Source organism: bacterium (assembly GCA_030654305.1).
GTDB lineage: Bacteria > Krumholzibacteriota > Krumholzibacteriia > LZORAL124-64-63 > LZORAL124-64-63 > PNOJ01.
Genome location: JAURXS010000052.1, coordinates 1 through 43,973, shown reverse-complemented (window position 1 = coordinate 43,973; position 43,973 = coordinate 1). Strand labels below are relative to the sequence as shown.

General features: G+C 72.3%; 39 protein-coding genes and 3 tRNA genes. 5 read left to right on the top strand and 37 right to left on the bottom strand.

The window, feature by feature from the left end:
* The 4 genes from Q7W29_01420 to Q7W29_01405 form a co-directional block, all read left to right on the top strand.
* Positions 1 to 1,274, top strand: a 1,274-nt coding sequence (locus tag Q7W29_01420; GenBank protein ID MDO9170474.1) for a cation acetate symporter, incomplete at its 5' end; no start/stop codon positions are given.
* A gap of 70 nt (positions 1,275 to 1,344) precedes the next feature.
* Positions 1,345 to 2,403 carry a hypothetical protein gene (locus Q7W29_01415; protein MDO9170473.1) on the top strand — a complete coding sequence of 353 codons (1,059 nt, stop codon included), beginning with the start codon at positions 1,345 to 1,347 and terminating at the stop codon, positions 2,401 to 2,403.
* A gap of 76 nt (positions 2,404 to 2,479) precedes the next feature.
* On the top strand, positions 2,480 to 4,561 hold the full coding sequence (locus tag Q7W29_01410) for a putative nucleotidyltransferase substrate binding domain-containing protein (protein MDO9170472.1): 2,082 nt from the start codon (positions 2,480 to 2,482) through the stop codon (positions 4,559 to 4,561).
* A 5-nt stretch (positions 4,562 to 4,566) separates the two neighbouring features.
* Positions 4,567 to 5,304, top strand: coding sequence for a metallophosphoesterase family protein (locus Q7W29_01405; protein MDO9170471.1), 738 nt, complete (start codon positions 4,567 to 4,569; stop codon positions 5,302 to 5,304).
* A 79-nt stretch (positions 5,305 to 5,383) separates the two neighbouring features.
* Here Q7W29_01405 and Q7W29_01400 read toward each other — a convergent pair.
* From Q7W29_01400 to uvrC, 31 genes are all read right to left on the bottom strand, one after another.
* A tRNA-Pro gene (locus Q7W29_01400) sits at positions 5,384 to 5,460 on the bottom strand.
* A 105-nt stretch (positions 5,461 to 5,565) separates the two neighbouring features.
* Positions 5,566 to 6,216: a protein-L-isoaspartate(D-aspartate) O-methyltransferase gene (locus tag Q7W29_01395; GenBank protein MDO9170470.1), complete on the bottom strand. Its 651-nt coding sequence runs from the start codon at positions 6,214 to 6,216 to the stop codon at positions 5,566 to 5,568.
* Positions 6,216 to 7,001 carry a 5'/3'-nucleotidase SurE gene (surE, locus tag Q7W29_01390; protein MDO9170469.1) on the bottom strand — a complete coding sequence of 262 codons (786 nt, stop codon included), beginning with the start codon at positions 6,999 to 7,001 and terminating at the stop codon, positions 6,216 to 6,218. The genes Q7W29_01395 and surE overlap by 1 nt, the downstream gene beginning before the upstream one ends.
* On the bottom strand, positions 6,998 to 7,687 hold the full coding sequence (locus tag Q7W29_01385) for a glycosyltransferase family 2 protein (protein ID MDO9170468.1): 690 nt from the start codon (positions 7,685 to 7,687) through the stop codon (positions 6,998 to 7,000). The genes surE and Q7W29_01385 overlap by 4 nt, the downstream gene beginning before the upstream one ends.
* Positions 7,684 to 8,589, bottom strand: coding sequence for a lysophospholipid acyltransferase family protein (locus tag Q7W29_01380; GenBank protein MDO9170467.1), 906 nt, complete (start codon positions 8,587 to 8,589; stop codon positions 7,684 to 7,686). The genes Q7W29_01385 and Q7W29_01380 overlap by 4 nt, the downstream gene beginning before the upstream one ends.
* Before the next feature lie 152 nt (positions 8,590 to 8,741).
* Positions 8,742 to 8,818: transfer RNA gene (locus Q7W29_01375), tRNA-Pro, on the bottom strand.
* A gap of 113 nt (positions 8,819 to 8,931) precedes the next feature.
* The gene (locus Q7W29_01370; GenBank protein MDO9170466.1) at positions 8,932 to 9,321 is read right to left on the bottom strand and encodes a MerR family transcriptional regulator; all 390 of its coding nucleotides are present in this window, start codon (positions 9,319 to 9,321) and stop codon (positions 8,932 to 8,934) included.
* A 20-nt stretch (positions 9,322 to 9,341) separates the two neighbouring features.
* Positions 9,342 to 10,355: an NAD(P)H-dependent glycerol-3-phosphate dehydrogenase gene (locus Q7W29_01365; protein ID MDO9170465.1), complete on the bottom strand. Its 1,014-nt coding sequence runs from the start codon at positions 10,353 to 10,355 to the stop codon at positions 9,342 to 9,344.
* Positions 10,352 to 11,035 (bottom strand): glycerol-3-phosphate 1-O-acyltransferase PlsY, encoded by a 684-nt coding sequence (gene plsY, locus Q7W29_01360; GenBank protein MDO9170464.1) that lies wholly within the window; start codon positions 11,033 to 11,035, stop codon positions 10,352 to 10,354. Before plsY ends, Q7W29_01365 begins: the two co-directional genes overlap by 4 nt.
* 13 nt (positions 11,036 to 11,048) lie before the next feature.
* Positions 11,049 to 12,359, bottom strand: a complete 1,311-nt coding sequence (der, locus tag Q7W29_01355; protein MDO9170463.1) for a ribosome biogenesis GTPase Der — start codon at positions 12,357 to 12,359, stop codon at positions 11,049 to 11,051.
* A gap of 96 nt (positions 12,360 to 12,455) precedes the next feature.
* Entirely contained in the window at positions 12,456 to 13,757 is a 1,302-nt protein-coding gene (locus Q7W29_01350) for a DUF512 domain-containing protein (protein ID MDO9170462.1), read from the bottom strand.
* A gap of 91 nt (positions 13,758 to 13,848) precedes the next feature.
* A tRNA-Gly gene (locus Q7W29_01345) sits at positions 13,849 to 13,924 on the bottom strand.
* A gap of 59 nt (positions 13,925 to 13,983) precedes the next feature.
* Positions 13,984 to 14,925 (bottom strand): tRNA (adenosine(37)-N6)-dimethylallyltransferase MiaA, encoded by a 942-nt coding sequence (gene miaA, locus Q7W29_01340; protein ID MDO9170461.1) that lies wholly within the window; start codon positions 14,923 to 14,925, stop codon positions 13,984 to 13,986.
* A gap of 1 nt (position 14,926) precedes the next feature.
* Positions 14,927 to 16,747, bottom strand: a complete 1,821-nt coding sequence (gene mutL, locus Q7W29_01335) for a DNA mismatch repair endonuclease MutL (protein ID MDO9170460.1) — start codon at positions 16,745 to 16,747, stop codon at positions 14,927 to 14,929.
* Between the two features lie 70 nt (positions 16,748 to 16,817).
* Positions 16,818 to 18,491, bottom strand: coding sequence for a hypothetical protein (locus Q7W29_01330; protein MDO9170459.1), 1,674 nt, complete (start codon positions 18,489 to 18,491; stop codon positions 16,818 to 16,820).
* Between the two features lie 74 nt (positions 18,492 to 18,565).
* The gene (gene mutS / locus Q7W29_01325; GenBank protein MDO9170458.1) at positions 18,566 to 21,226 is read right to left on the bottom strand and encodes a DNA mismatch repair protein MutS; all 2,661 of its coding nucleotides are present in this window, start codon (positions 21,224 to 21,226) and stop codon (positions 18,566 to 18,568) included.
* The gene (locus Q7W29_01320) at positions 21,223 to 22,266 is read right to left on the bottom strand and encodes an SPOR domain-containing protein (protein ID MDO9170457.1); all 1,044 of its coding nucleotides are present in this window, start codon (positions 22,264 to 22,266) and stop codon (positions 21,223 to 21,225) included. The genes mutS and Q7W29_01320 overlap by 4 nt, the downstream gene beginning before the upstream one ends.
* Positions 22,263 to 23,495 carry a hypothetical protein gene (locus Q7W29_01315; protein MDO9170456.1) on the bottom strand — a complete coding sequence of 411 codons (1,233 nt, stop codon included), beginning with the start codon at positions 23,493 to 23,495 and terminating at the stop codon, positions 22,263 to 22,265. The genes Q7W29_01320 and Q7W29_01315 overlap by 4 nt, the downstream gene beginning before the upstream one ends.
* A 1-nt stretch (position 23,496) precedes the next feature.
* On the bottom strand, positions 23,497 to 23,811 hold the full coding sequence (locus tag Q7W29_01310; GenBank protein MDO9170455.1) for a LapA family protein: 315 nt from the start codon (positions 23,809 to 23,811) through the stop codon (positions 23,497 to 23,499).
* 12 nt (positions 23,812 to 23,823) lie between these two features.
* A complete protein-coding gene (miaB, locus tag Q7W29_01305) occupies positions 23,824 to 25,158 on the bottom strand; it encodes a tRNA (N6-isopentenyl adenosine(37)-C2)-methylthiotransferase MiaB (protein ID MDO9170454.1) in 1,335 nt (444 codons plus the stop codon).
* Positions 25,155 to 26,558 (bottom strand): tRNA (N(6)-L-threonylcarbamoyladenosine(37)-C(2))-methylthiotransferase MtaB, encoded by a 1,404-nt coding sequence (gene mtaB / locus Q7W29_01300; GenBank protein ID MDO9170453.1) that lies wholly within the window; start codon positions 26,556 to 26,558, stop codon positions 25,155 to 25,157. Before mtaB ends, miaB begins: the two co-directional genes overlap by 4 nt.
* A 122-nt stretch (positions 26,559 to 26,680) precedes the next feature.
* Entirely contained in the window at positions 26,681 to 28,615 is a 1,935-nt protein-coding gene (locus Q7W29_01295; protein ID MDO9170452.1) for a 30S ribosomal protein S1, read from the bottom strand.
* A 110-nt stretch (positions 28,616 to 28,725) separates the two neighbouring features.
* Positions 28,726 to 30,288 (bottom strand): (d)CMP kinase, encoded by a 1,563-nt coding sequence (cmk, locus tag Q7W29_01290; GenBank protein ID MDO9170451.1) that lies wholly within the window; start codon positions 30,286 to 30,288, stop codon positions 28,726 to 28,728.
* Positions 30,278 to 31,111 carry a 3-deoxy-7-phosphoheptulonate synthase gene (gene aroF, locus Q7W29_01285; protein MDO9170450.1) on the bottom strand — a complete coding sequence of 278 codons (834 nt, stop codon included), beginning with the start codon at positions 31,109 to 31,111 and terminating at the stop codon, positions 30,278 to 30,280. Before aroF ends, cmk begins: the two co-directional genes overlap by 11 nt.
* Before the next feature lie 23 nt (positions 31,112 to 31,134).
* Positions 31,135 to 32,232, bottom strand: a complete 1,098-nt coding sequence (gene hisC / locus Q7W29_01280) for a histidinol-phosphate transaminase (protein ID MDO9170449.1) — start codon at positions 32,230 to 32,232, stop codon at positions 31,135 to 31,137.
* Positions 32,233 to 32,270: 38 nt separating this feature from the next.
* Positions 32,271 to 33,014: a pseudouridine synthase gene (locus Q7W29_01275; GenBank protein MDO9170448.1), complete on the bottom strand. Its 744-nt coding sequence runs from the start codon at positions 33,012 to 33,014 to the stop codon at positions 32,271 to 32,273.
* On the bottom strand, positions 33,004 to 33,717 hold the full coding sequence (gene scpB / locus Q7W29_01270; GenBank protein ID MDO9170447.1) for an SMC-Scp complex subunit ScpB: 714 nt from the start codon (positions 33,715 to 33,717) through the stop codon (positions 33,004 to 33,006). Before scpB ends, Q7W29_01275 begins: the two co-directional genes overlap by 11 nt.
* Complete coding sequence (locus tag Q7W29_01265; GenBank protein MDO9170446.1) at positions 33,714 to 34,637, bottom strand: segregation/condensation protein A; 924 nt, start codon at positions 34,635 to 34,637, stop codon at positions 33,714 to 33,716. The genes scpB and Q7W29_01265 overlap by 4 nt, the downstream gene beginning before the upstream one ends.
* Before the next feature lie 8 nt (positions 34,638 to 34,645).
* Complete coding sequence (gene trpS, locus Q7W29_01260; GenBank protein MDO9170445.1) at positions 34,646 to 35,629, bottom strand: tryptophan--tRNA ligase; 984 nt, start codon at positions 35,627 to 35,629, stop codon at positions 34,646 to 34,648.
* A gap of 110 nt (positions 35,630 to 35,739) precedes the next feature.
* Positions 35,740 to 36,651, bottom strand: a complete 912-nt coding sequence (locus Q7W29_01255; protein MDO9170444.1) for a site-specific tyrosine recombinase XerD — start codon at positions 36,649 to 36,651, stop codon at positions 35,740 to 35,742.
* The gene (gene uvrC, locus Q7W29_01250; protein ID MDO9170443.1) at positions 36,648 to 38,507 is read right to left on the bottom strand and encodes an excinuclease ABC subunit UvrC; all 1,860 of its coding nucleotides are present in this window, start codon (positions 38,505 to 38,507) and stop codon (positions 36,648 to 36,650) included. The genes Q7W29_01255 and uvrC overlap by 4 nt, the downstream gene beginning before the upstream one ends.
* 51 nt (positions 38,508 to 38,558) lie before the next feature.
* Here uvrC and rpsT point away from each other — a divergent pair, with 51 nt between their 5' ends.
* Positions 38,559 to 38,810 (top strand): 30S ribosomal protein S20, encoded by a 252-nt coding sequence (gene rpsT, locus Q7W29_01245; protein ID MDO9170442.1) that lies wholly within the window; start codon positions 38,559 to 38,561, stop codon positions 38,808 to 38,810.
* 84 nt (positions 38,811 to 38,894) lie between these two features.
* Here rpsT and Q7W29_01240 read toward each other — a convergent pair whose 3' ends face one another.
* The 6 genes from Q7W29_01240 to Q7W29_01215 all read right to left on the bottom strand — a co-directional run.
* Positions 38,895 to 39,644, bottom strand: a complete 750-nt coding sequence (locus Q7W29_01240; protein ID MDO9170441.1) for a dihydrodipicolinate reductase C-terminal domain-containing protein — start codon at positions 39,642 to 39,644, stop codon at positions 38,895 to 38,897.
* Positions 39,641 to 40,546 carry a 4-hydroxy-tetrahydrodipicolinate synthase gene (dapA, locus tag Q7W29_01235; GenBank protein MDO9170440.1) on the bottom strand — a complete coding sequence of 302 codons (906 nt, stop codon included), beginning with the start codon at positions 40,544 to 40,546 and terminating at the stop codon, positions 39,641 to 39,643. The genes Q7W29_01240 and dapA overlap by 4 nt, the downstream gene beginning before the upstream one ends.
* A complete protein-coding gene (gene dapF, locus Q7W29_01230; GenBank protein ID MDO9170439.1) occupies positions 40,539 to 41,357 on the bottom strand; it encodes a diaminopimelate epimerase in 819 nt (272 codons plus the stop codon). Before dapF ends, dapA begins: the two co-directional genes overlap by 8 nt.
* Complete coding sequence (locus Q7W29_01225) at positions 41,354 to 42,634, bottom strand: Ig-like domain-containing protein (GenBank protein ID MDO9170438.1); 1,281 nt, start codon at positions 42,632 to 42,634, stop codon at positions 41,354 to 41,356. Before Q7W29_01225 ends, dapF begins: the two co-directional genes overlap by 4 nt.
* 2 nt (positions 42,635 to 42,636) lie before the next feature.
* The gene (gene argF, locus Q7W29_01220) at positions 42,637 to 43,554 is read right to left on the bottom strand and encodes an ornithine carbamoyltransferase (protein MDO9170437.1); all 918 of its coding nucleotides are present in this window, start codon (positions 43,552 to 43,554) and stop codon (positions 42,637 to 42,639) included.
* Between the two features lie 45 nt (positions 43,555 to 43,599).
* Positions 43,600 to 43,973, bottom strand: a 374-nt coding sequence (locus tag Q7W29_01215) for an HslU--HslV peptidase ATPase subunit (protein ID MDO9170436.1), incomplete at its 5' end; no start/stop codon positions are given.

Below are 43,973 nucleotides of genomic sequence, written 5' to 3'. Positions count from 1 at the left end.
TCGCGCGCGGCCTGAGCACCGAGCCCGTGGGGCTCGACGGCGGCGCCCCCGGCGGCGAGATGACCGTGCAGGCCACCGAGAGCCAGCTCCAGGAGCAGGGGTACGCGCTGCTGCACACGACCGGCAGCCTGCAGAAGTACGTCCGCGACGGGGCGACCACCTGGTGGAAGCGCGAGGCCGACGGCACGCTCTGGCGTGCGCAGTGGACCAGCGACGGGGTTGTCAACGGCGTGGCGGGCGGCGTGCTGGAGCCCGTCGGGCGCCTGCGGCGGATCGGCGGGATGAGCGACGCGGAAGCCGCCGCCGGCACCGGCGCGGTGGGCCCGCTGGCCTTCCTCGCGCACCTGACCCACCCCGACACCCGGGTCGAGCAGTGGCAGAAGCAGGCCGTGACCGACGAGAAGGGCGCCAAGTACGCGGTCTACTCGCCGAAGACCGTCTCGGGCACCGACGAGATGAAGCCGGGCGTGAAGTTCAAGGTGCACACCACGACCGAGAAGCTCAACTTCGTGTCGCTGATGATGGCCCTGTTCTTCGGGACCGCGGCGCTGCCGCACATCCTGATCCGCTACTACACCGTGCCGAGCCCGGCCTGCGCCCGCAAGTCGACGATCGTGGCCATCGCCTCGATCGGTTTCTTCTACGTCCTGACCCTGTTCCTGGGCCTCGGCGCGGCGGTCAACGGCACGGTGAACCCGGCCGACAACAACATGTCGGCGCCGCTGCTGGCGATGTCCTTCGGCGGCGTGCTGTTCGCCATCATCTCGGCCATCGCGTTCGCGACCGTGCTGGGCACCGTCGCCGGCCTGATCGTGGCCGCCTCGGGCGCGGTGGCCCACGACCTGATGGACCGCTTCGGCCGCATGGAGCTGACCGACCGTCAGAAGGTGCGCGCCGGCAAGCTGGCGGCCTTCGCCGTGGGCATCGTGGCGATCGTGCTGGGCATCGTCTTCCGCGGGGTCAACGTGAGCTTCCTGGTCGGCTGGGCCTTCGCCGTGGCGGCGTCGGCCAACCTGCCGGCCATCCTGATGCTCCTGTTCTGGAAGCGGACCACCGCGGCGGGCATCGTGGCCTCGATCATCGTGGGCATCGTCTCCTCGCTCGGGATCATCCTGACCGGGCCGGAGATGTTCGCGGGCCCGTACGGGCTTACCGCCGAACAGGCGTGGCACCCGCTGGGGCAGCCGGGGATCATCTCGATCCCGCTGAGCTTCCTGGCGCTAATCGTGGTGTCGCTGGTGACGAAGAACCGGCGGGTCGCCGTCCAGACTTGAAATGTCAGGCTTGAATGAGCGGGCCGGTCGGCCGGCCCGCCTCCCCTACCATCCCGACAAGGAGAGTGCGATGAGCAGGACGGACTTGCTGCTGCGGGCGGCGCTGGTGGTGTTGACGGTCGCGGCCGCGCCCGCGCTGGCCGGCCCCCGCTGGGACTTCGACGACGGCGCCAACCTGCAGTTCAGCCTGCTGGGCCAGTTCCACGCCGTGACGGTGGAGGGCGCCGCGGCCGACCGCGACCTGTACCTGCGCCGGGGGCGGTTGATCTTCAGCGGCCAGATCGCCGACGGCGTGAAGGTCTTCGCCGAGACGGACAACGACAACGCCGGGAACGGCGCCGTGAGCGGCGTGTCCACCGACCTGCAGGACATCTTCGTCGACCTGCGCCTGAGCGGGGACCACTGGCTGGAGGTGGGGCTGATCCTGCTGCCGCTGTCCTTCGAGAACACTTCCTCGGCCGGCAGCCTGCTGGGGCTGGACTACAACGCCGAGGTGATCAAGCTGGCCAACACCTTCGTCTGGCGCGACCAGGGCCTGATGCTGCACGGCTCGTACGGCGGGTCGTTCGCCTACCGCGCGGGCGTCTTCGACGGCTACGAAGTCGGGACCACGAAGAATCCCGAGGCGGCGCCGCGCTTCACCGGGCACCTGGAGTACGCGGCCGTCGGCGCCGTGCCCACGGCCTGGTTCCACGGGCAGGAGCGCCTGGGCGGGGATCCCTACCTGCTGCTGGGCACGGGGATCGACTACCAGAGACGGGCCAACCGCGCCGGCTACGTGTCGGCCGCCGATCCCGGCTGGACGATCGACAGCCGGGCCTTCGTGGTCGACCTGCAGTCCGGCTTCGCCGCGGGCGGGATGTTCGGCACGCTCAACGCCGGCTGGTACGACTGGGACAACCTCAACTTCCACGGCAGCACCTGGTTCGTCGAGTCGGGGCTGCGCCGCGACCGCGTGCAGGCGACGGGCAAGGTCTCCGTCGTCGATCCCGGCTCCGGCGACCGGATGTCGAACCTGACGGCGGGGCTGCACTACTACCGCCTGAAGCACAAGCTGCGCTACGGGGTGGAATTCAGCACCGGCGACAGCCCCAACCAGTTGCTGGCGGGCGTGCAGTTCCTGCTGTAGGCTCCGGCGCGGGGGCATCGGCATGAAGACGGAGGGCAGGTCACGACGATGAAGCGTCTCGAATGAAGCGTCTAGAATGAAACGTCTTGCGCTGCGCACGGGCCTGCCCGCCCTCTTGGCCGTCGGCCTCTTTTCCGGCGTGGTCTTCTTCCACTTCCTGCCCACCCTGGGCCGCGCGGTGATGGACCAGAAGCGGCTCATGATCCGAGAGCTGACCGAATCGTCGTGGAACATCCTGGCCCGCTACGAGGCCGAAGAGCGCGCCGGCCGCCTCTCGCGCGAGCAGGCCCAGGCCGCCGCCATCCTGCAGGTCCGCAGCCTCCACTACGGCCAGGAGGGCAAGGACTACTTCTGGATCAACGACCTCCAGCCGCGGATGATCGTCCACCCCTACCGCCCCGACCTCGAGGGCGGCGACCTGTCCGCCTTCGCCGACCCGCACGGCAAGCTGATCTTCGTCGCGATGGTCGACGTCGTGCGCCGCGAGGGCGCCGGCTACGTCGACTACATGTGGCAGTGGAAGGACGACCCCGCGCGCATCGTGCCCAAGCTGTCCTACGTCAAGGGCTTCGCACCCTGGGGCTGGATCATCGGCACCGGCGTCTACACCGACGACGTCGACCGCGAGGTGGCGGCGGTGGCCGGGCGCCTGCAGGCGGCGGCCGTGCTGATCCTCGCCGCGGTGACGCTGCTGCTGGTCTTCCTGCTGCGCACCAGCTTCCAGGCGGAGCGCGGCCGCCTGCTCACGGCCGCCGCCCTGAAGATCTCCGAGGAGAAGTACCGCTCGCTGGTGGAGTCGGCCGGCGAGTCGATCTTCATGTCCGTGGGCGACGAGGGGCTCTTCGCCAACGCGAGCATGTTGAAGCTGGTCGGTTACAGCCGCGAGGAGTTCGCGCGCCTGGACGCCGGGCGGCTGGTGCGCGCGACGGCCGCCGAAATGGAGAGCGGGCGCCGGCACTGGCGGGCGGTGGCCGACGGGGACCGCGCACCCATCCGCTACGAAGCCGAACTGGTCACGCGCGGCGGCGGCGTCGTGCGGGTCATGCTGTCGCTGTCGCGCGTGATGCTGCAGGGCAGGCCCGGTTGCATGGCCGTGGCCACCCGCCTGGAGCAGCCGCACGAGCTCGATCTGCATGCGGCGCGAAGCAGCGACGACCTGGCGGCGGCGAACCGGCGTCTGGCGACCATGGCCGGCCTGATGATGAGCCACGGGGCCGACGCCCTGCAGGTCAGCCGCATGCTGTCGCAGAACGCGGACACGGCCGTGCGCAAGGGCGTCGAACTGGCGATCGCCGAACTGGGGCCGCCGCCGTCGGACTTCGACGTCATGCTCATGGGGAGCCTCGGTCGCGCCGAGGTGAGCCTGCTGGCGGACCAGGACCACGCCATCATCTACCCGGACCTGGACGCCGGCGCGGAGGCGGCGGCGCGCGACTATTTCCTGCGCCTGGGGACGCGGCTCTCCACGATCCTGGATGCGGCGGGCTACCCCTATTGCCGGGGCGGCATCATGTCCGGGGAGCCCCGCTGCTGCCAGTCGCTCTCCGGCTGGCGCCGGACGTTCGCGGGCTGGATCCACACCCTGGAGGCCGAGGACCTGCTGCAGGCGAAGATCTTCTTCGATTTCCGCGGCGCCCTCCGGCAGGACGGACTCGGACAGGACGGGCTGGTCGCCGCGCTGCGCGCCGACCTGGCGGACGAGATCGCGAGCGAGCCCCGCTTCCTGCACCTGCTCGCGCGCAGCGTGCTGCAGTACGAGCCGCCGCTCAACGCGTTCGGCGGCTTCGCGCTGGAGAAGGGCGAGGCGGACCGCGCCACCTTCGACGTCAAGGGCGTCATGGCGCAGATCGTCGATTACGTGCGGCTGCGCGCCCTGCAGCACGGGGTCGCCGCCACCGCCACGGCGGACCGGTTGGCCGCCCTCGCGTCGGCGGGCAAGCTGCGCGCCGAGACCGCCGCCGAACTCGCCGAGTCGTACCGCTTCCTGATGGACCTGCGGCTGCAGCACCAGTCCCGGCGGATCCTCGATCGTCTCGAACCCGACAACCGGCTCGAGCCGGACGCGCTCGACCCGGCGACGCGCCGGACGCTGAAGTCCGTGTTCGCCGACATCAAGGCGCTGCAGACCATGCTGGACCACGAGTTCCGGGGGGGCTGAGCGCGATGTCGACCGGTGACGGCTCGATCCTGCTGCTCAGCGACGTCCACGCGCACTACGGAGTCGTCGACGCGCAGGCGGCCCACGCCCAGGAATCGCGGGGCCGTCCCGTCGAGCGGGTGCTGGTGCTGGGGGACTTCGGCCTGTTCGGCGCCGAACTGCACCGCCACTTCCGACGCGGCGGGTTCCGGTTCGCGCACCCCACGGCCTTCATCGAGGGCAACCACGAGGACTTCGCGTCGTTCGAGCGGCTGGTGCGCGACTACGCGGACGTCGTCACCCACCTGCCCCGCGGCTCCCGGTTGAGTCTGGGCGACTGGAACTGCCTGTGCGTCGGCGGCGCGCGCTACATGGACGCCTGGTCGACCCCGTGCGGCAGCGAGATCCGCGAGCGGGACATCGACGCCTGCCTGGCCCACGCTCCCGGCAGCATCGACCTCGTGATCAGCCACGACTGCCCCACGGACATCGGGGTGAACAGCGAGGTCGCGCTCGCCCACCTGGGCCCGCCCGGCGTGGCGGGCCTGGCGCGCGTGGCGGCGCACCTGCGGCCGCGCTGGTGGGTCTTCGGGCACCACCACCGCTGGCACGAGAGCGAGCGCGACGGGATCCATTACCTCGGGCTGCCCCAGAGCTGGCAGGGCTACGCGCTGCTGGAGCCGGATGGCGAGGTGCGGCGCGTGGAGCACGAGGTCCCGCTGCCGGGCCGACGCGGCTGGCGGCGTCTGATCGGGTTGACCTAGGTGCGGTGCCGCTGAATGTTGAAAACAGGATAAAACAGGAACGGGCCGCCCTGAGGCGACCCGTTTCCTTCGTCAGCGTTGGTCGGGGCGAGAGGATTTGAACCTCCGACCCCCTGGTCCCGAACCAGGTGCGCTACCGGACTGCGCTACGCCCCGACCGTATCGGTGGTCCGCGGCTTCCCCCGGTCTCGGCCGGGGACCCGCGAAACAGACGCACAAGATGCACCCCCGGCCCCGGAAACGCAAGGAGAGCTTCCCCCCTCATTCCCCTTCGAGCCGCTGCACCCCGTCCAGCATGGGCACGAACCGGCAGGCCACCGATCGCTCCACGACCGGCTCCCCCCCCACCTTGCGGTACCGGTAGAGGATCTGCTCGTCGTCGTCGCCGATCGGCAGGACCAGCACGCCGCCCTCGCGCAGCTCGTGGAAGAGCAGCGACGGCAGGCGCGGGGGGCAGGCCGTCACCACGACGGCGTCGAAGGGGCCGGCTTCGGGCTGGCCGGCGCCGCCGTCGGCGGCCCGGACCACGACGTTGGCGCAGCCGAGATCCTCGAGGGTCTTGGCGGCCCGCAGGGCCAGGGCCTCGATGCGCTCCACGCTGACCACCTCGCGGGCCAGGCGGGACAGGATGGCCGCCTGGTAGCCGGAGCCGGTGCCCACCTCCAGGACGCGCTCGTCGCCCTTGAGCTCGAGCAGCGCGGTCATCAGGCCCACGATGAAGGGCTGGCTGATGGTCTGGCCGTGGCCGATGGGCAGGGCGCAGCCCTGGTAGGCGCGGTGATGCAGCAGCCGGGGCACGAAGCGGTGGCGGGGCACCTCGCGCATCGCGGCGAGGACGGCCGGGTCGGTGACGCCGGCGTCGCGGATCTGCTCGTCCACCATGCGGCGGCGGGCGACGGCGTAGTCCCTCATCACGCTCGCGCCGCCGTGCCGAGCGGACCGCCGAGGTCCAGGCCGCCCATGCGGGTCAGCAGTTCGGTGTGCGTCAGGTCGACGCGCAGCGGGGTGATCACCACGTAGCCCTCCTGCAGCAGCACGGCGTCGGTGTCGGGGATCTGTTCCCAGGTGGGGCCGCGCCCGCCGATCCACAGGTAGGGGCGGCCGCGCGGGTCGGTCTGTTCGGTGATGACGTCCTTGTAGCGGCGGCTGCCCAGCGGGCAGGTGCGGATGCCGCGCACTTCGGCGGCCGGGACGTCGGGGATGTTCACGTTCAGCAGCGCGTGGCGCGGCAGCGGCAGGGCCAGCAGGGCGTCGAGGTGGTGGCGCACGAAGGCCTCCGCCGCGCCCCAGTCGCGCGGGTGCCACGAGGCGCAGGACAGGGCGTAGCTGGGGAAGCCCAGGATCGCGCCCTCGAGCGCGGCGGCCACCGTGCCGGAGTAGGTGACGTCCTCCCCCATGTTCGCGCCGTGGTTGATGCCGCTGATGACCAGGTCGGGCGGGTCGTCGCGCAGGATGTGCTCGACCGCGATCAGCACGCTGTCGGTGGGCGTGCCGGTGACCGCCCAGCGGCCCGGCCCGCAGTCGAGCACGCGGATCGGGTTGCGGATGGTCAGCGAGTGGCTCGAGGCGCTCTGCTGCTCCGAAGGCGCCACGACGCTGACGCGGACGTCGCCGCGCTCGGTCAGGACGCGGGCCAGCAGGTTCAGGCCGTGGGCCTCGATGCCGTCGTCGTTGCTCAGAAGGATGTGGCGGGTCATGGACGCTCCTCGTCGCGGGTGCGGCTCAGGCGGCGCACCAGGCGGAAGAACCGCACGGTGTCGCGCAGGGGGTGGATGGCGCTGCGTTCCTCGCCGTAGACCGTGGTGGTCGGGACCGAACCGATGCGGGCGCCGCGCCGCGCCAGGCGCACCAGGATCTCGGATTCGTAATCGTAGCGGCTGGTCGTGACGCGCAGCCCCGCGAGCGCCGCGACGCGGAAGAGACGGTAGCCGTTCTGCGAGTCGGGGATGCGCACGCCCGCGAGGCGGCTCACCACCCGGCTGGTGAACACGTTGGTCGCCTTGCGGATCCACGGCATGTCGGCGGTGTGGTCCATGCGCGTGCCGACCACGACGTCCAGGCCGCCGGACCGCGCGGCGTCGAGGAAGGCCCCCATCTCGCGCGGCAGGTGCTGTCCGTCGGCGTCCATGGTGAAGGCCCACTCCCAGCCGTGGTCGCGGGCCCAGGCGAAGCCGGTCTGCAGGGCGGCGCCCTTGCCGCGGTTCTCGGGGTGGACGGCGACCTCGGCGCCGGCGTCGCGCGCGGCCTGCGCGGTGCCGTCGACGCTGCCGTCGTCGACCACGAGCACGTGGAACTGCGGGTGCAAGGCGCGGATCTCCGCGATCAGCGGCCCCAGGAAGCGCGCCGCGTCCAGGGCGGGCAGGATCACGCCGACGTCGTTCACCGCGGGCGACCTCCCTGCAGCACGGGATCGAAGACGGTCCAGGCGCCGGGATCCTCGCGGACCAGTTCCTCGAGGAACGCCGAGCCGCGGGCGAAGGCTTCGGCGGCGCCCGCTTCGCCGGGCGCGACGCGCCAAGGCTCCCGGAATTCCAGCCGCGAGACGTGGCGCCCGTCCTCGACCAGCCGGCGGTGGCGGCCCGGCAGGATCCAGGCGCCGGTCTGCTGGGCCAGGCGGATCCAGCCCTGCGGCAGCCGGGTGCGGGCGCCCAGGAAGGCGGCTTCGGCGCCGCGCCCGGTGAAATCCCGATCGCCGACGATGGCCACCACGCCCCCGCTCTGCAGGTGCTCGGCGAGCAGGCGCGGGTCGCCGCCCAGCGGGAACACCTCGAGCCCGAAGCGCCGGCGGGCCGCGTTGAAGAACTCGTCCACGCGCGGGCTCGGGTGCGGGCGCGCCACGCCCAGCACGCGCAGGCCCCGCGAGGCGCCCCAGGCGCCGACCGCCTCCCAGTTGCCCATGTGGGCGCTGAGGAAGACGACGCCGGAGCCTTCCATCTGGCAACGCTGCAGGTGTTCGAGACCGGCGACCTCGATCTCCGCGACGATCTCGTCGCCGCGCCCGCCGGCCAGGCGCAGGAAGTCCGCGACCGTCTCGCTGAACTCGCGGAAGGGTCGCTGCACCGGGGTCCGCCGGCCGTCGCCGCGGGCCTGGTCGGCCAGCGCCAAGTGATGCCCGACGGTCCGCCGCACGCCGGGGTGGGTCCACGCGTACCAGTCCCCGATCCGCCGCGCCGCCCAGCGGGCGACGTCGCGGGGCGCCGCGACGGCCACGCGCGCCCCGAGCGCGTACCAGAACGCGCTGGTGCGGTAGCCGAAGGGAACGGGCGGTGTCCGCGGATCGCGCAACGGGGTGTCTCCGGCTCGGGGAACGGTGGCGGGTGCATGATGGCACCGGGAGTGCGACGGGAAAAGCGAAGAGATGACGAAGCAGGGGTCCCGGGTGGACCCGGAACCCCTGCCGCTCTGCTGATCCCGGGGGTGAACCGGATCGGGAACGGTGGTCGGGCCGGGCGGATTTGAACCGCCGACCCCTTGCCCCCCATGCAAGTGCGCTACCGGGCTGCGCTACGGCCCGACCAAGAAAACGGACCCGGGACCTGGCCCGGGCGAGCGGACAATCTAATACGCGATACGGGCCGGGACAAGGCGGATTGCGCCGGGCTGATTGCGTCTCGGGCGGCCGGCGGCTCAGCGCGCTCCCGGCTCCTTCATGGCGGCCAGCAGGCCCAGCACTTCCCGCAGCCCCTCGCGCACGCCCTGCAGGCGGGCGGTGCGATCCTGGGCCGCGAACATGTCCTGGCGGGGCTTGGCGGTGTCGGTGGTCTCCTGCGGCTGGCGGCGTTCGCGCAGGAACTTGCGCGCGCCCTCGATGCGGTAGCCCTCCTCGTGCAGGAGGCGGCGGATCAGCTGGATCTCTTCGACGTCGCGGCGCCGGTAGGTGCGCGCCCCGGAGCGGGCCCGCTTGGGGCGCAGCGTGGGGAACTCGGTCTCCCAGTAGCGAAGGACGTGCGGTTCGACGCCGGTGTGCTCGGCGATCTCGCGGATCGAGTAGTAGAGCTTGTCGGGCAGATCGGCCACGTGCAACCCTCCCCTCGCGGTCACTCCAGCTCGGAACGGAGCGACCGCTCCATCAGGTCCTGCATGGCCTGGGCGGCGGTCTTTCCGGAATATAGCACACGGTGAACTTCCTGTGTGATAGGAAGTTCTATCTGGTGCTTCGCGCTCAACTTCAAGGCGGCCTGAGTCATCACGGCGCCCTCGACGACCTGCTTGGCGTCGCGCAGGATCTCCTGCGGGTCGTGGTCGCCGCGGGCCACCGCTTCGCCGAAGTTGCGGTTGCGGGAGTGGTGGCTCGTGCAGGTGGTGATCAGGTCGCCGATCCCGGACAGGCCGTAGAAGGTATCGAAACGGCCGCCCAGGGCGATGCCCAGGCGCGCCAGCTCCTTCAGGCCGCGGGTCATGACCGCGCCGCGCGTGTTGTCGCCGTAGCCCAGCCCGTCGCACATGCCCACCGCGATGGCGATCACGTTCTTGAAGGCGGCGGCGATCTCCACGCCCAGCAGGTCGTGGTTCGTGTAGACGCGCAGCGTGGGACCGGCCAGATGGCCCTGCAGGGCGTGCCAGCCGTCGCCGCGGCCCGCCAGCACCAGGGCCGTGGGCATGCCCAGCACGACCTCCTCGGCGTGGCTGGGGCCGAGCAGCACGCCGATCGGGTGGGACCCGCCGGCGGCGTCGTGGCACAGCTCCTCTTCCAGGACGGTGCTGAGCCGCTTGAGCGTGTCGAGTTCGAGCCCCTTGCTCAGGCACACGATCGGGCAACCCGGGCGCAGGTCGCAGGCGTGCAGGCGGGACGCGACGGCGCGCACCGCCTGGCTGGGCAGCACGACGAAGACCGCGTCGGCGCCGGCGACGGCCGCGGCGAGGTCCAGGGTGGCGGTCAGGTTCGGCGGCAGCACCAGGCCGGGGAAGTAGTCGGGGTTGGCGTGCATCGTCGCGATGGCGTCGACCTGGGCGGGATCGACGCCCCACATGACCACCTCGCTCCACAGCGAGGCCAGGTGGCGGCCGAATCCCGTCCCCCAGCTGCCGGTGCCCAGGACGGCGGCCTTCACGAGGACTCCCGCGGCCCGGCCGGGGCCTTCGACCGGTCGTTCCCGGCGCCGATGGCCGCCTCGGTGCCGGCGCGCAGGCGGCGGATGTTCGCGCGGTGGCGGAAGACCACCCAGCCGCAGATCAGGAAGGCGAAGACGGAGATGGTGCGCGAGAAATGCGCGGAGCGCCACTCGAAGAAGGCGACGGTGAAGGGCAGGACCACCGCCGCGCAGATGCTGGCCAGCGAGATGATCCGGCGCAGGGCCAGCACCAGGAAGAACACGCTCAGGGCGATCAGCGTGGGGTACGGGGCCAGCACGAAGAAGGCGCCGCAGGTCGTGGCCACGCCCTTGCCGCCGTGCCAGCTGACGAAGGGCGACAGGGTGTGGCCGAGCGAGGCGACGAAGCCGGCGAAGATGCGCCAGAGGTCGGGCGGCAGGTGGAGCGGCGTCGCCTGGTCCGGGGGCCAGCCCGCCGCCACCGCCGACATGATGAGCACCGCGCCGGCGCCCTTGGCCAGGTCCAGCAGGAACACCAGCACGCCCCAGCGCGGTCCCACGGCGCGGAACACGTTCGTGGCGCCGAGGTTGCCGCTGCCGTGGTGCCGCAGGTCGATGCCGCGCACCGCGCGCGCCACGATGAAGCTGAAGGGCACGGCGCCCAGCAGGTAGGCCAGGATCAGGCTCAACAGCAGGAGCATGGGCGCCTTCCGCTCAGTGACGCTTGGTCTTGATGAAGATCCGGTTGCCCTTGAACCCGTAGGCTTCGCGGATCTGGTTGTTCAGGAACCGCAGGTAGCTGCGGTCGAAGAATTTCGGATTGTTCACCGACAGCACGATGGCCGGCGGCGAGGATTCCGCCTGGGTCGCGAAGTAGACCTTGCCGGTCCCGCCGCCGTGGAAGTGCGGCGGCTGCTTGTGGATGATGCCCTCGAGGAACGTGTTCAGCTCGCTGGTGTCGATGCGCAGGGAGCGCTGCTCGAACACCTCCCACACCATTTCCAGCACCTTGCCGGAGCGCTGCTTGGTGAGGGACGACAGCGTGAACCAGGGCGCGTAGGTCAGGAAGGGCACCTCGCGGCAGAACTCCTCCCAGACCTTCAGGTGCGTGGCCTGGTCCTTCTCGACCAGGTCCCACTTGTTGAAGGCGACCACGACGCCCTTGGCCGCGTCGTGGATCAGACCGGCGATCTTGGCGTCCTGGGTGACGGTGCCTTCGGTGGCGTCGACCATCAGCACGGCGACGTCGCACTCCTCGAGCGCGCGCACGGTGCGCATGTTGCTGAAGACCTCGATCGCCTCCTCGACGCGCGACTTGCGGCGCAGGCCGGCAGTGTCGATCAGGCGCAGGGTGCGGCCGTGCCAGTGCAGGTCGGTGTGGATGGCGTCGCGCGTGGTGCCGGCGATCTCGCTGACCAGCGCCTCGTTGCGGCCGACCAGCAGGTTCAGCAGGCTGGACTTGCCCACGTTCGGGCGGCCGAGGATCGCGATCTTCATGTCGCAGGGCTCGGGCTCGGGGCCGACCGGGAAGTCCGCCACCACCTCGTCCAGCAGGTCCCCCACGCCCAGGCCGTGCAGGGCGCTGATGCAGTGCGGCTCGCCCAAGCCGAGGCGGTAGAAGTCCGCGGCGCCGTAGCGCTGGTGATCCTTCTCGACCTTGTTGACGGTCAGCACCACCGGCTTGCCGCTGCGGCGCAGGTGCACGGCGATGCTGTCGTCCCAGGTCGACAGGCCGCCCGAGCCGTCGACCATGAAGATCACCACGTCGGCCTCGGCGATCGCGAGGTGGGCGATCTCGGTGACCAGGCTGTCGAAGCGCGTGACTTCCTCGCCGAACGGGATGATGCCGCCGGTGTCCAGCAGCTGGAAGGAATGGCCCGCCCAGTCGGTCAGCTCGGCGATGCGGTCGCGCGTGACCCCGGGCGTCTCGTGGACCACCGAGCGCCGCTCGCCGATGACGCGGTTGAACAGGGTCGACTTGCCCACGTTCGGGCGGCCGACAATGACCACGGTCCTGGTCGCCACGTCCCATCCTTCCGCACTTGAAGCGAGGCTTGCAATCACTTTTCAAACAACAAGATGGCGCATGCCGCGAAGCGGCGGGCGTCGCTGGGCGGGACGTTAGCCCATCGCTGACCAGAAGTCAATGAGACCTTCCTCCTCGGGGATGTGGAGGCGGTGGGGCTGGCCCGCGGCGATGGCGGCGAGGTCGAGGCCGTCCAGGGTGAGGTCGTCGCTGTTGAACATCCGCGGCGGCAGCAGGACGTCCCGCACGGGCGCGGCCGGCAGCTCGCCCAAGGCGCGGCGGATGTCGCTCCCGGAAAGAAGGCCGGCGACCGTCACGCTCTCCCCGTAGAAGCGGTTCTCCACCCCCACCAGCTCGATCGGGGGCAGGCCGGGACGGTCCAGCGCCGGCAGCAGGCGCTGCGCGAAGGCCAACTCGCCGAGCTTGCCGGTCATCACCGTCACCGGTCGGGTCGGCAGCTTGCCGTGCGCGGCGCGCTCCTGCAGGGCCTCGCGCCAGGTCTGCTCCAGCCCGCGGGTCAGGCCGATGCCGTTGTCGAGCTGGGCGAAGTCGCCGTACTGGTCCTGCGGCGGGAAGGGGCGCCCGGTCAGCAGGTAGAACTCGTCGCTGAGGTGGACGAAGGTCGTGTCGGCCTGTTCGCGGCAGCGCTCCTGCCAGACGGCGACCAGGTCGATGGTGTCGGCGGCGATCGCGGGGGTGACGGGGTCGAGCTTCGTCAACCCCTCACGGTGGGCCGACAGGCCGACCGGCACCACGGCCAAGGTCTCCACGCCCGGGTAGAGGGCGAACAGGTCGGCGATGGATTGGTCCAGGACGGGCCCGTCGTTCCAGCCCGGGCACAGCACGACCTGGGCATGCACGGTGATGCCGCCTTCGACCAGCTGCCGCAGGATCGCCAGCACGTCGATGCGCCGCTTGATGCCCAGCATGCGCGTGCGCACGTCGATGTCGGTGGCGTGCACCGAGACGAACAGCGGCGTCATCTTCTGACGGATGACGCGTTCGAGGCCGCGGCGGCCCAGCGAGGTCAGGGTGATGTAGTTGCCGTAGAGGAAGCTGAGCCGGTAGTCCTCGTCCTTGACGTAGATGCTGGAGCGCATGCCCTGGGGGTTCTGGTCGATGAAGCAGAAGACGCAGTCGCAGGCGCAGGTCTTGAATTCCATGGCTGCGAAGCAGCTCATGACCTTGTCCAGCGCGTAGGGCTCGAAGGCCACGCTGTTGACGGCGCCGTCGCGGCTGGCGATGGTCAGGGTCATCTTCTCGCCGTGAGGCATGTAGTAGTAGAGGTCGAGCATGTCCTCGACGGGCTGGCCGTCGACCGCGGTCACGGTGTCGCCCTCGCGCCAGGCATGGGCGCGGTCCAGGGGCGAGGGGAAGGGCTGGATCAGCTGGATCATGGCGTCCGTCCGGCTCGGGTGGGGGCGAGTTCGCCAAGGCAGGATAGGAAAACGGGTCGCGTCGCCGCAACCCGTTCTTCGCCGATCTGGTTGGAGCGGGCTACGGGACTCGGACCCGCGACCCTCAGCTTGGGAAGCTGATGCTCTACCAACTGAGCTAAGCCCGCTCCAGGAAGGGCAAGATAGCCCGGCTTCACGGCCGCTGTCAAGCGTGCTGCGGCGCGTGTCAGATTGCCGCGCACGACCGCTCCAGCAGCAGCAGCAGGGCTTCCCGCAGGCCCGGGTCATCGGGGGCGCCGCGGCACAGCTGCGGCTGGGCCCGGAACCAGGTCTGCTGCCGTTTGGCGTACTGGCCGGTCCGCAGGGACACCTGCGCCAGGGCGGCCGGCAGGTCCGTCTCCCCCGCCAGGTGCGCCACCAGTTCCCGGTAGCCCAGCGTGCGCAGGCCCGGGCAGTCTTGCGCGTGCCGCGCCAGCAGCGCGGCGGTCTCCGCGAGCCAGCCCGCGTCCAGCATCGCCTGCAGGCGTCGGGCGATGCGCGCGCGCAGGTCGTCGCGGTCGCGGTCGAGCACGACGAGCGGGTAGTCCCAGCCCAGCGCGGGATCCGGCCGGCGGGCGGCCATCAGCCCGCTCATGGGCTCCCCCGCCAGACGGCGGATCTCCAGGGCGCGCTGGCTGCGGTAGCGGTCGCGGGCGTGGATGCGCTCCCAGCTCGCGGGATCCTCGGCGCGCAGGCGGTCGCGGATCTCGTCGTCGGGCAGCGCGTCCAGTTCCTGACGGACCGCGGCCAGGGCGGCGGGGTCGGCCGGCAGGTCGAACAGCCCGTCGCGCACCGCGGTCAGGTAGAGCCCCGCCCCGCCCACCAGCACCGGGCAGCGGCCGCGCGCGCGGATCTCCGCCGCGACGCGCTGGAAATCGTCGCGGTAGCGGCGGGCGGAATAACGCTCTTGCGGCGGCAGGAAATCCACGAGGTGGTGCGGGCAGGCGGCGAGTTCGGCGGCATCGGGCTGGGCGGTGCCGAGCCGCAGGCCGTGGTAGATCTGGCGGCTGTCGAGCGAGACGATCTCGATCGGGAAGCGAGCCGCCAGCTCGACCACCAGGGCGGTCTTGCCGACGGCGGTCGGTCCGGCGATCACCGGGCAGACGCCGCGGGCCGCGTCGGCGCCCACCTCAGCGTCTCCCGAAGCGCTTCTCGAGCTCCTCGATCGGGTACTGGATCATCGTGGGGCGGCCGTGGGGGCAGCTCAGCGGCGTGTCGGTGGCGAACAGCAGGTCCAGCAGGTTCTGCATCTCCGGGATCGTCAGCAGCGCGCCGGCGCGCACCGCGCCGTGGCAGGCGAAGCTGGCCAGCAGGTCGTCGTGCGCCGCGTGGCCGGTGCGGGAGGACCCGGAGAGGTCGTCCAGGATGTCCAGCAGGAGCTGTCCCTCGTTCCAGTTCTTGAGCGAGGACGGGATGCCCTGCACGAGGACCGAGCGGCCGCCGAAGGGCTGGATGAGGAAGCCGAGCTTCTCCAGGTCGGCGCTCGCCGACTGGAAGCTCTGGAGCTGGAGCGGCGTCAGGTCCAGCGTGACGGGGAAGAGCAGCTGCTGGACGGGCACGCGCAGCTGGCCGGCGGCCAGGGCCTTCTGGGCCTCGTTGTAGAGGATGCGCTCGTGGCTGTTGTGCTGGTCGATGAGCAACAGCCCGCCCTTGGTCTGGGTGCAGACGTACGTGCGGTGCAGCTGCCAGAAGGGGGCCTGACGCGGCGCGACCGCGGCGTCCTCCTCCTCCGCCTGGGCGGGGGGCGCCGCCTCGCCGCTCGCGGGCGCCCGGTGCGAGGCGTCGAACAGGCCGGGCTGGCCGGCCGCGGCGGGCGCGGTGGACGCCGAGCCGGTGAAGTGGCGGCGCAGGTAGTCCTCCTGAGCCTCGGCGATGCTCTGCAGGGGGCCGCGCGCCGCGCCCGGCGACGGCAGCTCGTCGCCCGCGACGGGGCGGAACGAGGGGTCGGCCCGCAGGTCCAGCGCCTCGCGCAGCGCGTGCACCACCATCCCGAAGATGTGGCGCTCGAGCATCAGGCGCACCTCGGTCTTGGCCGGGTGGACGTTGACGTCGACGTCGCCGGGGGGCACCTGCAGGAACAGCAGCACCGACGGGAAACGGCCCGGCGGGATCACGTCCTTGAAGGCCACGCGGATGGCCTGGAACAGCGGCGCGCTCTCCACGGGCCGCCGGTTGACGAAGACGTACTGGTCGGCGCGCGTGGGCCGCGTCCAGGTGGGGCGCGAGGCGAGGCCGCCGACGACGACGCCCCCCTCCTCCGCCTCGAAGCGGGCCATGTGCTCGAGGCAGGCCGGCCCCAGGATCTCCCGGGCGCGGGCCGGCAGCGAGTCGGCCGGCAGCAGGTCCAGCAGCACGACGCCGTCGGCCGTGAGGCGCCAGCGCACCTCGGGGTAGGCCAGGGCCAGCGACTGCACCGTCTGCAGGACGGCGCGCTTCTCGGCCTGGGGCAGCTTGAGGTACTTGCGTCGGGCGGGCGTGTTGTAGAACAGGTCCTCGACCGTGATCGTGGTGCCGCGGTTGCGTGGCGCGGGCTCGCGGCGCTCGATCGTGCCGCCGACGAGGCGGATCATCCCGCCGACGTCCTCGTCCTCGGTGCGGGACAGGACGGTCGTGCGGCTGACCGAAGCGATGCTGGCCATGGCCTCGCCGCGGAAGCCGAAGGAAGCGACCTGCACGATGTCCGCCGAGGAGACGATCTTGCTCGTGGCGTGGCGTTCGCAGACCAGGGGCAGCTCCCGGAACGGGATGCCGGCCCCGTCGTCGTCGACGCTGATGGAGGCCAGGCCCCCGTCCTCCACGTTGATCCGGACGATGCGCGCGCCCGCGTCCAGCGCGTTCTCGACGAGTTCCTTGACCACCGAGGCCGGGCGCTCGATCACCTCGCCGGCGGCGATGCGGTCGACCGACGCGCTGTCGAGCACGCGGATGGGCTTGCGCTGCATGGCGGCCATGACGTCCTGTCGGGTTGCGGGCCTCGCGGGGCGGGCGGCAGGACAAGATAACGGGAGGGGCGCCGCAGCGTCAATCGCCGTGAGTGTCGGTGTCGAGCCCGGCCAGGGCGGCCGCGACCAGTTCGACGGGCGAGGTGAAGCGCCCGGGGTAGAGCGCCCGACCCGTCTTCACGCGCAGGCCCACCACGCCGGCCAGGTCGGGCAGGGCGTCGCGCACGCGCTGCTCGAGCTGGGCGACGGCATGGTTCTCGTCGGGCGCGAAGACCAGCAGCGTGCCGGGGTCGTGGCAGAAGACGCGGTCGGAGGAGCGCAGCCGGGCGGCGAGGCCGCTCAGGTGGGGACCCAGGAGCGTCGGCGCCCGGAAGGCGGACACGGAGAAGGCGCCGTGATAGCGGTCGGCGCGGTCCATCTCCCGGGCGAGCAGGTCCAGGAGGGATTCGGGCACGGCGGCAGCGCCGGGCGGGAGGCCCGCCAGGTGCGGTGGATGTACGTCGATGGTTGGCGGGGCCGGGTCCGCGGCGAGCGGAACGGAAGCGGCGACGGGGACGGCCGTCGCGGCCGGTCGGCGCCGCACCGCAGCCAGCAGCAGCCCGGCCGCGGCGGCATCGTCACCGGTGAAGTGGGCGGCGTCCCAGGGGTGACGCCGCTGCTTGCCCAGCAGATCCCAGCAGACGTCCCCGTCGCGCAGGATCAGGCGCGGCCGTCGTTCGGGCGTCGCGAAGGCCAGCCACTCCCCCGCCGCGATCCCGCCGTAGACGGGGTCGGCGCCGTCCGGTCGGGGCTCGGCCGCGAGGGCGCCGCAACAGTGCTTCAAGGCGGTGGACAGCGCGGACGCCGCATCGCCCTTCGTGTTCGACAGCGCCATGGCCGTCGCCGTCACGTCGTGGAAGCGGGCGACCAGGGCCTCGTGCTCGACCTGGCGGCGCAGCAGCTCGCAGCGCAGGCCCAGCACCGGCGCCAGCACCTCCCCCAGCGCCTGGAAGCGGGCGGCCGCCTCCGCGCCCAGGTGCCCGACGGCCAGCGCCGCGCGCGGGACCGGCGCCGGCTGGTCGCCGTCCAGGGCCACCAGCGGCCAGACGGTCAGGTGCAGGCCGTCAGCGGCCTCCTGTTCGACCGCCACCAGCGGGCGGGCGGTGGCGAAGACCTCGCGCCAGGGCGACGCGCCCGCGTCCGCGTCCTCGAGCCGGGTCTCCCCGGCCGGGGTGCCTTCGGCCAGCAGCAGGGTGCCGTCCTCGCGCAGCAGCGCCAGCGCGGCGTGGCGCGCGTCGAGGCGCAGGGCCAGGGTCGAGCTCCAGGCCGCCAGGATCCCCGGCAGGTCCCGGGCGCCGCCGGCGAGGTCCGCGAGGTCGCGGTCCAGGGAGCGGGCGAGCGCCTCGGCGGCGACCCGCGGCGCGGGAGGGGATGCGGCCGCCACTTCGGCGACCGGAAGCGGCGCCTCCGGCGCGGGGTGCAGCAGATCCCGGAAGCCGTCGACCTCCAGATGCCGCCAGCCGCGCGCGGCCACCACGGTCCGCAGCGTCGACGGGTCGGCATCCGCCGAACCCACCAACAGGGTGTCGCGAGGGAAGGGGGCCTCGTCGAGGCCGGACCAGACCGTCAGGCCCATCACTTCAGCCAGGGCGGCCGCCGGCGAGGCGCGGTCCGGGGCGACCACCCCCAGCAGGCGCACGTCGTCGCGGCGGGCGGCCTCGGCGAGCAACGGCACGTCCCGCTCCAACGGCATGAAAAAGGCGACGTTCCACATGACGGGCCGTCCGGTTGGGGTGGCGGTGACGGATTATACATCGGCGCCGGACGGCGCCGCTGAAGTAAAACGGCCTAGAGTTGTTTCTTGATGCGGGCGAGCCAGAGGAAGGCGTCCATGGGGCTGATCCCCTCGAGGTCCAGGTCGCGCAACGCGTCCAGCGCGTCGCGCTCGCCGTCGGAGAACAGCGAGAGCTGGCGCGTGGCCGCGAGCGGGCGGTCGGCCGCCAGGGAGAAGCCGGGCGCGCCCGGGAGGCGTTCGGGCGCCAGGGTGCGCGCGTCCTCGCTGCTGAACAGCACCAGCAGTTCCTCGGCGCGGCGCAGCACCGGTTCGGGCACGCCGGCGAGGCGGGCGACGTGGATCCCGTAGCTCTTGTCGCTGCACCCGGGCTTGACGGCGTGCAGGAAGATGATGCTCCCCTGCCACTCCCTCACCTCGAGCCTCAGGTTGACCAGACGCGGCAGCGTCTGCTCCAGGCCGGTCAGCTCGTGGTAGTGGGTGGCGAAGATCGTGCGCGGGCGGGGGCCGTCGTCGTGGTGGAGGAACTCGGTGATGGCCCAGGCCAGCGACAGGCCGTCGTAGGTGGAGGTGCCGCGCCCCACTTCGTCCAGGACGACCAGGCTGCGGCGGGACATCTGGTGCAGGATGCGCGCCGTCTCGCTCATCTCGGCGTAGAAGGTCGACTGGCCGCGGGCCACGTTGTCGCCGGCGCCGACCCGCGTGAAGATCCGGTCGGCGACGCCGATGCGGGCGCGCGCGGCCGGCACGAAGCCGCCCGCCTGCGCCATCAGCACCAGCAGCGCGACCTGGCGCAGGTAGGTGCTCTTGCCGCCCATGTTGGGGCCGGTCAGCAGCAGCACCTGGCGCGTGTCGCCGTCCAGCAGGGCGTCGTTGGGGATGAAGTCGCCGTCCAGGAGCTGCTCGACGACGGGGTGCCGGCCCTCGGCGATGTCCAGCACCAGCGAGTCGTCGCAGATGGGCCGCACGTAGCGGTGCCGCTCGGCCAGCTCCGCGAACGCGAACAGCAGGTCGATCTCGGCCACCCGCGCGGACAGCACGCGGATCGGCTCCAGGGCCGCCGACACGTCGGCGAGCAGGGAGGCGAAGATCTCGCCTTCGAGCCGGGCCATGCGATCTTCAGCGTCCAGGATGGTCTGCTCGGCGGTCGACAGCTCGTCGGTGCGGAAGCGCGCGGCGTTGACGAGCGTCTGCTTCTGGGAGAACTCGGGCGGGACCCGGTCGAGGTGCTTGTTGGAGACCTCGTAGTAGTAACCGAAGACGCGGTTGTAGCCGATCTTCAGCGTCGGGATGCCGGAGCGCTCGCGTTCGCGGGCCTGCAGCGCCGCCAGGAAGCCGCGCGTGTCGCTGGCCACGGCCGCGGCGGCGTCGAGCGCGGGCGACACGCCGGGCCGGACGACCTCGCCGGGTTTCATCGCCGCCGGCGGCTGTTCGGCCAGCGTCGCGAGCAGGCGCTCCGCCACGGGGGACAGATCGGGCGTGCCCCGCACCCACGCGGCGGCCGGGTGGGCCTCGTGCCCGCCGCCGCTGATCGCGGCCAGGGCCTCGCCCGCGGCGCGCAGGGATTCGCCCAACTGGCACAACGCAGCGGGGCCGATGCGGCCGGCCGCCGCGCGCACGGCCCCGCGGTCGAGGTCGCCCACGCCCCGCAGCCGCCGCCGCACGTCCTCGCGCCAGTCGCGGTCGTCCAGGGCGCCCGCGACGCCGCGGTGCCAGTCGGCGAGCGTCGCCAGATCGGTCAGGGGCTCGGCCAGCCGCCGTTCGAGCAGGCGGCGGCCGGCCGGGGTCACGGTGCGGTCGAGGTGGTGGACGAGCGTCCCCTCCCCGCGTTCGCCGCGCAGGGTGCGGAAGACCTCGAGGTTGCGCAGCGTCTCCTCGTCCAGCAGCATCCGGTCGCCGCGCGACGCGAACTGCAGGGTGACGACCTGCGCGGGGCGCTTCAGGTTGAGCGAGGTCAGGTAGCGCAGCAGCGCGCCCGCGGCGCTGACGGCCAGGGACGTCCGCTCGTCCGACAGGCCGAAGGCGTCCAGGTCGCGCACGCCGAAATGGTCGCGCAAGGTGTCGGCGGCGAGCGCCGGGTGGAACCAGGCGGCGCTGACGGCGCTCAGGACGGTCTCGGGCAGGCCGGCGCGCCAGCGGCGGAACTCCTCGGCTTCGACGGTCTCGGCGACGATCACCTCCCGCGCGGCGCAGCGCTCGCAGAGCGACGGGAGGGTGACGTCCTCCTGCCCGCAGCGGAACTCGCCCGTGGAGGCGTCCAGGGTCGCCCAGCCGGACTCGCCGGCGACGCCCCGGTGGTAGGCCAGGCAGACCATGGCGCCGGATCCCGGCAGCAGTTCGGGCGCCGTGGCGGTGCCCGGGCTGATCACCTCGACGACCTCGCGCTTCACCAGTCCCTTGGCCTTGGCGGGGTCTTCGGTCTGCTCGCAGATCGCGACCGTGAGTCCGGCGGCGAGCAGGCGCGACAGGTAGACGTCCAGGGCGTGGTGCGGCACGCCGGCCAGGGGCACCGGGTGGTCGCTGTTGCGATCGCGGGTCGTGAGGGTGACGCTGCAGACTTCGGCCAGGATCTTGGCGTCGTCGAAGAACGTCTCGAAGAAGTCCCCCATGCGGAACAGCAGCAGGGCGCCCGGGTGGGCGGCCTTGATCTCCAGGTACTGCGCCAGCATGGGCGTCAGCTTCGTCGACGTTCCGGCGGGAACGGCCTTCCCGGTCACGGCGACTCCGCGGTGTCGACCACGATGGCCGGCAGGCCGAGCTCCGCGCTCAGTTCGGCGGCGCGCGCGGCGGCCTCCGCCTGGTCGGCGTAGGACTCGGCGCGCACCTTGTGCAGGAGCTGGCCGCGGGCGTCGTGGGACTGCACCACGTGCAGGCCGGGCACCGAGGAGCGCCAGCGTTCCACGAAGCCCAGGGCGCGGCCGCGGTCGCCGAAGGCGCCGAGCTGCAGGACGTAGCGGGCGGTGGGCGTGGCGTCGGTCGCCGGCAACGCCGGGGCGGGCGGCGCCGGGCTGGAGGACGCCGCGTCCATCAGCGCCAGTTCGAGCCGCTGCCGCTGCAGTCCGCGCACGAGGTCGAGCGCCGGCGAGAGCGGGTACGAGCGCTCCAGTTCCTGGACGATCCGGTCGGCGAGGCGGGAGTCCTGGTCGCGCTCGAGCTGCCAGCGGGCGGCCAGCAGGTCGGCGGTGGTCGGCTGGTCGCGGCCCTCCGGCTTGGCGTCGAGGCAGCGGCGGGCCAGGCCCGGATCGCCGAAGGCGGCCGCCTTGCGCCCGCGCAGCAGCAGGATCCAGGGGAGGTCGGGGTCGTCGTCCGGCGCCTGGGCGAAGACGGTTTCGACCATCGCTTCGTCGTTCGCCGCGCGGTGCAGCAGCCCCGCCAGCAGCCGCGACGACGGCTGGGGGCGCTTGGCGCCGGGGTCCTTCGGCGGGAGGTACGTGAAGCCCTGACCGGGCTCGCCCTGGGCGTAGGAGGTCCAGGCGGCGTCCAACCGCAGGGCGCGCTGCAGCGGCGGGTCCAGGTCGTCCCTGGCCAGCAGCTTCTCCCTCAGCATGGCCGCCTGCACCGGGTCGGTGGCGAGTCGGTAGCTCCAGAGCATGCCGTCGACGGAGCGCGGGGCGCCCGCGGCCAGCGATCCGGCCAGGCTGCGCGCCGATTCGTAGTCGCCTTCGCGGAAGGCGCGCTCCACGGTCGACCAGTCCTCGGCCCGGGCGAGCGGGACCGCCGCGAGCAGCAGCACCAACGCGCCGGCGAACCGGTTCATGGCGCCGCCGCCTCCGGGGCCTCGATCAGCAGGCGGGGCGAACGCGGTTGCGGCCGGGACGGCTCGGCGGACCGGGGCGCGGCCGGACCCACGGAGTCGAAGGCGCCGCACTCGGGGCAGTACCAGCGCATGCCGTCGTGGACCGCGCCGCAGCTGCGGCAGGCCCAGGCCGAGGCCGCCTCGGGCTTGGCCAGCGCGTTCCAGATGCGGGTGAAATCGCTGTCCGGGAGGTCGTTCACCAGGACGCGCAGCAACGGCGAGGCGACGGCCGGCGTCAGGCGGGGGTCCCCCGCCTTCTCCTCGAAGACCTGCACGGCCATCTCGCGGTCGCCCATCTTCTCGTGCAACTGCGCCAAGGCGATCCACAGTTCCGGCGGCGCGGCCGGGTTGCGGCAGGCCGACTCCAGGATGGGGACGACGCGGCTGTACTGGCCGGTGGCCAGCAGGGAGCGCTGCAGCACCGGCAGGAACAGGTGCACCAGTTCGGGCGCCTTCAGCAGCCCCTCGGTGGCGACCTCGGCCGCGCGTTCGTGCTCTTCCCCGCCCAGGCGCGAGAGGGCCTGGACGAACATCGACGCCGCGGCGCGGGGGCTGCCGTCGGCGACGTTGCGGGCGTAGCGGCGGGCGTCGCTGAAATCGCCGCGCAGGGCGGCGCGCACGCCCCGGTCCAGCTGGAAGGACTCGTGCTGGTCCCGGAACATCTGACGCTCGTTCGGCGCGGCGCGGCGGGCGGCCTCGCGCAGGGTGCGGGCGGCGGTCGACTCGTCGCCCCGGCCCAGGGCCTGGCGGAAACGGGCCGACCAGTAGCGCGCCGACGTCAGGTTGTGGCGCTGCAGCTCGTCCAGGAGCTCGCCGGCCTCCTGCCAGCGCTTCAGGACGAGCAGGTCCTCGACCAGGGCGAGGGTGACCGAGATCCGCTTCTGCGGCGTCAGGGCGGGGCGCGCCGCGAGGCCGCGGTGCAGGGCCATGGCCCGCTGGGCCTCGCCGCGCTTGCGCAGCAGGTTGCCGAGCTGCAGGTAGGGATCGACCGCGTCGGGGTCGCGCGCGATGGCGTCGCGCAGGGCCTCGGTGGCCGCCGGCAGGTCCCCGGCCAGCCACAGCTCGAGCCCGCGCGTGTAGCTGTCCTCCTGCTCGGGCTTGGCGCGGCGCCCGCGCCAGATCAGGCCGAGCGCCGCGGCCACCAGGGCCAGCAGCGCGAGGCCCAGCAGCATGGGTTCGGCGTTGCCCATGTCAGTCCTCCTCCTTGAACAGATCCATGTCCTGCAGGGGCATCGTGCGCAGCTCGGCGATCTCCCGGTCGCGGTTCTTCAGCTCGCGGCCGAGGCGGTGCATGCGGGCGCGCAGGCCCAGCTCGCGCACGCCGCCGACGACCAGGCTGACCAGGATCCCCGCCAGGAAGGAGCCGACCAGCACCATGTACAGAGGGATCTGCAGCCACTGCCAGTGCAGCAGGCGCAGGTCCACGCTCTGGGAGCTGTTCTGCGCGAAGAACACGGCCAGCGTGATCACGGCCAGCAGGATGATGATCCCCTTGAAGATCCACACGGCCACACCTCGTCAGTTGATGGGTTCCGCCTCGAACGTCGACGCCTCGCAGCCGGTCACCCGGACCCGGACCAGGTCGCCGGGCCGGTGGTCGCCGCCGTGCAGCAGCACCTTGCGGTTGTTCGGGGTCCGCGCCCGCCAGCTGCCGGCGGGACGGCGCGCCTCCGCCTCCACCGCGACCTCCCAGACGGCGCCCGTCTGGGCCGCGGCCAGATCATCCCAGATCGCGTCCTGGACCGCCATCAGTTCGGCCAGACGCTCTTTCTTGACTTCGGGCGGCACGTCGTCGGGAAGCTTGGCTGCGGGCGTGCCCGGCCGCTCGGAGTACTTGAAGCTGAAGAGCAGATCGTAGCGGACCTCCTCCACCAACTCAAGCGTCCGTCGGAAGTCCGCGTCGGTTTCTCCGGGGAAGCCCACGATGATGTCGCCGCTGAAGGTCACGTCGGGGATCCAGCGCCGGGCGGCGGCGATCATGGCCAGGTACCGCTCCCGGGTGTACAGGCGCTTCATCCGGCGCAGGACGGCGTCGCTGCCGCTCTGGGCCGGCACGTGGAGCCAGGGGCAGGTCTTGCCCAGCTCGGCGATGGTGCGGATCAGGTCGTCGGTCATGTCGCAGGGGTGGCCGGTCAGGAAGCGGATCCGCTCCAGGCCGTCGATCGTCTCGAGGCGGCGCAGCAGCCCGGCGAAGTCCAGGTCCCCGCTGCGGTAGGCCGTGACGTTCTGGCCCAGCAGGGTGACCTCGCGGCCGCCCCGCTCGACGATCCGGCGGATCTCCGCCTCGATGAGCAGGGGGGCCTTCTCGCGCTGGGGGCCGCGGGTCTCCGGCACGATGCAGTAGGTGCAGCGGTAGTCGCAGCCCTTGTGGATCGTCACCAGGTGGGAGTTGTTGGTCGGGTAGGCCTCCGGGGGCGCGACGTAGTGGACGTCGTCGCGGTGCCCGACCGCCACCGGCGCCGGGGCCGATTCCCCGCGCAGGACCGCGTCCAGCAGGTCGGGCAGCTTGTCGTACTGGTCGACGCCGGCCACGAGGTCGGGGCCGCGGCCGCCGGCGACGAGGTCGCCCCGGAGGCGCTCGGCCATGCAGCCGCAGACGCCGATGATGTCCGCGCCGGCCAGGCCGCGCCGCCGCAGGCTGCGCAGCTCGCCGATGCGGCTGAGGATCTTGTGCTCGGCCAGGTCGCGCACCGAACAGGTGTTGAGCAGGACGATGTCGGCCTCGAGGGGCGAATCGGCGCGGCCGTAGCCGCGGGCGGCCAGGATGCCGTGGATGGCCGAGGTGTCGTAGGCGTTCATCTGGCAGCCGTAGGTCTCGATGTGGACCCGGACGCCGGCCCGCTCGTCGGTCATCGGTCTCCCCCTCCCGCGACCACGTCCGCCGCTTCTCCCCTGTACGCTTGTTCGCTCCGGACCGCCGTGGCGTAGAGCAGGCCCCCGCGCCGACCCTCCGGGCGCACCAGGACGCGGTCGCCGGGCTCCCGATCGCCCGGCACCAGGACCGTGGTGAAATTGCCGGTCGTGGCCGGCAGCCAACCGTCCGTGCGCCTGGGAGACTCCACGATCGCCTCCTGCCAGGTGCCGACCAGATCGTCCTCGAAGCGCTGCTGCAGATCGCGGCCGACCTCCGTCAGGCGGGCGGCCCGCTCGCGCACCACCGCCGCCGGCAACGGCGTCATCGCGGCGGCGGGCGTCCCCGGCCGGGACGAGAACGGGAAGACGTGCAGGTAGGCCAGGGGCGCCGCGGCGACCAGGTCGAGCGTCGCCTGGAACTCCGCGTCGGTCTCGCCCGGAAAACCGGCGATCACGTCGGCGCCGATGCCGATTCCGGGACGCGCGGCCACCGCGGCCCCGATCACGCCGACGACGACGGCGGCGGCGTAGGGGCGGCGCATCCGCCGCAGCACGGCGTCGGCGCCGCTCTGCAGGGACAGGTGCAGGTAGGGTTGCAGGTTGGGGCGGCCGGCATAGAGGTCCAACAGCGGCGCCCCCAGCTCGTCGGGATGCAGGCTGCCCAGGCGCACCTTCAGGTCGGGGAACCGCTCCAGGAGCGACGCCAGCAGGTCGGTCAGGCAGGTCCGGGGCGCGAGGTCGCGGCCGTAGGCGCCAAGGTGGACGCCCGAGAGCACGACCTCGGGGGCGCCGCGGTCCCGCAGGGCGGCGATCTCCCGCGCGATCGCGTCCGGGGCGCGGGAACGGGAACGGCCCCGCGCGCGCCAGACCAAGCAGTAGGCGCAGCGCAGGTCGCAACCGTCCTGGATCTTGACCTGGGCGCGGGTGCGTTCGTCGGCGAGCGGTCTCGCGCGCGCCGCTCGTGGCGGTCCCACGGACCCTTCCGGGGCGCCGACCTCGAGCAGCGGGCCTTCGGCGGCCAGCAGCCGGGGCAGCCAGTCCGCGATGGCGTCGCGCTCGCCGGTGCCGAACACGCCGTCGACGCCCGCGAGCGCGGACAGGACCGCCGGCTGGGCCTGGGCGTAGCAACCGGTGACGACGACCTTGGCCGCGGGGTTGCGCCGTCGCGCCTCGCGGAGGGTCTGGCGGGCCTTCTGGTCGGCGCGCGCGGTGACGGTGCAGCTGTTCAGGACGTAGACGTCGGCGGGTTCGTCCCAGGCGACGATCTCGCACGCGAGGCCGCGGGCCGCGCCGTCGCCGAGGCCGGCCATCATGGTCTCGGTGTCGTAGCGGTTGAGCCGGCAGCCGAGCGTGTGGAACGCCACGCGCACGCGGCGGTGCGGTCCGTCCTGGCCGTCCATGACTGCGTCGCTCCTTGTCTGCGTCGATCCTTGCGTCGGATCCGGCAGGCGGCCGGATGGGAGAAGGGGGTGGCTAGGCGCCACCCCCATCGCTTGCCCCGACCGGTCCGTTGCGGGGGCGGCTAGGCGTCCCCGTCCACCCCGTCGAGGTCGCCGATCGGCGACGCCGGGATGTCCACGGCGGCGTCGGCGTACTCGTCGGCGCCCTCGGGGTCGATCTCGGTCTCCACCACGTCGTCACGACGCGGGTGGGCCGCGATGTAGGCCTCGAGGGTGTCGCGCGGCTGGTCCTTGTAGAACTCGGCCACCGACAGGACGATGCGCCGGTTCTCGGCGTCCATCTTGATGACGTGCATCGGCAGCGCCTCCTCCTCGTGGAAGAAGAACTGCGGCTTGTCCAGCTTCGGGATGGCCAGATGGCCCACCGGCACGAACCCTTCGATGTCGTTGCCGATCTCCACCACCATGCCGTGGTCCAGCATGCGGATGACCTTGCCCTCGACCTGGCGGCCCACCGGGTAGTCCTCGGCGAGCGTCGGCCAGGGGTTGTCCTGGAGCTGCTTGATGCCCAGGCTGATCCGGCGCTTCTCGGCGTCGATGTCCAGGATCTGCACCTGGACCAGGTCGCCCTTGCGCACGATCTCCTTCGGGTGGCGGACCCGCTTGGTCCACGACATGTCGGAGATGTGGACCAGACCGTCGATGCCCTCCTCGACCTCGACGAAGGCGCCGAAGTCGGTGAGGTTGCGCACGCGGCCCTCGATGATCGTGCCCACCGGGTAGCGCTCGTTGAGCGACAGCCAGGGGTCCTGCTCGGTCTGCTTCAGGCCGAGGGAGATCTTCTCGTTGCCCTTGTCGATCTTCAGGACCATGACCTCGACGTCGTCGCCGATGGACAGGATCTTGCTCGGGTGCTTGATGTGCCGGGTCCAGGACATCTCGCTGATGTGGATCAGGCCCTCGATGCCCTCTTCCAGCTCCACGAAGGCGCCGTAGTTGGTGATCGAGACGACCTTGCCCTGGACGATGGCCTTCTCGGGGTACTTGGCCTCGACGTTCTCCCACGGGTAGTTCTGCAGCTGCTTGAGACCCAGGGAGATGCGCTCGCGGTCGCGGTCGAAGTCCAGGATCTTGACCTGGATCTCGTCACCGATATTGACGACCTCGCTGGGGTGCTTGACGCGGCCCCAGGACAGGTCGGTGATGTGCAGGAGCCCGTCGATCCCGCCGAGGTCCACGAAGGCGCCGAAATCCGTGATGTTCTTCACGATGCCCTTGCGGACCTGGTCCTTGTCGAGCTCGGACATCAGGTTCTTCTTCTTCTCCTCGCGCTCGCGCTCGAGCACGATGCGGCGGCTGACCACGACGTTGCGGCGCCGCTTGTTCTTCTTGATGATCTGGCAGTCGATCTCCTTGCCGATCAGCTGATCCAGATCCGGCACCTGCCGCAGGGCCACCTGGGAGCCGGGCAGGAACGTGTCGACGTCCCACAGCTTCACCACGAGGCCGCCCTTGATGCGACGGTCCACGACGCCCTTGACGACTTCGCCGTTCTCGTGCGCCTGCTTGATCTTGTCCCAGACCTTCAGGAAGTCCGCCCGCTCCTTCGACAGCACGACCAGGCCGTCCTGGTCCTCGAGGTGCTCCAGGAACACGTCGAAGGTGTCGCCGACCTTGATCTGCGTGGTGCCGAATTCCTCGATCGGAATGACGCCCTCGCTCTTGAAGCCGATGTTGAGCAGGACCTCGTTCTCGCGCACCTCGACCACGGTGCCCTGGAGGATCTGCCCCTCCTGGATCTCGTTCAGCGTCTGCTCGTACTGGTTGAGCAGCGCCAGCATGTCGAAGTTGGCCGCGTCGCCGTCGTCGTCATAGTCGCGGTTGACGATGCTCGAGGCGTCGAATTCGGTGGTCAGCTTCGGCGTGGCCGGGACCCGGGCGGCCGGGTAGTCGTCGTCCTGCTCCTCGCGCCACTTGCGGGACGGCAGGGGACGGTCGGATCCGGAAGAGTTCGAATGGCGTGCAAACGAACCCCCCGAGTTGGGGTTGGGACTCATTGTGTGGTTCCTCCTAAAAGACGGATTTACCCGGCAATCAGCCGGGCATGTCGCGGAATATACACGCCGGGGGCGGTTTTGGCAAGGGCGGCGACGGGCCGGCAGGGCGACTACAAGGGGCGCCGGTTGTGGAAGGTCCGGGCCTCCTTGCGCAGGATGGCGGCGCGGACGCGTTCGGTGGCCTCCCTCTCCCAATCGGTGAAGGGGTGGCGCTCGGCGGACCGCTCCTGCATCTCGCGGTAGATCGCCTCGAAGAGCCGGCCGATCTCGCGGCTGAGCGCCCGCGGCTCCAGGCGCCGTCCCAGGACGGGCAGGGCGTGCAGCCGGACTGGCGGGGCCAGGGAGACCTCCAGGGGCGCCCGCGGGCCTCCCCCGGGTTGGGGGGACAGCGTGCCCCGCAGGAAGATCGGGACGGTCGGCGCCCCGGTGCGCTGCATCAGCAGCCCCAGCCCGTTGCGGACCGGGCCGGGCTCGCCGTAGACGCGGCGCATCCCCTCCGGGAAGAACAGGAGATTCTGGCCTTCGGCCAGGACCTGCGCCGCGCGGTCGAAGGCCGCCGTGTCGTAGATGTTGCGCTTGATGGGGATCGAGTAGAGGAACCGGTACAGCAGGGCCGACGGCGGCAGCCGGAACAGTTCCTCCTTCGCGATCGAGCGGATGTGGTTCTTGCCGGACAGGGCGGCGCCCAGGACGGGCGGGTCCCAGTTGCTGACGTGGTTGGGCGCGAGGATGCAGCCGTGCAGGTTCGCGTGCTCGCGGCCGATGACCCGCAGGCCGGTGAAACGGCCCACGGAACTGAAGACGGCGAAGGCGATCCGGTAGCGCAGGGACAGCTCGCCCTCCCGTCCGGCGTCGGCCGGCCGCCGGTACGCCAGCAGGCGCCTCACCGCGGCCTCGGTGGCCTCGAGCTGGTCCTCGAGCGACAGCGCGCTGTTGTCGATGACCACCGCGTCCGGCGGGATGCGCAGGGGGCTCGCGGCGCGCTCGCTGTCGCGACGGTCGCGGGCCTCCACCTCGCGCAGGACCTCCCCCCGATCCACCGTCAGGCCGCGTCGGCGGTGCTGTCGCAGCCGCCGCTCGGCGCGGGCCTCCAGGGTGGCGTCCAGGTAGATCTTGGCCGAAGCCAGCGGGAACACCACCGTCCCGATGTCGCGCCCCTCCATGACCACGCCCTGGCGTCGGCCCATGGCGCGCTGGCGCGCGACCATCCGCTCCCGCACCGAGGCGTGGGCCGAGACGGCCGAGACCCGGGCCTCGATCTCGGGGGTGCGCACCGCGGCGGAGATGTCGCGCCCGTCCCAGAAGACGGCGGTCTCCCCGCGGTTCGTGCGCAGGGTCAGGTCGGCGCCGTCGAGCAGGCGCAGCAGGGACGCCTCGTCGTCCGGGTCGACGCCGGCGGCGGCGGCGGCCCAGGTCAGGGCGCGGTACATGGCGCCGGAATCCACGTAGAGCAGGCCGAGCCGGTCGGCCAGGGCGCGGGCGGTCGTGGACTTGCCGGAGCCGGCGGGGCCGTCGATGGCGACGACGGTGTCGGGCGGCACGGGGCCGTAGGATTGCGGGCCGCAGGGATCGGAGCCGTCCAGGTGGTCGACGTGAGCGTCGTGGACGTTGGCGTCATGAGTGGGGGCGTCGTGAGTGGGAGCGCCGGGGCCGCGCCCCGGGTCAGATCTCACGGCCCACGGCCGCGGCCACGGCCCGGCAGGCGGTCATGGCGGCGCGGAAGGCGGCGGGGTCCAGCGACTGGTCGCCGTCGCTCAGGGCCAGCAGGGGGTCGACGTGCACTTCGATCAGCAGGCCGTCGGCGCCCGCCGCGACGGCGGCGCGGCAGAGGGCCGTGACCAGGTTCGCGTCGCCGCAGGCGTGGCTGGGGTCGACGATCACCGGCAGGTGCGTGCGCTGCTTCAGCAGCACGACGGTGTTCAGGTCGAGGGTGTTGCGCGTGGCGTCCTCGAAGGTGCGGATCCCCCGCTCGCACAGCACGAGGTCGCGGCCGCCGGCCGACAGCACGTACTCGGCGGCGCTGAGCCACTCGTGCACCGTGGTCATCATGCCGCGCTTCAGCAGGACGGGCTTGCCGCTGCGGCCGACCTCGCGCAGCAGCGGCACGTTCTGCACGCTGCGGCTGCCGATCTGCAGCATGTCCGCCACGGCGGCCACGGCTTCGACGTCGCGCGGGTCGAGCACCTCGGTGACGACCGGCAGGCCGGTCGCGGCCCGGGCCTCGTCCAGCAGGGCCAGCCCCTCGCGGCCCAGGCCCTGGAAGTCGTAGGGGGACGTGCGGGGCTTGTAGGCGCCCGCCCGCAGGATGGTCGCGCCGGCGTCGCGCACCGCCGCGGCGGTGGCCAGCAGCGACCCGCTCGGTTCCACGGCGCAGGGCCCCGCGGCCACCACCAGGCGCTGCCCGCCGAAGACGGCCGCGCCCACCCGGACCAGCGTCGTGTCCTGGCCCGGCGCGCGGCCGCTGCGCGGGTAGCGGTCCGCGTCGGCGGGCCGCAACGGCTTCAGCTGCGGATCGGAACTCACGCCAGGATCTCCTTGAGCGCTTCGAGGCAGCGCCGGTTCTCCGCGGGCAGGCCCACGCTGATGCGGATCGCGCCCTCGCCCAGGCCGAAGGCGTTCATCGGGCGCACGATCACGCCGCGGTTCAACAGCTCCTGGGTCACGATCGTCGCGTTCCCCGGCACCCGCACCAGCAGGAAGTTGGCCTGCGACGGCGTCACCTCGAGGCCGAGGGCCGCGAGCCCGGCGGCGAGCTGCTCCAGCTGGGCGCGGTTGCGCGCGGCCCGGGCCGCGGTCTCCGCCTTCTCCCGCAGCGCCGCGATCGCCGCGACCTGGGCCAACGCGTTGACGTTGAACGGTTCCCGGGTCTTGTGCAGCTCGGCGATCAGGCCGGGGTGCGCCACAGCATAGCCCACCCGCAAGCCGGCGAGCGAGTGGATTTTCGAGAAGGTCCGGTTGATCACCAGGTTCGGATGGGCGTCGAGCAGCTCCAGCGTGCAGGGGTAGTCGGGCGCCGTGACGAACTCGACGTAGGCCTCGTCCACCATGACGATGACATCGGACGGGACGTCCCGCAGGAAGGCCCGGAACTCGTCCGCCGTGTTGTAGGTCCCGGTCGGGTTGTTCGGGTTGCAGACGATGACCAGCTTGGTCTTGCCGTCGACGGCGCGCGCCATCGCCGGCAGGTCGTGGCGGTCGTCGCGCAGGGGGACCGGCCGGCCGCACTCGAAGTGCACCGCGCAGGTCAGCGGGTAGACGATGAAGCTCGGGTGGCCGAAGACCACGTTCTCCCCGGGGGACACCAGGGCCCGGATGAACATGTCGATGATCTCGTTGCAGCCGTTGCCGAAGAGCAGCCAGGACGGGTCCCGGCCCAGGTCCGCGCCCAGGGCCAGGCCGAGGTCGTGGCAGGCCGCGTCGGGGTAGCGGTTCAGCTCCGCGGCGGCCGCGCGGACCGCGGCGACGACCGACGGCAGCGGCCCCTCGGGGTTCTCGTTGCTGGCGAGCTTGATGACGCTGTCCAGGCCGAGTTCGCGCTGGACCTCGCTGATGGGTTTGCCGGGCGAGTAGGGTCGGGTGGCGAGGATCCCGGGACGGAACAGGCGCGTGTAGTCCATGAATTCCTCCTCGTCCGTGCGTGTCGTGTCCGGCCCGCTCAGGGCCCGCCGTCGGCGGCGGCGCGCAGGGCCGCGATCTCCCCGGTCGTCAGTTCGCGAAACTTCCCCGGCGCCAGGTCCCCGAGCGTGACCGGCCCGATCGCCGTGCGGTGCAGCCCCAGGACCGTCGCCCCCACGGCGCCGAACATCCGGCGGACCTGGCGGTTGCGCCCCTCCTGGATCTCGAGGATCCAGCGGCGCGGGTCGCGGCCCGGCGGGTGCAGGCGGGCCGGCAGGCAGGGGTGCCCGTCGAGCATGATCCCGCCGTCGGTCAGGCGGGGCCGCGCCGACGGCGGCAGGGCCGCGGCGAGCCGCACTTCGTAGCGCTTCCAGACCTGGCGGCGGGGGCGCAGCAGGGCCTGCGCCAGGTCGCCGTCGTCGGTCCAAATGAGCAAGCCGGTGGTGTCGGCGTCAAGGCGGCCGACGGGGACCAGCCCGGGGCCGAATCCGGCGGCGGCGGCGACCCCCGCGAGGCAGGGCGCCCGGCCCTGCTGGCGCAGGCTGGTGACGACGCCGAGTGTCTTGTGGTGGGCCAGCACGCGCCAGGCGGTGGGCCAGGCCGCGTCCTTCCCGTCGACCGTGACGCGGGATCCCGGCGCGACGCGGCAGCCCGGGCTGGCGGCGACCTCGCCGTCGATGCGCACGCGGCCGTCGGCGATCAGCGTCTCGACGGAACGGCGCGAGCCGAACCCCGCGCGGGCCAGGAAGCGGTTCAGGCGCTGGGCGTCGTTGTCAGGCGTCATGGGCCTCGGCAATGTCCGGTTCGCAGGGTTCGTCGGCCGTCGGCCCGCCGTCGGCGACGTCCGTCGCAGCGTCGCCGGCGTCCGGCACCACCACGAGGATCTCGTCGCCGCGGATGGCGACGGTCTCGAAGTCCTCGTCGGTGATCTCCTCGCCGAGCTGCTGCGCGAAGCGCTTGATCTCCTCGCGGTCGCCGATGATGCCGGCGAGCTCGGGCAGGGGTGGCAGCTGGTGCAGGCCCTTGATGCCCATGTGGTTGAGGAACTCGCGGGTCGTGCCGTAGAGGATGGGGTTGCCGACGCTGTCGCTGCGGCCGGCCACGGTGATCAGGTTGCGCTCGCCCAGGGTCGCCAGCACGCCGCTGACCTGGACGCCGCGGATCTCCTCGATCTCCATGCGCGTGACCGGCTGGCGGTAGGCGATGACCGCCAACACCTCCAGCGCCGCCTGCGACAGGCGCACGAAGCGCCGGCCGCGGTAGAGCTGCTGGATCAGCCCGGCGTACTCCGGGCGCGAGGCCAGCTGCCAGCCGCCGCCGAATTCCACGACCGTGAACGCCCTCCCCTGCTGCTCGTACTCGGCGTTGAGGGCGTCGACCGCCTCGCGGAAATCCTTCGCCTCGGCCCCGGGGAACAGGGGCTTGAGCCGGGCCGCGCCCAGGGGGGTGTCGGTGGCGAACAGGAGCGCTTCGAGATCCTGCTTCATGCGCTGGCCTCCGCGGCGCCGGGTATCTGGCCCGCCGCCTTCTCTTGCCCGTCGCCGTCGTCGATCGTGGCCCGCTCGTCCCAGGTCTCCCCGTCCTCGGAGAAATCCGCGCCGGGCGTCGGCTGGACCCAGATGGCGCCGTTGACCTCGGTCTGCACGATGCGCACGAGGTTGCGCTTGGCGAGCTCCAGGATGGCGATGAAGGTCACCACGACCTCCATCTTGATGGCGTCGTCGCGGAACAGGTCGTCGAAGCGGACGGTGCGTTCCTCGGCCAGCCGCCTGCGGATCAGCCGGACCTTGTCCGCGACCGTGAAGACCTCGCGCACGACGTTGTGGACCAGCTCCTTGCTGACGCGGTCGAAGACCTCGCTCAGGGCGCTGAGCAGCTCGAACATGCCGAGGCGCAGCTGAGGCGGCTCGGCGTTCTCGCGCAGGAAGGGGTAGCGCTGCTGGCGCAGGTGCAGCTGGCTGCGGTCGCGCTCGAGCGCCTGCAGGCTGGCCGCCATCTCCTTGTAGCGCTTGTACTCGAGCAGGCGGCGCACGAGCTCGGCGCGGGGGTCCTCCTCGTCGATCTCCTCGTCCTGCGGCGGCGTGGGCAGCAGCAGGCGGGCCTTGATGCGCAGCAGGGTCGCCGCCATCACCAGGAAGTCCCCGGCGGTGTCGAGCGAGAGGGCCTGGATGATCTCGAGGTAGGCCAGGAACTGCTCGGTGATCCGCGCGATGGGGATGTCGTAGACGTCGATCTCGTCCTTCTGGATCAGGTAGAGCAGCAGATCCAGGGGACCGTTGAAGTCGGGCAGGTCGACGCGGTAGGCCTCGCTCGTGTGGAAGTACTCCAGCTCCGGCGGCAGCTCCCAGGAGATGGGGGCGCCGGCGGGCGGCAACACGGTTTCGGGCGTGGCGGCGGGATCCTGCACGGGGCCTCCTACCCGACGCCCATGGCGTCGCGGACGCGCGCCAGGGTCTCGGAGGCGGCGGCTCGCGCGCGGGCGCAGCCGGCGTCCACGATCTCGGCGACGCGGTTCGGGTGGCTCTCGTACCCGGCGCGCCGCTCGCGCAGGGGTTCGAAGTAGGCGATCGCGCCGTCGGCCAGGCGCTTCTTGCAGTCGACGCAGCCGCGCTCGGCGCTGCGGCACTCGGCGGCGGTCTGGTCCGCCTCGCCGGGCAGGAACTTCTGGTACCACGTGTAGACGGCGCAGACGTCGGGGTTGCCGGGGTCGCTGCGGCGCAGGCGCTGCGGGTCGGTGAACGCGGTCTTGAGCTTCGCGCGGATCTCCTCGGGCGGGGCGGCGATCTCCACCGCGTTGCCCAGCGACTTGCTCATGCGGCGCCCGTCGGTGCCCGGGAAGCGCCCGAACTTCGTGACCAGGCCCTCGGGCTCCGGGAAGAGTTCGCCGAAGTGGTGGTTGAAGCGCCGCGCGATCTCGCGGCACAGCTCGAGGTGCGGCAGCTGGTCCTCCCCCACGGGCACGGCGTGCGCGCGGTAGGCCAGGATGTCGGCCGCCTGCAGGACGGGGTAGCCCAGGTGGCCGAAGCTGATCTCGCCGGCGAGGTCGAGGTCGCGCACCTGCTCCTTGAACGTCGGGTTGCGCTCCAGCCGGCCCAGGGAGATCAGCATGCAGGCCACCAGGTACAGTTCGGCGTGCTCCTTGATGGAGGACTGCACGAACAGCACCGAGCGGTCCGGGTCGAGCCCGGCGCCGAGCCAGTCCAGGATCATCTCGCGGGAGTTGTCGCGGATCTCGTGCGACTTGTCCAGGGCCGTGGTCAGGACGTGCCAGTCGGCCACCATGAAGTAGCAGTCGTATTCGTCCTGCAGGCGGATCCAGTTCTCCAGCGCGCCGGTGTAGTTGCCCCAGTGCAGGCGCCCGGTGGGACGGTTGCCGCTGAGGATGATCTTCTTGGTCACGGATGGGTTCCTCGGGAGCGTGGTCCGGATTCGCGACCCGGCTGCCGCCGGATCGGTCGGCCCGCGTGCGGGCGAGCGAGGGGCTACAGTACCATCGGCGGCGGTGCCTGTCAAAGCCGACGCCGCCGCGCCCGCGGGTGGGCGCTGCGGTAGGCCTCGGCCACGAAGGCCCGGTCGACGTGGGTGTAGATCTCGGTGGTGGTGATGGCGGCGTGGCCGAGCAGCTCCTGCACCACGCGCAGGTCGGCGCCGCCCTCCAGCAGGTGCGTGGCGTAGGTGTGGCGCAGCACGTGGGGCGTGAGCGACTCGGGCGCGCCGCTGGCCGTCCCCCAGCGCTTGACCAGACCCCAGACCGCGACGCGCGAGAGGCGTCCGCCGCGCGCGTTGACGAACAGGGCCGCCGAGGGCTTGCGGCCGGGCATCTCCGGACGCCCCCGCGTCAGCCAGGCGGCGACGGCGTCGAGCGCGGGGCGGCCGACCGGCACCAGGCGTTCCTTGCTGCCCTTGCCCCGCACGCGCAGCGAGGCGTCGCGGCGGTCGAGGTCGGTCACGTCGAGCCCGCACAGCTCGCTGGCGCGCAGGCCGCAGCCGTAGAGGATCTCCAGCACGGCCCGGTCGCGCAGGCCGGCGGGCTCGTTCGCGGGCGGCGCTTCCAGCAGCGCCCCGACCTGGGGCCCGGACAGGACGACCGGGAGCTTGCGCCCGATCTTCGGCGCCAGGATCAGCAGGGTGGGGTCGCCGGCGGCGAGCCCCTCCGCGGCCAGGAAGCGGTGGAACGAGCGCAGGGTCGAGACCAGGCGGGCCCGCGAGCGCGGGCCGAGACGATCGGCGGTGTCCAGCAGGAACGACCGCAGGGCGGAGGTGCCGGCCTGCGCCGGGTCCGGCAGCTCGTGTTCGCAGGCCCAGGCACGCCAGGACTGCAGGTCGCGGGCGTACGCCTCCAGCGTGCCGGCGGCCAGCCCCTTCTCCGCCGAGGCGTGGGCCAGGAAGGCGGCGAGGGCGTCGTCCCAGGCGCGGCTCACGCGCCCTCCCGGCGCTCGGCGGCGAAGAAGGAGAGCAGGCGCTCGACGTCCGCGGCGCCGAGCCCGCGCACCTCGGAGAGCTGCTGCGCCGACGCGCGCCGGATGTCGTCCACCGACGCGAAGTGGTGCAGCAGGGACAGTTTCTTCACCTGGCCGATGCCCGGCACGGCGTCCAGCACCGAACCGGTGGTGCGCTGCTCGCGCAGCAGGCGGTGGTAGGTGATGGCGAAGCGGTGCGCCTCGTCGCGGACCTGCTGCAGCAGCTGCAGCGCCCCGCTGGTGCGGGGCAGCTTCAGGGGCGGCAGGCCGCGCTCGCGCACGATGAGCTCCTCGCGCTTGGCCAGGCCGATCAGCTCCACGGCGTGCAATCCCAGCTCCGTGAGCGCGGCGCGGGCGGCGCTCACCTGGCCGGCGCCGCCGTCGATCAGGACCAGGTCGGCCGGCGGCAGTCCCTTCTCGAGCAGTCGCGCGTAGTAGCGGCGCAGGACCTCGCGCATCGACGCGAAATCGTCGATGCCGTCGACGGTCCGGATGCGGAAGCGACGGTAGCGGGATTTCAGCGGGTGGCCGTCGCGGAAGTAGACGAGGGAGGCGACGGTCTCGCGCCCCTGGAAATTGGAGATGTCGAAGCACTCGATCGTCTCGGGCAGGGCGCGCAGGTCGAGGGCCGCCTGCAGCGCCGCGCTCCGTTCCGGCGCGGCGCGGCGGGGCGCGGCCAGGTCCTTCAACCGGCGCGCTTCCAGCTTGTGCAGGGCGTTGGCCGCGGCCATGGCCACGGCCTCGTGCTTGGGGCCGCGCACCGGTCGGGCCAGCTTCACCGGCCGGCCGCGCAGGTCGGTCAGGCGCGCGGTCCAGGCCTCGCGGTCGGCGAGGTCGTGGTCGAGCAGCACCAGCGGGGGCAGGTCGCCGGCGCGGGGGTAGTACTCGCGCAGCAGCTGCTCCAGGAATGCGGGCGTCCCGCTCTCGAGCCGGTCCTCGAGGTGGAACTCGTGGCTGGTCATCACCCGGCCCCGGCGGATCCGCAGCACGATGCCGCAGGCCCGCGCGCCGTCGCGGGCCACGGCGCAGGCGTCGAGGTCGCCGCTCAGGCCGTGGATGGGGCTGAGCGCCCCCAGCGTGGTCTCCAGCACCCGCAGCCGGTCGCGGACGCGGGCGGCCTCCTCGTAGCGGCGAGCGGCGGCGTGGTCGGCCATCTCGGCCTTCAGCTCCGCGACCAGGGAGGCGTCCTCCCCTTCCAGGAACCGGACCAGGGCCGCGACCTTGCGCCGGTAGGCGGCCGCATCGTCGTAGCCGACGCAGGGCGCGCTGCAGCGGCCGATCTGCCAGTCCAGGCAGGGGCGCGGCACGGTCTGACGCGGCAGGTCCAGCTCGCAGGTGCGCACCTGGAAGATCCGCAGGGCGTGCTGGATCGTCTCGCGCATGGCCCGCACGCTGGTGTAGGGGCCGAAGAAGCGCGAGCCGTCGTCCGCGAGGCGGCGCACCACCTCGACCCGGGGGAAGGGCTCCTGCAGGGTGATGCGCAGGTAGGGGTACCGCTTGTCGTCCTTCAGGCGGATGTTGTAGCGGGGGCGGTACTCCTTGATGAGCTGGTCCTCGAGGACCAGGGCCTCGGTCTCGCCGCGAGTGACGATGTAGTCGACATCGGCGATCCGGCGCACCAGCTGGGCGGTCTTGGGGTCCTTGTCGGTGTCCTGGAAATAGGACCGCACCCGGGCCGAGAGGCGCACCGCCTTGCCGACGTACAGCACCTTGCCCTGGGCGTCCTTGTGGAGGTAGACGCCCGGGGAATCCGGCAGTCCCGCCAGGCGGTCCCGCAGGACAGCGCGGTCGTCGTTTTCCGGGTCGCGACTTGACATCGGCGAGGGTCCCTGCTAATTTCTGTCGGTTGTCCCGAAGGAGGTCCGACGTTGCCGCATCACAAGAGTTGTAAGAAGCGCATGAAGACGAGCGCCCGCCAGCGGCTGGTGAACCGCCAGAACCGCAGCGAGATGCGCACCGAGCTGAAGAACTTCCGCGCCGCGGCCCCGGTGGCCGAGAAGACGCCCGAAGCCCTCAGCGCCATCTACAGCATGCTGGATGTCCAGGCCCGCAAGGGCGTCATCCCGAAGCAGCGCGCTTCCCGCCTCAAGGCCCGCATGGCCGCCCTCTACGCAAAGTAGGGATCCGCCCGGCGCCTTGCCGCTCCGCTTCCAGACGGGACCCCCTCCAAGGGGTCCCGACTTCTTCATGCCGCCAAACCTCGTTCAGGCAATCGGGCCTCGCCTCGGGGCGCCCAGCACGTCCTCCATCGTGACCAGCCCCGGCCCCGCCTGCGCGGCGTAGCGCACCGCGGGCACGAGGCCGCGCAGGAACGCCCGGCGCGAGTGGGCCCGGTGCGTCAGGACGAGGGTCTCCTCGTCGTCGCTGAAGACCCAGGTGTGCTCGCCGGTCACGCCGCCGATGCGCAGGCTGCTGGTGGGCACGGTGCCGGCGCCGCGACGGTCCTCCCAGGTGCGGGCCAGCGCGCGCGCCGTGCCGCTGGGCAGGTCCTGCTTGTGGCGGTGGTGCGTCTCGACCTGCGCCGGCATGAAGCCTTCCGGCAGCACCTCGGCCAGCTTCTCCAGCAGCAGTCGCAGGGTCGGGATCCCGACGCTGAAGTTGCTGGAGAGCACCACCGCGTGGGTCTGCGCGTAGGCGCGCAGGCGCCGCAGCTGGTCCTCGTCGTGGCCCGTCGTCCCGATCACCAGGGGGGCCGCGGTCGCCGCCGCGCCGTCGAGCAGGCCGCCGAGCGCCGGCGCCAGCGAGAAGTCGACGATCACGCCGCCGCGGGGGTGGACCTCGGCGAGCCGGTCCTGGGGGGTCAGCGGCAGGCGCGGGTGGAAGGCGCCGACCGGCCGCTCGTGCCCGACCTCGGTCACCAGGGCGGCCAGGGCGAACCCTTCGGTGCTCTCGATCAGCTCGGTGACCAGGCGGCCCATGCGCCCCTCGGCTCCGTGGACGCTGACGTCGATCATGTCCCCTCCCCGTCCAGGAGCGCGCCGAGCGGCCCCGCGTGGACCTGCCGCAGCCAGGCCTGGTTCTCCGGCAGCGCCGGGACCAGCGGTAGCCGCAGGTCGTGGGTGCAGAGCCCCATCAGGGACAGCAGTTCCTTGACCGGCACGGGGTTGGTCTCCCGGAAGCAGGCTTCGATGATCGGGCGCACGGCCTCGGCGAGTGAGCGGGCGCGCGGCGCCTCGCCGGAGTTCCAGGCGTCCCAGGTGCGCACCAGCGAGCGCGGCAGCAGGTTGCTGACGACCGACACGGTGCCCGCGCCGCCGAGGGCGTACACGTCCAGGTTCAGGCCGTCGTCGCCGGAGAAGACCTGCAGGTCGGCGATGCCGCAGACCTCGGCGATCTGCTCCAGGTTGCCGCTGGCCTCCTTCACCGCCACGATGTTGGGCTCCGCCGCGAGCGCGCGGACGGTCGCGGGCAGGATGTTGACCGCCGTGCGGCCGGGCACGTTGTAGAGGACCAGGGGCAGGTCCACCTCGCGCGCCACGGCGCCGTAGTGGGCGATCAGCCCGTGCTGCTGCGGCTTGTTGTAGTAGGGCGAGATGAGCATGGCCGCGTCGGCGCCCCAGGCGGCCGCGTCGCGGGTCTGGGCGATCGTGGTCCGTGTGACGTTGGAGCCGGCGCCGGCGACCACGGCGCAGCGGCCTCGCGCCGCCGACACGCAGGCGCGCACGAGCCACTCGCGTTCGGCGCGATCGAGGGCCGCCGCCTCTCCCGTGCAGCCGACCGGCACCAGGCCAGCCACCCCGGCCTCGACCTGCCGCGCCACCAGGCGCTCCCAGGCCGGCTTGTCCAACTCGCCGTCGCGGAAGGGCGTCACCAGGGCGGTGTAGACGCCCCGCGGCAGGAATCGCTTCTCAGACATCCCCATCGACCTCCCCGCGGTACGCCGTGACGGCGGGACCGTTCAGGCGCAGCTTCGCCGACGCCCCGTCCGGCGTCACCGCGATGGTCAGCCGATCGCCGCCCCTTGTCAACAGGACGACCGGCGAGGCGGCGCGCCCCAGCTTCCACAGCACCAGCGCGGTGGCCGAGGCGCCGGTGCCGCAGGCCAGGGTCTCGGCTTCGACGCCCCGCTCGTAGGTGCGCAGGCGCCAGGCGTCGCCGGCGGGGGCGACGAAGTTGACGTTCGTCCCGGCGGGCGCGAAGGCGGCGTCGCGGCGCAGCGCGGCGCCCCAGCGCGGCACGTCCACCGCGTCGACGTCGTCCACCGGCACCACCAGGTGCGGCACGCCCGTGTCGGCGCGGTGCAGTTCGCCGAAGGGGTGGTCGCCGGCGGCCGCGATCCCGAGTTCCAGGCCGCGCGGCGGCGTCAGGTCCACGCTCACCAGCCCGTCGTCCTCGCAGCGGCCGCGCAGCGGGCCGCTCGCCGTGGCGCAGGTCCCTTCGCGGCCGATGAGGCCGCGGTCGCGGGCGAAGGCGAAGGCGCAGCGGGCCCCGTTGCCGCACATCGACGCCTCGCCGCCGTCGCTGTTGTAGTAGGCCATGCCGAAATCGGCGCCGGTCGCCGGGCCGACCACGATCAGGCCGTCGGCGCCCACGCCGCGGCGGCGGTCGCAGAGCGCAGCAATGCGGTCGCGTTCGAGCGGCTCGCCGGGGACGAGGTCGGCGGCGTCGATCATGATGAAGTCGTTGCCGGCGCCGTGCATCTTCACGAAGGGCAGTCGGTGCGTCACGGCTCCTCCCGAGCTTCGGGGTCGTCGGCATCGTCCGGGGCGGGCGCGGCCGAGGTCGAGTCCGCGGGCGCTGCGGCCAGCGAGTCCAGCGCCGCGGTCGCCGTCGGGCGGGGCGGCGGAGCGTCGAGGCACGGGATCCCCAGCGCCGGCACCGGCGGCAACGCGACCGGCAGGGGCATCCCCGGCTCCACGGTCAGGGAGTCGGCGACGGCGAACGGCTCCCAGGTCCAGGTCACACTATCGTTGAGCGCGGTGTCGGCGAGCGCGGCGGAGTCCGGCAGCGCGCTCAGCAGGCTGTCGCCGTCGAGATCCGCGAACAGGATGACCCGGACCGCGCCGGGACCGGCCTGGTCCCAGACGGCGGTGTCGCCCGCCGCGACTCGCAGTCGCGGCGGTGCAGAGGCGCCGGCGTGCACGGGCGCGAAGCCGGTGTCCTGCTCGGCGATCTTCGCGACCCAGCCGAACAGCGCGCGCGCCGACTCGGCCAAGGCCGGGTAGAAGCCCCGCACGCTGCCGGGATCGCGCGTCGCGAAGAGGCGGACCGTGCCGAGGGACGCGCGCGGCGCCTCCCGGGTCGTGGCGCAGGTGCCCGGCAGCAGGCGCTGGGCCTCGTCATCCCCCGCGCGCAGGTCGTGGTTCTCGTCCAGGAAGAGCCGGGCCACCCAGGGGCCGCCGGGCACCGCGAGCCATTCCGCCGCGAGGCGACCGCTGGTGTCCGCCTCGGCGCGGTGGGCCAGTTCCCGTCGGTTCCAGGGCAGGGACTCCGGTTCGGCCGGGTACAGTTCGAGCACCGCGTTGCGGGCCGCACCGTCGTGGTAGACGGCGGTCAGCTCGACCCGGCCGGCCGGCAGGCTGTCGGCGGTGGCGATCGGGTAGCGGCGCGTGCGGTCGGAGGCGACGCGGTGGGCGTCGGGCAGGCCGCGGGGGATCTCCACCACCACGACCGCGTCCGCCGGCAGCGTGTCGCGCAGCAGCACCTCGGCGCGACGGCGGCCGTGCCACTTCGTCTTGGCGATCTCCAGCGGCGGGTACAGCTTCAGGAAACGCTGGGCCGGCCGGGGCTCGACCTTCTCCGAGAACGTGAATTCCAGGCGGTCGACGCCCCGCAGGCCCACGGCGCCGGAATCGGGGCTGACGGCCAGCAGGACCGGCGGCGTGCGGTCCTCGGGGCCGCCGCGCGGCGGCTCGATCTGGGCGCAGGCCGCGGCCAGGCAAGCCAGCAGGGCGGGGACCAGGATCCCCGCCCTCCTGGCGGCGTCGTGCGGCCGGCGCGCCACCGTCAGGCCATCAGCAGGGCGATGATGGCCCGCTGCGCGTGCTGGCGGTTCTCGGCCTCGTCGAAGACCACCGAATGCGGCCCGTCCATCACCTCGTCGGTGATCTCCTCCCCGCGGTGGGCGGGCAGGCAGTGCATCACGATGTGCTTCGGATCGGCGGCGGCCAGCAGGCCGGCGGTGATCTGGTAGGGCGCGAAGTCGGCGCGGCGCTTCACGGCCTCCGCCTCCTGGCCCATGCTGTAGAAGGCGTCGCTGTAGATGACGTGGGCGCCCTCCACGGCCTCCTGCGGGTCGTGCGTGATGCAGAAGGAGGCGCCGTCCTGCTCGGCGGCGTCCATGATCCCCTGGTCCGGCTCGTAGCCCGGCGGGCAGGCCAGCACGAAGTTGAAGGGGAAGCGCCGGGCGGCGTTGATCCAGCTGTTGGCGAGGTTGTTGCCGTCGCCCACCATGACCACGGTCTTGTTCTCGATGGTCCCGAGGTGCTCCTCGACGGTCAGGATGTCCCCCATCACCTGGCAGGGGTGCAGCAGGTCGGTCAGGCCGTTGATGACCGGGACGTCGGCGTGGCGCGCCAGCTCCACGACCTCGCCGTGGTCGAACCAGCGGATCATGATCGCGTCGACGAAGCGGCTCATCACCTTGGCGACGTCGTGCACGGACTCCCGCACGCCCATCCCGATCTCCTTGTCCGTGATGAACAGGGAGTTGCCGCCGAGCTGCATCATGGCCGTCTCGAAGCTGACGCGCGTGCGCAGGCTGGGCTTGGCGAAGACGCAGGCCAGGGTGCGGTTGGGGTGCGAGTGCGGCAGCTCGTGGCGGCGGGCCAGGGGCTTCTGCTGCTTCGCCAGGTCCAGGATCCGCCGCAGGTCCGCCGGGGTGTGCTGGGGGATCGAGAGGAAGTCCTTCTGTCCGAGACTCATCGTGCCTCCTCGCGGCCGGCCGCGCCGGCGCGCTCGCTTGTCGTGTTACAGGATGTAGCGGCTCAGGTCCTCGTCGCGCACCAGCCCGGCCAGACGCCGCTCCACGTAGTCGCCGTCGATCGTCACCGGGCCGCCGGCGTTCTCCGGGGCGTCGAAGAGCAGGTCGTCGAGCAGCTGCGCCATGATGGTCTGCAGCCGCCGCGCGCCGATGTTCTCCAGGCGCCGGTTCAGTTCCATGGCGATGCCGGCCAGGCGCTCGACGGCCTCGTCGGTGAAGCTCACCGTCACGCCGTCGGCCGCCAGGAGCGCCTGGTACTGCTTCAGCAGGGAACTGTCGGGTTCCCTCAGGATCCGCAGATAATGCTCTTCGGCCAGATGGTCAAGTTCGACGCGGATGGGGAAGCGCCCCTGCAGCTCGG

Coding starts and splice junctions, on each gene's coding strand:
- dapA (MDO9170440.1), bottom strand. CDS start 40,546: ATGTCTGAGAAGCGATTCCTGCCGCGGGGCGTCTACACCGCCCTGGTG.
- Q7W29_01320 (MDO9170457.1), bottom strand. CDS start 22,266: ATGAACCGGTTCGCCGGCGCGTTGGTGCTGCTGCTCGCGGCGGTCCCG.
- Q7W29_01405 (MDO9170471.1), top strand. CDS start 4,567: ATGTCGACCGGTGACGGCTCGATCCTGCTGCTCAGCGACGTCCACGCG.
- Q7W29_01410 (MDO9170472.1), top strand. CDS start 2,480: ATGAAACGTCTTGCGCTGCGCACGGGCCTGCCCGCCCTCTTGGCCGTC.
- Q7W29_01415 (MDO9170473.1), top strand. CDS start 1,345: ATGAGCAGGACGGACTTGCTGCTGCGGGCGGCGCTGGTGGTGTTGACG.
- Q7W29_01275 (MDO9170448.1), bottom strand. CDS start 33,014: ATGACGCCTGACAACGACGCCCAGCGCCTGAACCGCTTCCTGGCCCGC.
- Q7W29_01315 (MDO9170456.1), bottom strand. CDS start 23,495: ATGGGCAACGCCGAACCCATGCTGCTGGGCCTCGCGCTGCTGGCCCTG.
- Q7W29_01350 (MDO9170462.1), bottom strand. CDS start 13,757: ATGATCCAGCTGATCCAGCCCTTCCCCTCGCCCCTGGACCGCGCCCAT.
- mutL (MDO9170460.1), bottom strand. CDS start 16,747: ATGGCCGCCATGCAGCGCAAGCCCATCCGCGTGCTCGACAGCGCGTCG.
- uvrC (MDO9170443.1), bottom strand. CDS start 38,507: ATGTCAAGTCGCGACCCGGAAAACGACGACCGCGCTGTCCTGCGGGAC.
- Q7W29_01395 (MDO9170470.1), bottom strand. CDS start 6,216: ATGAGGGACTACGCCGTCGCCCGCCGCCGCATGGTGGACGAGCAGATC.
- mtaB (MDO9170453.1), bottom strand. CDS start 26,558: ATGGACGGCCAGGACGGACCGCACCGCCGCGTGCGCGTGGCGTTCCAC.
- Q7W29_01330 (MDO9170459.1), bottom strand. CDS start 18,491: ATGTGGAACGTCGCCTTTTTCATGCCGTTGGAGCGGGACGTGCCGTTG.
- miaB (MDO9170454.1), bottom strand. CDS start 25,158: ATGACCGACGAGCGGGCCGGCGTCCGGGTCCACATCGAGACCTACGGC.
- argF (MDO9170437.1), bottom strand. CDS start 43,554: ATGAGTCTCGGACAGAAGGACTTCCTCTCGATCCCCCAGCACACCCCG.
- Q7W29_01240 (MDO9170441.1), bottom strand. CDS start 39,644: ATGATCGACGTCAGCGTCCACGGAGCCGAGGGGCGCATGGGCCGCCTG.
- hisC (MDO9170449.1), bottom strand. CDS start 32,232: ATGGACTACACGCGCCTGTTCCGTCCCGGGATCCTCGCCACCCGACCC.
- surE (MDO9170469.1), bottom strand. CDS start 7,001: ATGACCCGCCACATCCTTCTGAGCAACGACGACGGCATCGAGGCCCAC.
- plsY (MDO9170464.1), bottom strand. CDS start 11,035: ATGCTCCTGCTGTTGAGCCTGATCCTGGCCTACCTGCTGGGCGCCGTG.
- Q7W29_01295 (MDO9170452.1), bottom strand. CDS start 28,615: ATGAGTCCCAACCCCAACTCGGGGGGTTCGTTTGCACGCCATTCGAAC.
- scpB (MDO9170447.1), bottom strand. CDS start 33,717: ATGAAGCAGGATCTCGAAGCGCTCCTGTTCGCCACCGACACCCCCCTG.